General features: G+C 60.8%; 59 protein-coding genes (1 of these 59 running past the window's edge). 47 read left to right on the top strand and 12 right to left on the bottom strand.

The genetic code is table 11. The features are described 5' to 3' along the window. The 3 genes in view from cyoB to cyoD are tightly spaced (each overlapping or abutting the next) and all read left to right on the top strand, a layout consistent with a single transcriptional unit that may run on beyond the window. Positions 1 to 842, top strand: partial view of a cytochrome o ubiquinol oxidase subunit I gene (gene cyoB, locus N5D20_RS02705; protein ID WP_005408582.1) — the 3' portion only. 1,156 nt of this gene lie to the left of the window's left edge; only the last 842 of its 1,998 coding nucleotides appear in the window; its start codon lies off the left edge, out of view; the stop codon is at positions 840 to 842. After that, on the top strand, positions 839 to 1,477 hold the full coding sequence (gene cyoC / locus N5D20_RS02700) for a cytochrome o ubiquinol oxidase subunit III (protein ID WP_005408583.1): 639 nt from the start codon (positions 839 to 841) through the stop codon (positions 1,475 to 1,477). Before cyoB ends, cyoC begins: the two co-directional genes overlap by 4 nt. Further along, complete coding sequence (cyoD, locus tag N5D20_RS02695; RefSeq protein ID WP_005408584.1) at positions 1,477 to 1,818, top strand: cytochrome o ubiquinol oxidase subunit IV; 342 nt, start codon at positions 1,477 to 1,479, stop codon at positions 1,816 to 1,818. The genes cyoC and cyoD overlap by 1 nt, the downstream gene beginning before the upstream one ends. A 139-nt stretch (positions 1,819 to 1,957) precedes the next feature. Here the strand turns inward: cyoD and N5D20_RS02690 are convergent, their stop codons facing one another. After that, positions 1,958 to 4,015 (bottom strand): bifunctional diguanylate cyclase/phosphodiesterase, encoded by a 2,058-nt coding sequence (locus N5D20_RS02690; RefSeq protein WP_191850894.1) that lies wholly within the window; start codon positions 4,013 to 4,015, stop codon positions 1,958 to 1,960. 150 nt (positions 4,016 to 4,165) lie between these two features. Between N5D20_RS02690 and radA the strand changes: the two genes are divergently transcribed. From radA to N5D20_RS02670, 4 genes are all read left to right on the top strand, one after another. Further along, the gene (gene radA, locus N5D20_RS02685; protein WP_279914554.1) at positions 4,166 to 5,542 is read left to right on the top strand and encodes a DNA repair protein RadA; all 1,377 of its coding nucleotides are present in this window, start codon (positions 4,166 to 4,168) and stop codon (positions 5,540 to 5,542) included. 239 nt (positions 5,543 to 5,781) lie between these two features. Beyond that, the gene (locus N5D20_RS02680; protein WP_049411354.1) at positions 5,782 to 7,638 is read left to right on the top strand and encodes an ATP-binding protein; all 1,857 of its coding nucleotides are present in this window, start codon (positions 5,782 to 5,784) and stop codon (positions 7,636 to 7,638) included. Between the two features lie 48 nt (positions 7,639 to 7,686). After that, positions 7,687 to 9,993, top strand: a complete 2,307-nt coding sequence (locus N5D20_RS02675; RefSeq protein ID WP_279914552.1) for a tetratricopeptide repeat protein — start codon at positions 7,687 to 7,689, stop codon at positions 9,991 to 9,993. A 94-nt stretch (positions 9,994 to 10,087) separates the two neighbouring features. Continuing rightward, complete coding sequence (locus N5D20_RS02670; protein ID WP_049411349.1) at positions 10,088 to 10,546, top strand: hypothetical protein; 459 nt, start codon at positions 10,088 to 10,090, stop codon at positions 10,544 to 10,546. Positions 10,547 to 10,587: 41 nt separating this feature from the next. Here the strand turns inward: N5D20_RS02670 and ccsA are convergent, their stop codons facing one another. Continuing rightward, positions 10,588 to 11,382 carry a cytochrome c biogenesis protein CcsA gene (gene ccsA, locus N5D20_RS02665; protein WP_010483269.1) on the bottom strand — a complete coding sequence of 265 codons (795 nt, stop codon included), beginning with the start codon at positions 11,380 to 11,382 and terminating at the stop codon, positions 10,588 to 10,590. A 122-nt stretch (positions 11,383 to 11,504) separates the two neighbouring features. Here ccsA and ffh point away from each other — a divergent pair, with 122 nt between their 5' ends. The 10 genes from ffh to N5D20_RS02615 all read left to right on the top strand — a co-directional run bounded on the left by ffh (position 11,505) and on the right by N5D20_RS02615 (position 18,575). Next, entirely contained in the window at positions 11,505 to 12,881 is a 1,377-nt protein-coding gene (gene ffh / locus N5D20_RS02660; protein WP_010483267.1) for a signal recognition particle protein, read from the top strand. 144 nt (positions 12,882 to 13,025) lie between these two features. Continuing rightward, a complete protein-coding gene (locus tag N5D20_RS02655) occupies positions 13,026 to 14,102 on the top strand; it encodes a nitronate monooxygenase (protein ID WP_049411343.1) in 1,077 nt (358 codons plus the stop codon). Next, complete coding sequence (locus tag N5D20_RS02650; RefSeq protein ID WP_057502588.1) at positions 14,099 to 14,881, top strand: aminotransferase class IV family protein; 783 nt, start codon at positions 14,099 to 14,101, stop codon at positions 14,879 to 14,881. Before N5D20_RS02655 ends, N5D20_RS02650 begins: the two co-directional genes overlap by 4 nt. 130 nt (positions 14,882 to 15,011) lie before the next feature. Continuing rightward, positions 15,012 to 15,272 (top strand): 30S ribosomal protein S16, encoded by a 261-nt coding sequence (gene rpsP / locus N5D20_RS02645; RefSeq protein WP_005415733.1) that lies wholly within the window; start codon positions 15,012 to 15,014, stop codon positions 15,270 to 15,272. Between the two features lie 44 nt (positions 15,273 to 15,316). Next, complete coding sequence (gene rimM, locus N5D20_RS02640) at positions 15,317 to 15,829, top strand: ribosome maturation factor RimM (protein ID WP_010483256.1); 513 nt, start codon at positions 15,317 to 15,319, stop codon at positions 15,827 to 15,829. A gap of 8 nt (positions 15,830 to 15,837) precedes the next feature. After that, positions 15,838 to 16,596 (top strand): tRNA (guanosine(37)-N1)-methyltransferase TrmD, encoded by a 759-nt coding sequence (gene trmD / locus N5D20_RS02635; RefSeq protein ID WP_279914548.1) that lies wholly within the window; start codon positions 15,838 to 15,840, stop codon positions 16,594 to 16,596. A gap of 154 nt (positions 16,597 to 16,750) precedes the next feature. Then, positions 16,751 to 17,152 (top strand): 50S ribosomal protein L19, encoded by a 402-nt coding sequence (gene rplS, locus N5D20_RS02630; protein ID WP_005415736.1) that lies wholly within the window; start codon positions 16,751 to 16,753, stop codon positions 17,150 to 17,152. Positions 17,153 to 17,234: 82 nt separating this feature from the next. Beyond that, a complete protein-coding gene (locus tag N5D20_RS02625) occupies positions 17,235 to 17,615 on the top strand; it encodes a DUF6404 family protein (RefSeq protein WP_010483248.1) in 381 nt (126 codons plus the stop codon). A gap of 79 nt (positions 17,616 to 17,694) precedes the next feature. After that, on the top strand, positions 17,695 to 18,129 hold the full coding sequence (locus tag N5D20_RS02620; RefSeq protein WP_043396661.1) for a DUF1801 domain-containing protein: 435 nt from the start codon (positions 17,695 to 17,697) through the stop codon (positions 18,127 to 18,129). A 38-nt stretch (positions 18,130 to 18,167) separates the two neighbouring features. Then, positions 18,168 to 18,575 (top strand): DUF1801 domain-containing protein, encoded by a 408-nt coding sequence (locus N5D20_RS02615; protein WP_010483245.1) that lies wholly within the window; start codon positions 18,168 to 18,170, stop codon positions 18,573 to 18,575. Positions 18,576 to 18,649: 74 nt separating this feature from the next. On the opposite strand, the gene N5D20_RS02610 is transcribed toward N5D20_RS02615, so the two are convergent. Further along, positions 18,650 to 20,110 carry an MATE family efflux transporter gene (locus N5D20_RS02610; protein WP_279914547.1) on the bottom strand — a complete coding sequence of 487 codons (1,461 nt, stop codon included), beginning with the start codon at positions 20,108 to 20,110 and terminating at the stop codon, positions 18,650 to 18,652. 62 nt (positions 20,111 to 20,172) lie between these two features. On the opposite strand from N5D20_RS02610, the gene N5D20_RS02605 reads away from it, so the two are divergent. The 3 genes from N5D20_RS02605 to N5D20_RS02595 all read left to right on the top strand — a co-directional run bounded on the left by N5D20_RS02605 (position 20,173) and on the right by N5D20_RS02595 (position 22,130). Then, positions 20,173 to 20,412, top strand: coding sequence for a hypothetical protein (locus N5D20_RS02605; RefSeq protein WP_010483240.1), 240 nt, complete (start codon positions 20,173 to 20,175; stop codon positions 20,410 to 20,412). A gap of 9 nt (positions 20,413 to 20,421) precedes the next feature. Continuing rightward, positions 20,422 to 20,829 (top strand): RNA-binding S4 domain-containing protein, encoded by a 408-nt coding sequence (locus N5D20_RS02600; protein ID WP_010483238.1) that lies wholly within the window; start codon positions 20,422 to 20,424, stop codon positions 20,827 to 20,829. Positions 20,830 to 20,942: 113 nt separating this feature from the next. Continuing rightward, a complete protein-coding gene (locus N5D20_RS02595; RefSeq protein WP_019337563.1) occupies positions 20,943 to 22,130 on the top strand; it encodes a cellulase family glycosylhydrolase in 1,188 nt (395 codons plus the stop codon). A 72-nt stretch (positions 22,131 to 22,202) separates the two neighbouring features. Here the strand turns inward: N5D20_RS02595 and N5D20_RS02590 are convergent, their stop codons facing one another. The 3 genes from N5D20_RS02590 to mutS form a co-directional block, all read right to left on the bottom strand. Continuing rightward, entirely contained in the window at positions 22,203 to 22,805 is a 603-nt protein-coding gene (locus N5D20_RS02590; RefSeq protein WP_010483234.1) for a DUF937 domain-containing protein, read from the bottom strand. 108 nt (positions 22,806 to 22,913) lie between these two features. Continuing rightward, positions 22,914 to 24,425, bottom strand: a complete 1,512-nt coding sequence (locus N5D20_RS02585; protein WP_167345303.1) for a catalase — start codon at positions 24,423 to 24,425, stop codon at positions 22,914 to 22,916. A gap of 318 nt (positions 24,426 to 24,743) precedes the next feature. Then, positions 24,744 to 27,299 (bottom strand): DNA mismatch repair protein MutS, encoded by a 2,556-nt coding sequence (gene mutS / locus N5D20_RS02580; protein ID WP_032952456.1) that lies wholly within the window; start codon positions 27,297 to 27,299, stop codon positions 24,744 to 24,746. Positions 27,300 to 27,557: 258 nt separating this feature from the next. Between mutS and N5D20_RS02575 the strand changes: the two genes are divergently transcribed. The 26 genes from N5D20_RS02575 to N5D20_RS02450 all read left to right on the top strand — a co-directional run bounded on the left by N5D20_RS02575 (position 27,558) and on the right by N5D20_RS02450 (position 47,134). Next, entirely contained in the window at positions 27,558 to 29,414 is a 1,857-nt protein-coding gene (locus N5D20_RS02575; protein ID WP_279914544.1) for an integrase, read from the top strand. Next, positions 29,414 to 29,827 (top strand): hypothetical protein, encoded by a 414-nt coding sequence (locus tag N5D20_RS02570; RefSeq protein WP_049446967.1) that lies wholly within the window; start codon positions 29,414 to 29,416, stop codon positions 29,825 to 29,827. The genes N5D20_RS02575 and N5D20_RS02570 overlap by 1 nt, the downstream gene beginning before the upstream one ends. A gap of 3 nt (positions 29,828 to 29,830) precedes the next feature. Continuing rightward, positions 29,831 to 30,571 carry a hypothetical protein gene (locus tag N5D20_RS02565; RefSeq protein ID WP_279914543.1) on the top strand — a complete coding sequence of 247 codons (741 nt, stop codon included), beginning with the start codon at positions 29,831 to 29,833 and terminating at the stop codon, positions 30,569 to 30,571. Next, the gene (locus tag N5D20_RS02560; RefSeq protein ID WP_049451772.1) at positions 30,558 to 31,049 is read left to right on the top strand and encodes a helix-turn-helix domain-containing protein; all 492 of its coding nucleotides are present in this window, start codon (positions 30,558 to 30,560) and stop codon (positions 31,047 to 31,049) included. Before N5D20_RS02565 ends, N5D20_RS02560 begins: the two co-directional genes overlap by 14 nt. Positions 31,050 to 31,188: 139 nt before the next feature. Beyond that, entirely contained in the window at positions 31,189 to 31,869 is a 681-nt protein-coding gene (locus tag N5D20_RS02555; protein WP_279914542.1) for an ankyrin repeat domain-containing protein, read from the top strand. A gap of 593 nt (positions 31,870 to 32,462) precedes the next feature. Continuing rightward, a complete protein-coding gene (locus N5D20_RS02550) occupies positions 32,463 to 32,687 on the top strand; it encodes a hypothetical protein (protein ID WP_049446959.1) in 225 nt (74 codons plus the stop codon). Between the two features lie 60 nt (positions 32,688 to 32,747). Next, on the top strand, positions 32,748 to 34,343 hold the full coding sequence (locus tag N5D20_RS02545; protein WP_279914540.1) for a DUF5906 domain-containing protein: 1,596 nt from the start codon (positions 32,748 to 32,750) through the stop codon (positions 34,341 to 34,343). Position 34,344: 1 nt separating this feature from the next. Continuing rightward, positions 34,345 to 34,665 (top strand): hypothetical protein, encoded by a 321-nt coding sequence (locus N5D20_RS02540; protein ID WP_164082606.1) that lies wholly within the window; start codon positions 34,345 to 34,347, stop codon positions 34,663 to 34,665. Between the two features lie 136 nt (positions 34,666 to 34,801). After that, the gene (locus N5D20_RS02535; RefSeq protein WP_049446955.1) at positions 34,802 to 35,014 is read left to right on the top strand and encodes a hypothetical protein; all 213 of its coding nucleotides are present in this window, start codon (positions 34,802 to 34,804) and stop codon (positions 35,012 to 35,014) included. Continuing rightward, positions 35,011 to 36,105, top strand: a complete 1,095-nt coding sequence (locus N5D20_RS02530) for a zincin-like metallopeptidase domain-containing protein (RefSeq protein WP_279914537.1) — start codon at positions 35,011 to 35,013, stop codon at positions 36,103 to 36,105. The genes N5D20_RS02535 and N5D20_RS02530 overlap by 4 nt, the downstream gene beginning before the upstream one ends. Before the next feature lie 7 nt (positions 36,106 to 36,112). Further along, the gene (locus tag N5D20_RS02525; protein ID WP_279914536.1) at positions 36,113 to 37,114 is read left to right on the top strand and encodes a zincin-like metallopeptidase domain-containing protein; all 1,002 of its coding nucleotides are present in this window, start codon (positions 36,113 to 36,115) and stop codon (positions 37,112 to 37,114) included. Next, a complete protein-coding gene (locus N5D20_RS02520; protein WP_279914535.1) occupies positions 37,114 to 37,725 on the top strand; it encodes a hypothetical protein in 612 nt (203 codons plus the stop codon). The genes N5D20_RS02525 and N5D20_RS02520 overlap by 1 nt, the downstream gene beginning before the upstream one ends. Positions 37,726 to 37,733: 8 nt before the next feature. Then, on the top strand, positions 37,734 to 38,360 hold the full coding sequence (locus N5D20_RS02515; RefSeq protein WP_279914533.1) for a hypothetical protein: 627 nt from the start codon (positions 37,734 to 37,736) through the stop codon (positions 38,358 to 38,360). Between the two features lie 60 nt (positions 38,361 to 38,420). Beyond that, complete coding sequence (locus N5D20_RS02510; RefSeq protein WP_279914532.1) at positions 38,421 to 38,822, top strand: ankyrin repeat domain-containing protein; 402 nt, start codon at positions 38,421 to 38,423, stop codon at positions 38,820 to 38,822. Between the two features lie 39 nt (positions 38,823 to 38,861). Beyond that, a complete protein-coding gene (locus N5D20_RS02505) occupies positions 38,862 to 39,368 on the top strand; it encodes a glycine zipper 2TM domain-containing protein (protein ID WP_279914531.1) in 507 nt (168 codons plus the stop codon). 149 nt (positions 39,369 to 39,517) lie between these two features. After that, on the top strand, positions 39,518 to 39,913 hold the full coding sequence (locus N5D20_RS02500) for a hypothetical protein (RefSeq protein WP_279914529.1): 396 nt from the start codon (positions 39,518 to 39,520) through the stop codon (positions 39,911 to 39,913). Between the two features lie 115 nt (positions 39,914 to 40,028). Further along, positions 40,029 to 40,175, top strand: coding sequence for a hypothetical protein (locus N5D20_RS02495; RefSeq protein ID WP_160314192.1), 147 nt, complete (start codon positions 40,029 to 40,031; stop codon positions 40,173 to 40,175). Positions 40,176 to 40,190: 15 nt separating this feature from the next. Continuing rightward, positions 40,191 to 40,562 (top strand): hypothetical protein, encoded by a 372-nt coding sequence (locus tag N5D20_RS02490; RefSeq protein WP_279914528.1) that lies wholly within the window; start codon positions 40,191 to 40,193, stop codon positions 40,560 to 40,562. Between the two features lie 8 nt (positions 40,563 to 40,570). After that, positions 40,571 to 41,074: a hypothetical protein gene (locus N5D20_RS02485; RefSeq protein WP_279914527.1), complete on the top strand. Its 504-nt coding sequence runs from the start codon at positions 40,571 to 40,573 to the stop codon at positions 41,072 to 41,074. A gap of 328 nt (positions 41,075 to 41,402) precedes the next feature. Next, a complete protein-coding gene (locus tag N5D20_RS02480; RefSeq protein ID WP_279914525.1) occupies positions 41,403 to 41,729 on the top strand; it encodes a hypothetical protein in 327 nt (108 codons plus the stop codon). 207 nt (positions 41,730 to 41,936) lie between these two features. Beyond that, entirely contained in the window at positions 41,937 to 42,170 is a 234-nt protein-coding gene (locus tag N5D20_RS02475; protein ID WP_279914524.1) for a hypothetical protein, read from the top strand. A gap of 8 nt (positions 42,171 to 42,178) precedes the next feature. Next, positions 42,179 to 43,066: a hypothetical protein gene (locus N5D20_RS02470; protein WP_279914523.1), complete on the top strand. Its 888-nt coding sequence runs from the start codon at positions 42,179 to 42,181 to the stop codon at positions 43,064 to 43,066. 441 nt (positions 43,067 to 43,507) lie between these two features. Continuing rightward, entirely contained in the window at positions 43,508 to 44,131 is a 624-nt protein-coding gene (locus N5D20_RS02465) for a hypothetical protein (RefSeq protein ID WP_279914522.1), read from the top strand. Next, on the top strand, positions 44,128 to 46,305 hold the full coding sequence (locus tag N5D20_RS02460; RefSeq protein ID WP_279914521.1) for a fimbria/pilus outer membrane usher protein: 2,178 nt from the start codon (positions 44,128 to 44,130) through the stop codon (positions 46,303 to 46,305). Before N5D20_RS02465 ends, N5D20_RS02460 begins: the two co-directional genes overlap by 4 nt. After that, on the top strand, positions 46,302 to 46,679 hold the full coding sequence (locus N5D20_RS02455; protein ID WP_279914520.1) for a hypothetical protein: 378 nt from the start codon (positions 46,302 to 46,304) through the stop codon (positions 46,677 to 46,679). Before N5D20_RS02460 ends, N5D20_RS02455 begins: the two co-directional genes overlap by 4 nt. A 77-nt stretch (positions 46,680 to 46,756) precedes the next feature. Next, on the top strand, positions 46,757 to 47,134 hold the full coding sequence (locus N5D20_RS02450) for a hypothetical protein (protein ID WP_279914519.1): 378 nt from the start codon (positions 46,757 to 46,759) through the stop codon (positions 47,132 to 47,134). A 4-nt stretch (positions 47,135 to 47,138) separates the two neighbouring features. Here the strand turns inward: N5D20_RS02450 and N5D20_RS02445 are convergent. The 6 genes from N5D20_RS02445 to N5D20_RS02420 form a co-directional block, all read right to left on the bottom strand. Further along, positions 47,139 to 48,289 (bottom strand): IS3 family transposase gene (locus N5D20_RS02445; protein WP_229767007.1). Its coding sequence is split into 2 segments (ribosomal slippage): positions 47,139 to 48,043 and positions 48,043 to 48,289, totalling 1,152 coding nucleotides; the frame shifts between segments, so codons are not numbered across the junction. Positions 48,290 to 48,529: 240 nt separating this feature from the next. Beyond that, positions 48,530 to 49,558 carry an alcohol dehydrogenase AdhP gene (adhP, locus tag N5D20_RS02440; RefSeq protein WP_279914518.1) on the bottom strand — a complete coding sequence of 343 codons (1,029 nt, stop codon included), beginning with the start codon at positions 49,556 to 49,558 and terminating at the stop codon, positions 48,530 to 48,532. A 46-nt stretch (positions 49,559 to 49,604) separates the two neighbouring features. After that, positions 49,605 to 50,993 carry an NAD-dependent succinate-semialdehyde dehydrogenase gene (locus N5D20_RS02435; RefSeq protein ID WP_279914517.1) on the bottom strand — a complete coding sequence of 463 codons (1,389 nt, stop codon included), beginning with the start codon at positions 50,991 to 50,993 and terminating at the stop codon, positions 49,605 to 49,607. A 48-nt stretch (positions 50,994 to 51,041) separates the two neighbouring features. Beyond that, the gene (locus N5D20_RS02430) at positions 51,042 to 52,451 is read right to left on the bottom strand and encodes an NAD(P)(+) transhydrogenase (Re/Si-specific) subunit beta (protein WP_279914516.1); all 1,410 of its coding nucleotides are present in this window, start codon (positions 52,449 to 52,451) and stop codon (positions 51,042 to 51,044) included. Next, positions 52,451 to 52,783, bottom strand: coding sequence for an NAD(P) transhydrogenase subunit alpha (locus N5D20_RS02425; RefSeq protein WP_279914515.1), 333 nt, complete (start codon positions 52,781 to 52,783; stop codon positions 52,451 to 52,453). The genes N5D20_RS02430 and N5D20_RS02425 overlap by 1 nt, the downstream gene beginning before the upstream one ends. Position 52,784: 1 nt before the next feature. Beyond that, positions 52,785 to 53,915, bottom strand: a complete 1,131-nt coding sequence (locus N5D20_RS02420; RefSeq protein WP_279914514.1) for an NAD(P) transhydrogenase subunit alpha — start codon at positions 53,913 to 53,915, stop codon at positions 52,785 to 52,787. 497 nt (positions 53,916 to 54,412) lie between these two features. Between N5D20_RS02420 and N5D20_RS02415 the strand changes: the two genes are divergently transcribed. Further along, on the top strand, positions 54,413 to 54,785 hold a 373-nt coding region (locus tag N5D20_RS02415; RefSeq protein WP_279914513.1), incomplete at its 3' end, for an IS3 family transposase.

The raw sequence follows: 54,785 nt of genomic DNA, 5'->3' as shown, positions 1-54,785 counted from the left end.
TCATGGTCACCTTCGTCATCGGCGGCATGACCGGCGTGATGCTGGCGATCCCGGCCATCGACTTCGTGCTGCACAACAGCCTGTTCCTGATTGCCCACTTCCACAACGTCATCATCGGCGGCGTGGTGTTCGGCATGTTCGCCGGCATCACCTACTGGTGGCCGAAGATGTTCGGCTTCCGCCTGAACGAGTTCTGGGGCAAGTGCGCGTTCTGGTGCTGGTTCATCGGCTTCTACGTGACCTTCATGCCGATGTACGTGCTGGGCTTCATGGGCATGACCCGTCGCCTGCAGAGCACGGTCAACCCGGCCTACGAGCCGCTGCTGCTGATCGCCGCCGCAGGTGCCTTCATCGTTGGCGCCGGCATCCTGTGCCAGATCATCCAGGTGGCCGTGTCGATCCGCGACCGCAAGAAGACCGTCGACCTGACCGGCGACCCGTGGGATGCCCGTACGCTGGAGTGGGAAACCTCTTCGCCGCCGGCCTTCTACAACTTCGGCACGCTGCCGGAAGTCACCGAGCTGGACGATTTCTGGGAGCGCAAGCAGCGTGGTGAAGCCTGGCCGAAGCCGGCCAAGTACACCGACATCCACATGCCGCGCAACACCGGCACGGGCGTTGTCATCGGTGCCTTCAGCCTGGTGTTCGGCTTCGCGATGATCTGGCACATCTGGTGGCTGGCCATCGTCGGCTTCGTCGGCATGATCGCCACGTTCATCTACCGCACCTTCGACCAGGACGTGGACTACTGGGTCCCGGCCGCCGAGGTGGAACGCATCGAGAACGAACACCGCAAGCACCTGGAAGCCCAGGGCCTGGTGAAGTCGGAGCTGAAGGCATGAGCACCAATACCTCGACCCTGAGCCACGGGCACGCCGCGCACGCGGCGGCCCATGGCCATGACGACCACGAGCATCACGACACCGGCGGCAATACCGTCTTCGGTTTCTGGGTGTACCTGATGAGCGACTGCCTCATCTTCGCCTCGCTGTTCGCCACCTACGTGGTGCTGGCGGGCGGCACCGATGGTGGCCCCACCGCGAAGGACCTGTTCGAACTGCCGTTCGTTGCATGGGAAACCGCGCTGCTGCTGACCTCGTCGCTGACCTTCGGCCTGGGCATGATCGCCATGCACCGCAAGCAGATGGGCCAGATGTACCTGTGGCTGGGCATCACCTGGCTGCTGGGCTTCGGCTTCATGTGCATGGAAGTGTGGGAGTTCCAGCACCTGATCCACCAGGGCTACGGTCCGGACCGCAGTGCCTTCCTGTCGGCGTTCTTTGCCCTGGTCGGTACCCACGGCCTGCACGTCAGCGCCGGCCTGCTGTGGCTGCTGGTGATGTTCGTGCAGCTGAAGAAGTACGGCCTGACCCCGACCAACAAGACCCGCATGGCGTGCCTGAGCCTGTTCTGGCACTTCCTGGACCTGATCTGGATCGGCGTGTTCTCCGTCGTCTACCTCAATGGAGCCCTGTAATGGCACATGACAACCATGCACACGACCACGGCACCGGCGGCGAAAGCCATGGCACCGTGAAGTCGTACCTGATCGGCTTCGTGCTGGCGGTGGTGCTGACCGTCATCCCGTTCTGGATGGTGATGTCGGGTGATTTCTCGCGCACCGTCAACGGTGTGGTGATCGCGATCACCGCGGTGCTGCAGATGCTGGTCCACCTGGTGTTCTTCCTGCACCTGGACCGCTCTTCGGAAAGCCGCTGGAACGTCAACGCTGCGGCCTTCACCGTGGTGGTGATCGGCATCATCGTGGTCGGCACCCTGTGGGTCATGCACAACATGAACGTGCACATGATGCACTGACGTCTTCGCGACGTTGCCACGCAGAAAGGCCGCCCTCGGGCGGCCTTTCTGTTTGCCGTGGGGGGGGGCGGCGAGGAACATCCACGCACGGCGTGGATCTCCTGATGAGGTGGGTGCGGAGCTTGCTCCGCACATCGGCTCAGCCCACCCGGCGCAGAAATTCCTCGGCGTCCATCGGTCGGCCCAGGTGGTAGCCCTGCAACTGGTCGCAGCCCAGTTCGCTCAGGTACTCGCGCTGCGCCTGCGTCTCCACGCCTTCGGCCACCACCTGCAGCTGCAGGGTGCGTCCCAGCGCGATGATCGACGAGACGATGGCGGCGTCCTCTTCATTGCATTCCAGGTCATGCACGAACGCGCGGTCGATCTTCAGTTCGGTGGCCGGCATGCGTTTCAGGTACAGCAGGCTGGAATAGCCCGTGCCGAAGTCGTCGATGGCAATGTGCACGCCCATCGCGGTGAGGTCGTTGAGGATCGCCAGGCTGGCGTCGACGTCCTTCATCGCCGTGGTCTCGGTGATCTCCAGGGTCAGCCGCGCCGGCTCGATGTGGTGCCGTTCGAGCACCCCGCGCACGCTGTCCAGAAGGGCCGGGGAGGAGAACTGCAAGGGCGACAGGTTCACTGCCATCGACCATTCGGCATGTCCGGCATCGTGCCACGCACGCAACTGCGCACAGGCGCGGTCCAGCACCCAGTCGCCGATCGGCAGGATCAGGCCACTGCGTTCGGCAATGGGGATGAACACGTCCGGCGCCAGCAGGCCCAGCTCCGGATGCTGCCAGCGCAGCAGCGCCTCGGCGCCGGTGGCTGGCGCGCCCGCGGCCGGGAACTTGGGCTGGTAATGCAGGATCAGTTCATTGCGCATCACGGCCTTGCGCAGGTCCTGCAGCAGGCGCAGCTGACGGTTGGCGCTGAGCTGCATCGAGGGGGTGAAGAACGTATAGCCGTTCCGCCCGGTTTCCTTGGTGTGGTACATCGCAGCGTCGGCGTGTGCCATCAGCTCGCGCTCGTTGCCGGCGTCATCCGGGTACAGGGCGATGCCCAGGCTTGCGCTGACCTGCAGCTCGGCTGCATCCAGCAGGAACGGTTCGCCAGCCGCCGCGATGATCCGCTCGGCCACCACCACCGCATCGTCGGGAACATCGATGGCCAGCACGATCACGAACTCGTCGCCGCCGAGGCGGGCGAAGGTGTCCTGCGGACGCAGCAGGCCGCCGATACGCTGCGCCACCGCCACCAGCAGGCGGTCGCCCAGCTGGTGCCCGTAGGCATCGTTGACCGCCTTGAAGCCGTCCAGGTCGCAGAACATCACCGCCACCGCATGGTTGCGGCGCCGCGCCTTCTCGATGGCCTGCTCGATGCGGTCCTGCAGCAGCATGCGGTTGGGCAGCTGGGTCAACGGGTCGTGCAGGGCGGCCTGGATCAGCTTGTTGTTGGCATGCGCCAGCGAATCGGCCAGCAGGCCGGTGCGCACGCGCATCTGCCGGTCGAACAGCGAGGCGACCAGGGCGATACCCAGCGTGGCCACGGTGGTGACGATCACCAGCACCGCCAGCCAGCGCGTGTCGATGCCACCGCTGCCGACCGCGCCGCAGATGCTGCCCTCCGGGAAGCGCGCCGCGGCCATGCCGGTGTAGTGCATGCCGACGATGGCCAGGCCCATCACCAGCGAGGCCAGTGCGCGCAGGCGCATGGTGTTGCGCTGCTCGGCACGCAGGCGGAATGCGATCCACAGCGCAGCACCGGCGGCGCCGATGGCCACCGCAATGGAGGCGGCGAACCAGCCCGGGTGATAGTCGATGCCCGGCTGCATGCGCATCGCGGCCATGCCGAGGTAGTGCATCGTGGCAATGCCCAGGCCCATCAGCACGGCGCCGGCCAGCAGCCGTCGCCAGGGCAGGCTGGGCCGCGACACCAGCCACAGCGCATAGGCAGAGGCGCCGATCGACACGGCCAGCGAGTAGAGGGTGATGCCGAGGTCGTAGCCGACCGGGATCGGCAGGTCGAAGGCCAGCATGCCGATGAAATGCATCGACCAGATACCCAGGCCCATCGCCGCTGCACCGCCGGCCAGCCACCAGCGGGCCACGCGGCCCTCGGCCGTGGCCAGGCGGCCGGCCATGTCCAGCGCCGTGTACGAAGCAAGAATGGCCACCAGCAGGGAGATGGCGACCAGGCTCTGACTGTAACTGCCAGTCATGTTGAATCCAGAGGGGGAGGGAGGGGGCGCCCGCAAGGCGCACGCCCGCGACAGCTATCGGCGCGGGGGGGCGGGACTTGAGCGGTCGCAGCACCTGCGACCCGGCTCGGCTATCCTGCCACGCCTGTTCCCGTTGCTGGAAATCATCCAATGGCAAAAGCCCGCTCCGCCTACGTCTGCAATGAATGCGGCGCCGAATTCAGCAAGTGGCAGGGCCAGTGCACCGAGTGCAACGCCTGGAACTCGCTGTCGGAAATCGTGCTGGAGAGTGCGGCGGCGGCCAAGGCGCCAACGTCGCGCCGGGCCGGCTGGGCGGGCAAGATCGACCCGCCGAAGATCACCGCGCTGAAGGACGTGGAGCAGACCGAGCACCGCCGGGTCAGCACCGGCATCGGCGAGTTCGACCGCGTGCTCGGCGGCGGTCTGGTCGAAGGCGCGGTGGTGCTGGTCGGTGGCGACCCCGGCATCGGCAAGTCGACCCTGCTGCTGCAGGCGGTGGCGAAGATGGCGGCTGAATTGCCGGTGCTGTACGTCACCGGCGAGGAGTCGCTGGCGCAGGTGGCTGGCCGCGCGCATCGCCTGGAGCTGCCGCTGGATGGCGTCAATGCGCTGGCCGAGACCGGCGTCGAGTCGATCCTGCAGCATGCGTCCAAGGCCGGCCCGCGGCTGATTGTGGCCGACTCCGTGCAGACCCTGTGGACCGAGAGCCTGACCGCCGCGCCGGGCTCGGTCAGCCAGGTACGCGAGAGTGCTGCGCGGCTGGTGCGCTTCGCCAAGGAAACCGGCACCGCCGTGTTCCTGGTCGGTCACGTGACCAAGGAGGGCGGCATCGCCGGCCCGCGCGTGCTCGAACACATGGTCGATGCGGTGCTGTATTTCGAAGGCGAGAGCGGCAGCCGCTTCCGCCTGCTGCGCGCCTTCAAGAACCGCTTCGGTGCAGTCAACGAGCTGGGCGTGTTCGCGATGGGCGACAAGGGCCTGAAGGAGGTCTCCAACCCATCGGCGATCTTCCTGTCCGGTGGCAGCACCCATCAACCGGGCAGTTGCGTGATGGTCACCCGCGAGGGCACCCGGCCGCTGCTGGTGGAGGTGCAGGCGCTGGTTGATGCGTCGCCGCTGTCGAACCCGCGCCGTGTCGCGGTTGGCCTGGAGCAGAACCGGCTGGCCATGCTGCTGGCGGTGCTGCATCGCCACGGCGGTGTGCTGGTCGGCGATCAGGATGTGTTCGTCAATGTGGTCGGTGGCATTCGCGTGCAGGAGACCGCGGCCGACCTGCCGGTGCTGCTGGCGGTGCTGTCCTCGCTGCAGGATCGGCCGCTGGCGGAGAAGACCATTGCCTTCGGCGAAGTCGGTCTGTCCGGCGAGATCCGGCCGGTGCCCAATGGCGAAGACCGCCTGCGTGAGGCGGCCACCCATGGCTTCAAGCGCGCCATCGTGCCCAAGGCCAATGCGCCGAAGGGCGGTTCGGTGAAAGGCATGGAAGTGATCGCGGTGGAGCGCCTGTCCGAGGCCATCGACGCGGCGTGATGCCAGCACTGTAGAGCCGAGCCCACGCCCGGCTGCTTTCTGTAGCGTCGAGCCATGGTCGACGGGTGGTCGAACAGCAGCCGAGCATGGCTCGACGCTACAAAGAGCGAACAGCAGCCGAGCATCGGCTCGGCTCTACACATGTCCAATGCAGCAACGGTCAGCTTCCCTGTGCTAGTTTTTCCCGCTCGACGAAGACGCCCTCTGGCGTCTTTCCGTGCCCAGGAGTAAACGATTACATGCAGGACACCGCGCTCACCGCCCCCAACGCCGAAATCCGTCGCGCCGGGGTCGATCTCAATGGACTGATGACGGTGCTGGGCAAGCACCTGTATTCCACCCCGGTGGTGGCGCTGCGTGAGCTGGTGCAGAACGCGCACGATTCGATCATCCGTCGCCGCATCGAACAGCCCGGCATCGAAGTGCCTTCGCGCATTTCGGTGCAGGTCGATGCCGCCGCTGGCGTACTGCGCATCACCGACACCGGTGCCGGCCTGACCCGCCAGGAAATCCACGATTACCTGGCCACCGTCGGCGTCGGCTACACCCGTGGCCTGCGCCAGGGCGGCGAGGACGATGAAGGCCTGATCGGCATGTTCGGCCTCGGTTTCCTGTCGGCCTTCGTGCTGGCGCGCCGGGTCAGCGTGCGTACCACCTCGTACCAGACGCCGGAACTGGGTCACCTGTACGTGTCCAGCAATGCCGAGCAGTACACCGTCAGTGAGGTGCCGGCACGTGCGATCGGTACCGAGGTGGAACTGGAGCTGCATCCGGATTTCCTGCCGCTGGCCAACGAAGCGCGCCTGCACGAGGTGCTGGGCCGTTACTGTGCGCTGCTGTCCGAGCCGATCTTCATCGGCGCTGCGGGCGAGGCGCTCAATCCCGAGCCGCCGCCGTGGCGTGGGCAGGGGGATGTTGCTCTGCATCCGGTGCAGGCGCGCCGCCAGGCGCTGCAGTTCGCAGCGCGCTTCGAGCATGATTTCGAGCCGATCGTCACCGTGCCGTTGCGTGCCGATGGCAACAGCGATGCCACCGGCCTGCTGTGGGTGCAGGACGGCGCTACCTACGGCACCAGCGACAACCGCAACCTGTCGGTGTTCGTGCGCGGCATGCTGTTGGATGACGATGCGCGCGACCTGCTGCCGCCCTGGGCTGGGTTCATTGGCGGGGTGATCGAATCCTCGCGGCTGACGCCTACCGCCAGCCGCGAAGATCTGCAGCGCGACGACCAGTACCGCGCCGTGCAGCATGCGCTGCTGGAAGCGCTGATTGATGGCCTGGCCGACGTCGCGCGGCAGCAGCCGGAGGCCTGGCGACGCGTTCTCACGCGCCACAATGAGGCCTTGCTGGGCGCAGCGCTGTGCGATGATCGCCTGTTCGACCTGTTGCTGGAGCACGTGCGCGTGCCGACCTCGCAGGGCGACCTGCCGGCCAGTGCGCTGCCCGCACGTGGCGCCGTGCACGTGATCCTCGACAACGGCGGCGGCTTCGAGGAAATGCTGTTCCGCGCGATGGGCGTGCCGGTCGCGCACGGCCATCGCTATGCGGTGGTGCCGTTCCTGCGCCGTTGGGCCCAGGCCAAGGGCCTGCGCTTGGTTGAATTGGGGACCGAACAGGGCAACCGTGCACTGTTCCGCAGCGATGACAGCCTCGACGAGGCGCAGCTGGCATGGCTGCGCGAGCAGCTCGGTGATGGCGAACAGCTGCTGCCGGCACGCTTCAGCCCCGAGTCGCTGCCGGTGGTGGTGGTGCCCGACCGCGAAGCCGAGCTGAAGCAGCGCCTGGAAGACGACGAGAACGACAAGCGCGTTTCGATGGCCGCGCTGCGCCTGGCCCGGCAGTTCACCGCGCGCATCGAATCGCGCGCACCGTCGCGGCTGTACCTCAACCTCGACAACCCGGCCGTTCAGGCGCTGTTGCGCGCCCAGCGCGAGGGGCATCCACAGGCCGAAGCCGCAGCCCGCCTGCTGCGCTCACTGAAGATCATCGTCGCCGCGCAGGGCCGCCCGCTGGCACGCGCGAACACTACGCCCGGCCCGGATCTCAACGGCGCCTTTACCGATATCGCCGGTGCCCTGCAGCAGATGCTGCGCTGAGCACCGTACCTTCTCATCCAGCCTTCGCTAGACAGGAGCACTTACCCCATGGACATCTGGAACTGGGTCGAAAAACTGCAGGGTGACCTGCGCCAGGCGGGCCAGGCGCAGAACGCGCACCTGCTGAACCGTCTCGCCGACGAGGTGAGCGAACTGCGTGTCGACCGCGTCGACGCGCTGCTGCCTGAAGCGCGTGCGCTGGGCAAGGCGCTGGACAACCCGTGGGTCGACGTCTACGTCGGCCACTGGGCGCTGCGCAATCGCGTCGGCAACCGCGTCGAAGGCGAAAGCGCGCTGGGCGAAGCCGTGGCGCTGTTCGAGCGTGCGCATCGTGAGGACACGATGGAGTGCCCGCAGTCGATCTGCGTGACCCAGGATCTGGCTGCCTGCTACGGCAACATCGATGGCCCGGGCTGGGTTCCCGAACGTGTCGAGGTGTGCGATGAAACGCTTGCACGCATCGATCCAAGCTGGGCCTGCTTCCAGTGCCTGAGCTGCGAAAAGGCCGATGCGCTGCTGGATGATGGCCGCGGCCAGGATGCGCTGGATTACCTGCAGGTGCAGTCGGATGCGATCGAGGCCTGCGGCAAGGAAGTGTTCGACAGCTTCCCGGAAATGCAGATCAAGATCCTGCTGGGCATGGGCCGCGCCGAAGAAGCGCTGTTGCTGATCGAGAAGCGAGAGGCCGAAGTGGCCGCGTCCGGCGAGTACGAGCCGGCCAACTGCACGGTGCCGCGCCGCCTGTCCAAGGCATGGGCGCTGGCCCAGCTGGGCCGCGACGAAGAGGCCGTGCAGCAGCTGGTGCCGTGGAGCGAACTGACGCCTACCTACTGGCGACTGTGGGCGAACACGGCCGCAGCGCTGTGCCGGCGCGATCCTGCACGCAATACCTGGGATCTGGGCACGCGCTTCAACACCATCATCGAACACTTTGCCGAGGTTGGCTCGCACCGCCTGCTGATCGAAGTCGCTGCGCTGAGCCTTGAACTGGCGCTGCAGCGAGGTGCACGCTGGGTGGCGCTGCGCCAGCTGGAACTGGCGCGTACCCATCTGGCGCAGCTGCGCCAGGACCGTGGTGCGGCAGCATTGGTGGCCGACCTGGCCGCGCGTATCGATGCATTGCCTGACGTTGCGCCGCTGCCGGTGCCGGCCAGCGAACTGCTGGCCTGGCTGAACGAGCAGGGGGAGCAGAACCAGTCGCGCGATCCGGAGCGCGAGGCCCAGTGGCTGCTGCAGGCACAGGCGCAGCTGCCCGATGACGAGGCGCTGGCTGAGATGGCTGCCTCGGCATTGAGCGCCTGTGGTGCGCAGGCGGAAGCGCGCGCATTGCTGTGGCGATTCGTGCGCGCACACGATCAGGATGATGGCCCGGCCGCCTACACGCTGATGCGCTGGCTGACCGAGCAGGGCGACGACGAGGGCCTGCGTCAGCTGGCCGGGATCTACCGTGGCAGCGTGCCGGTGTTCGCGCACTGGTGCGAGGTGCAGCGTGCACGTCGCGTGTCCGATTGGCCGGCGCTGGAGCAGGCCGCGCAGGCGCTGCTGGCCGCCTCGCCGGGTTCGCACGGCGCGCGGGGCACGCTGGCGCGCATGTACATGGAAACCGGCCGTTTCAGCGAAGCACAGGCCTGCTATGCGCAGCTGGTGGAGCTGCTGGAGGAACCCAACGCCGCGCACTGGGACCACATGAGTGCGGCCAGCGCGGCACGCGACTGGGATGCGGTGCGCCGCTCGGCGGCGGCGATCGGCATGGAGTTGTCCAGCCAGGATGGCGTGGTCGAGGAGCCGTGGGGCTGGGTGATCATCCGCAGTGAAGAGAATGGCGAGCCGATGGAGTACTACGCCCGTCGCAGTGGCCCGGTGACCGCACGCATCGTCGAGAACGCACCGGCCAACCGTGCCCAGCAGGTCGGCGACTGGGTGGTGTTTGATGCCGCGCTGGTGCACCCGGCACCGGAGGAAGAAGAGGCCCGCGAGCACTTCATTCCGACCTATGCGCAGGTCCATGTGCTGGAACGCGGTGGTTTTGCCCGCAGCTGGCTGGTCGATGGCGCGCACCCGGGCGAAGAAGCCTGGAACGCCTTCGTCGAGGCGGCCGAAGCACAGGGTTGGAAGGTGTGGTCGCACAGCCGCGCGGACTACACCGTGACCGACCCCGACATGGAGGGAGGCACCCTGCCGGGCGTGCTGTTCACCGTTGCGCAGCCGCAGGACCACGCACCGCTGGCGCTGCACCGCTTCCTGCAGCAGGAGACCGCGAAGTGGCCGCACCCACACTGCTGGCTGCGGCTGGCCGAAGCCTGCGACCAGGACCGCCAGCCGCATCTGGATGTGATCGAGCGTTACGGGTTGTAAGTAGAGCCGAGCCTGCGCTCGGCTTATGCTGGAACGCAGCCGAGCATGGGCTCGGCTCTACAACAGATCGCCATCACGACCAAAGGGATTGGACATGCGAAAGACAGGGATGTTGATGATTGCCGGCCTGCTGCTGGCGCCAGCAGCACAGGCCGCGCCCGCCTGCCAGGAACCGGCAGCTGTGGCCCGCGCGTTCTACGAAGCGACGACGGGCGATGGCGACCTGCTGGAACCGCCGCCCGCGCTGGTCAGCCCCGGCTTCGGCAAGGCCCTGCGCGGCGAGCGCGCCTGCCAGCAGCGCGAAGAGGGCATCTGCACGATCGATTCCGATCCGTGGCTGGATGCGCAGGACGGCGACATCGAAACCCCTGTGCGTTACAGCTGGAAAGAGGCGTCGGCCACCGCCGGCGAGGTTGAGATGCGCTATTCGGTTTGGAAGAAGGCCTACGTGACCCGTCTATCGATGGTGCGCCAGGGGCAGGGCTGCTGGCAGGTCGATGACATCCTCACCAACAGCGGCCGTTCGGTGCGGAAGATCCTGGCCCAGCCTTGACGTTAGCGCCGGTGGCTGCCGACCGTTGGTCGGCACACCGCCTATCGCGAATGCCCGAACACCAGCTCGATCACGAACTGGCTGCCGAAGAACGCCAGCAGCAGCAACAGCATCGCCGCCAGCGTCCAGTGCACCGCCTTCATGCCGCGCCAGCCGTAGCGGCGGCGGCCGATCAGCAGCACGCCGAACACGATCCACGACAGCACGCTCAGCACGGTCTTGTGTACCAGCTTCTGTGCCAGCAGGTCGTCGACGAACAGCACGCCGGTGACCAGGGTCAGGGTCAGCAGCGCGAAGCCGACGGTGATCACCCGGAACAACAGCGATTCCAGGTCGGCCAGCGGCGGCAGCGCCCGCAGCCACGGGCGGAACTCGCGGCGGCGCAGTGCGCGCTCCTGCAGCCACAGCATGATCGCCAGCAGCGCGGCGATGCTCAGCGTGGCGTAGGCCAGCAGCGCCAGCCAGGCGTGGCTGGCCAGGCGCCAGCCCAGCACCTTGCTCGGTTCGTGGCCGTAGCCGTGGTAGGCCAGCAGCAGCACCGCGGCCAACGGGAACACCACCACGCCCAGTGCCGACATCCGCCCACGCGCGCCGACCAGCGAGGTCAGCCACGCCATGCCCAGGCCGACCAGCGACAGCGCGGCGAAGAAGTGCATGTCCGGCCCGCCGTTGGTGCGCATCGCCACCATCACGTGGTAGCCGCCATGCAGCAGCATCGCCGGCAGGGCGGGCCACAGCCAGGTGGGGGAACCGGTGCTTTCATCGCGGCCGAGCGCGCGCACCAGCAGGGCACTGGCAGCCAGGTAGAGCAGGACGGCGATGAGAACGATTGTCATCGTTGCAGTTTCGCATACCCCTGCGATAGTGGCGACGGCCCCGTGGTCGCAGTCCGGGGAGGGGAGCGGACCCGTTATACTGTCTGCCTTATTGTCCCCCGCTTTCAGACAGGTTGCGTCGCATGTTCGAGTCCCTGACCCAGCGCCTTTCCGGCACCATCGAGCGCCTGCGTGGCCGCGGCCGCCTGACCGAGGAGAACATCCGCGAGGCGACCCGCGAAGTGCGCATCGCGCTGCTTGAAGCCGACGTTGCGCTGCCGGTGGTGCAGGCGCTGATCGAGCGCATCAAGGTGCGCGCGGTCGGCCAGGAAGTGCTGAAGTCGCTGACCCCGGGCCAGGCGCTGATCAAGGTCGTGCGCGACGAGCTGACCGCAGTGATGGGTGCTGAAGCCAGCGACCTGAACCTGAATGTCCCGGCCCCGGCCATCATTCTGATGGCAGGCCTGCAGGGTGCCGGCAAGACCACCACGGTGGGCAAGCTGGCCAAGCACCTGAAGGAAAAGCGCAAGAAGAAGGTGATGGTGGTGTCGGCCGACGTTTATCGTCCGGCCGCGATCGAGCAGCTGAAGACCCTGGCCGAGCAGGTCGGCGTGCTGTTCTTCCCGTCCAGCGCCGACCAGAAGCCGGAAGCCATCGTGCGCGCCGCCATCGACGATGCACGCAAGTCGTTCGTCGACGTACTGCTGGTCGATACCGCCGGCCGCCTGGCCATCGACGAAGCGATGATGGCCGAGATCAAGGCCCTGCACGCGGCGGTGAACCCGGCCGAAACCCTGTTCGTGGTCGACGCGATGACCGGCCAGGACGCAGCCAACACCGCGAAGGCCTTCGGCGATGCGCTGCCGCTGACCGGCGTGGTGCTGACCAAGACCGACGGCGACGCCCGCGGCGGTGCCGCGCTGAGCGTGCGCTACATCACCGGCAAGCCGATCAAGTTCGTCGGTGTCAGCGAAAAGCCGGAAGGCCTGGACGTGTTCCACCCGGACCGCATCGCCAGCCGCATCCTCGACATGGGCGATGTGCTGTCGCTGGTCGAGCAGGTCGAACAGCAGGTCGACAAGGACAAGGCCGCCAAGCTGGCCGAGAAGGTCGCCAAGGGCAAGAAGTTCGACCTGAACGACATGCGTGACCAGCTCGAGCAGATGCAGAACATGGGCGGCATCGGCGGCCTGATGGACAAGCTGCCGGGCCTGGGCAACATCCCCGACCATCTGAAGCAGCAGGTCAGCCAGGGCAAGGAAGTGCCGCGCATGATCGCCATCATCAACTCGATGACCAAGAAGGAACGGCGCAATCCGAACCTGCTCAACGGCTCGCGCCGCGCGCGCATCGCCAAGGGCTCGGGCGTGACCCCGGCCGACGTCAACAAGCTGATGAAGCAGTACATGCAGATGGAAAAGATGATGAGCAAGATGGCTGGCGGCGGCATGAAGGGCATGTTGCGCAGCATGAAGGGCATGATGGGCGCCATGGGCGGCCGCGGCATGCCGTTCCGTTGATGACGGCCCGGTCGCAGTCTGATGTAGCGCCCGAGCCTGTGCTCGGGCGGCGGCGCGCAGGCGACGCAACAAGCCGCCGGGCAGGCTCGACTCTACCCCCGCCCTGCGCGCACCATGGGGGCCTGTCCGAAACGATGGGCCGTCATGCAGAGTTCCGCTGTATCTTCCCGCGTCGAGGCGTTCTGCCGGCGCTTTGACGTTTCCGTTCCGATCCTGCTGGCACCGATGGCCGGCGCCTGTCCGGTGCCGTTGTCGGCCGCGTTGGCCAATGCCGGCAGCATGGGTGCGATGGGCGCGGTGCTGTCGTCATCTGCCGATATCGGTCGCTGGATGGAGGACTTCCGCGCGACCTCCACCGGCCCGGCACAGGTGAACCTGTGGGTGCCTGACCCCGTGCCGACCCGTGACGTTGCCGCCGAGGCCGCCAGCCGCGCCTTCCTCGCCCAATGGGGCCCGGACGTGCCAGCCAGCGCCGCCGATGCCACGCCCGCCGACTTCGAAGAACAGTTCGCCGCGCTGCTGGCGGCGCGTCCTGCGGTGGCCTCGACCATCATGGGCGTGCTGTTGCCGCGCCACGTGCAGCAGCTGAAGGACGCCGGCATCGCCTGGATCGCGTGCGCGACCACGTTGTCTGAAGCACGCGCCGCCCAGGATGCCGGTGCCGATGCCGTGGTGGCGCAGGGCGTGGAAGCGGGTGGGCATCGTGGTTCATTCGATCCGGCGATGGCCGAGCGCCAGCTGGTCGGCCTGTTCGCGCTGCTGCCACGGCTGGCCGATCACCTGCACATCCCGGTGATTGCCGCCGGCGGCATCGCCGATGGCCGTGGTATCGCCGCCGCACTCACCTTGGGCGCCAGCGCCGTGCAGATCGGCACCGCGTTCCTGCGCACGCCGGAAGCGGCGATCGCCTCGGCGTGGGCCGATGGACTGGCCGCCAGCGAACCGGAAGACACCTGGCCGACCCGTGCCTTCAGCGGTCGTCTGGGCCGTGGTCTGGCGACACCCTACGTGCGCGCCGCCGCCGCAGAAGGCGCCCCGGCGCCGCGTCCGTACCCGGTGCAGCGCGGCCTGACCGCGCCGATGCGCAAGCAGGCCGTGCAGGAAAACCGCCTGGCCGCGATGCAGGCCTGGGCCGGGCAGTCGGCATGGATGGCGCCGGCACAGCCGGCCGCAGACGTGCTGCGCGGCATGTGGAGCCAGGCGCAGGCACTGCTGCGATGACGCTGACCTGCAACGGCCAGCCGGCGCAGGTGGAGGATCTGCTGCCGGCGCTCGTCAACTACGGCCACTTCACCTCGCTGCAGGTGCGCGACCACGCGGTGCAGGGACTGGACCTGCATCTGGCGCGGCTGTCGCATGCCACGCGCGAGCTGTTCGGTAGCGAGCTGGATATGGCGCAGGTGCGGGCTTGGATGGTGCAGGCGCTGCGGCAAGCGGGGCAGGGCGATGCCTCGTTGCGGGTGACGGTGTATTCGCGCCACTTCGATTTCCGCAATCCGCTGGCGGCGGTGCCCGTGGACGTGCTGGTGGCGGCGTCCGCGCCGGTGACGCTGACCGCCTCCAAGCGTGTGCGCAGCGTGGCCTGGCAGCGTGAACTGCCGCAGATCAAACATGTGGGCACCTTCGGCCTGTTCGCCGAGCGCCGCGCGGCGATGGCGGAAGGATTCGACGATGTGCTGTTCGTGACCGTCGATGGCGAAATGAGTGAAGGCAGCACCTGGAACCTGGCCGTGCACGATGGTGAACGGCTGCTCTGGCCGCAGGCGCCGGCCCTGCGCGGGACCGCCGAGGCGCTGCTGAAGCAGCATTGGCCGGGGGCGCAGGCCACGCAGCCATTGCGGCTGGCGGATATGGCCGGCGTGAAAGCCGCTTTTGCCTGCAACGCCAGCGGTCTGTGGGCGCTGGAGGCCATCGACGGGCATGTCCTGCCCGGCTCGCAGGCACTGGCTGAACAGGGCAGAGCGGTGCTTGCGGCGGTGGCTTGGGACGGTTTGGGGTGAAAAGCCCGCCGGGCATGGCCCAGCACTACCGTGAAGGCTGGTCACCCATGGGGTTGGCTCGGCCGGGCTCTGCCGCTATAATCGCCCGCTTACCTCGCCATCCTGGCGACTGGGCAATAGGAAAAACACCATGGTCAAGATTCGACTGACCCGCGGCGGCGCCAAGAAGCGTCCGTTCTACCACATCATCGTCACCGACGTGCGCAGCGCGCGCGACGGCCGCAACATCGAGCGCGTTGGCTTCTACAACCCGGTCGCCCAGGGCGCCGAGAAGCGCATCGAGCTGGACCTGGCCCGCGTTGACCATTGGGTCAAGAACGGCGCCCAGCCGACCGACAAGGTCCGCAACCTGATCAAGGAAGCGACCAAGTCCCAGGCCGCTGCGGCCTGATCCTGACGGGCCACGCTTCGGCGTGGCCCTCTTGGTTGAAGCAGATGAAAGATATCGAGCGCCGCATCCTGCTGGGCAGGGTTGTCGGCGCTTTTGGTGTGCGCGGCGAGATCAAGCTCGAGTCCTGGACCGAGCCACGTTCCGCCATTTTCCGTTACCAGCCGTGGATCGTGCGCAGCCCGTCCGGCGTGGAAACCACGATTGAAGGTGTACGCGGCCGCGACAGCGGCAAGCACCTGGTCGCCCGTTTCCCCGGCGTCGAGGACCGCGATACCGTCGAAGCGATGCACGGCACCGAGATCTACGTGGCCCGCAGTGCATTGCCGCCGCCGAAGCCGGACGAGTACTACTGGGTGGACCTGGAAGGCCTGGATGTGAAGACCACCGAGGGCGTTGCCCTGGGCCAGGTCTCGCATCTGTTCAGCACCGGCGCCAACGACGTGGTGGTGGTCCGGGGTGACCGCGAGCGGATGATTCCGTTCGTGCAGCCGGACTTCGTCAAATCGGTCGACTTCGAGGCCAACCTGGTCGTGGTCGACTGGGATCCCGAGTTCTGAGTGTGAGCATGCGTTTCGACGTCATCACCCTGTTCCCCGAGTTCCTCGCCCAGTCCGCTGGACTGGGCGTGGTCGGGCGCGCGCAGGAGAAGGGGTTGTTCAGCCTGCATGGCTGGAACCCCCGTGATTACGCCGAAGGCAACTACCGCCGGGTGGACGACCGTCCGTTCGGCGGCGGCCCGGGCATGGTGATGCTGATCGAGCCGTTGCAGGCCTGCCTGCAGGCGATCCGCGATGCTGATCCGACCCCGGCGCGGGTGATCTACCTCAGCCCGCAGGGGGCGCCGTTGACCCAGGCCAAGGTGCGGGAACTGGCGGCGCTGCCGCGCATGGTCCTGCTCTGCGGCCGCTATGAGGGCATTGATGAGCGTTTCCTGGAGGCCAATGTCGACGAGGAGATTTCCCTCGGCGACTACGTGCTGTCCGGTGGCGAGCTGGGCGCGGCGGTGATCATCGACGCCGTGGCCCGGCTGCAGGACGGGGCCCTGAACGACGCTGAATCGGCGGCCCAGGACAGCTTCGAAGGTGACCTGGGCCTGCTCGACTGCCCGCACTACAGCCAGCCGGCACAGCACCCGCTGGGTGACGTGCCGGACGTGCTGCGCTCGGGCAACCATGCGGCCATCGCGGCCTGGCGCCGCCAGCAGTCGCTGGTCCGTACCGCCCAGCGACGCCCGGACCTGCTGGATGAACAGGCGCTGGGCAAGGCCGACCGCAAGCTGCTGGACCAGGCCCGCCAGGTCCGGAAACACAAGGCCAGCCCCTAGCGCAGGGCTGGCTTTATCGGCTATCATGACCAATTCCCGTCGACCCTGGTCGGCGCGCGCAGTACCCAAAACAAACGTGCAGCACAGTCCGGTGACTGCATGAGCCTACGTTGTCGATACGACACGCCCACCCGAACAAGAATCGGTGTAACCCATGAGCAAGCTGAACAAGTCCATCGTCGCGGAATTCGAATCCGCCCAGATCACCCGTGAACTGCCGAAGTTCAGCCAGGGCGACACCGTTGTCGTCAACGTGAAGGTGAAGGAAGGCAGCCGCGAGCGCGTGCAGGCCTACGAAGGCGTTGTCATCGCCACCAAGAATGCTGGCCTGAACTCCTCGTTCACCGTCCGCAAGATCTCGCACGGCTACGGCGTCGAGCGCGTGTTCCAGACCCACAGCGCCATCATCGACTCGGTCGAAGTGAAGCGTCGTGGTAAGGTCCGCGCCGGCAAGCTGTACTACCTGCGTGGCCTGGAAGGCAAGGCTGCCCGCATCAAGGAAGACCTGGCTGCCGCTGCTGCCGCCAAGGCTGCCCGTCTGGCCGACAAGGCCTGATAAACAACTTCGGTTGTTGCCGCAACGGCCACCTTCGGGTGGCCGTTTGCGTTTCCGGCATCGCATCGGCCACGATCGGGTGATGAATGACATCAACCGGCACTATCCGCCCGTGATCCAGTCGGCGTTGCGCTTCCTCGACGGCAAGGGGCTGGCACGCGTGCAATCGGCGCCGTTGCTGCATCGCCTGCTGTGGCGCGTGGGCATCGCACTGCCACCGCCGATTCTGGCCGGCTTCGGCACCAACGCGCTGGTGCAGGGCCTGTTGTTTGGGCTGTTCTGGACCGCGCTGATGTGGCTGATGCTGTGGCAGGGCAGCGAGCGCCCGCTGGCGCTGTTGCTGGTGGCCGGGCTGTTGGCCGGTGCGCTGTTCGGCGTGGTGATGGCGGCCCTGATGCGCTCGCTGCGCCGCCACCGCAAGCTGCCGGACTGGCGGCAGTTCCGCGCGCGGCAGGCGGACTGAGCCGATGGCGCACTGCGCCGTGACCGCCAGGTAAGGGTCGCGCTAGGCTGCGGTTCCATCCCGATGGACGTGCCGTGCGATGCCTGCCAAGCGAACCGCACCTTCCGCCGCGCCCACGCTGTTGTCCGGCGGCAATCCGCAGATCGCCAAGGGCGAGGGCAATGCCCCGGTGCAGGCGTATATCGCGGCGATGCCGGACTGGAAACGTCTGATCGGCGAACAGCTGGATGCGCTGATTGAACAAGCCGTACCCGGGGTGCACAAGGCGGTGAAGTGGAACTCGCCGATGTATGCGGTGGCCGCGGGCGAAGGCTGGTTTCTCAGCTTCCATTGCTTCACCCGCTACATCAAGGTGGCGTTCTTCCGCGGCGCTGCACTGACGCCCGTGCCGCCGGAGCCGTCCAAGAGTGCCGATACGCGGTACCTGCACATCCCGCAGGATGGCGCGCTGGATGAAGCGCAGTTCCTCGACTGGGTGCGCCAGGCCGCCGCGCTGCCCGGTGAGCGCATGTAACCCCGACGTTCTGGTTTCCTTTCCGACGAGAGCTGCTGATGGCCACGCATGCACCGAACCCTGCCGATGCCGGAACCCCGGCAACTGAACTGATCGATGCGCGCATCGCCGAGCTGGGCGACTGGCGTGGCGAAGTGCTGGCACGCGTGCGTGCGTTGATCCATGAAGCGCTGCCGGACGTGCAGGAAACCTGGAAGTGGCGCGGTACACCGGTGTGGGAGCACAACGGCATCCTGTGCACCGGCGAGACCTACAAGCAGGCGGTGAAGCTGACCTTCGCCAACGGGGCGGCGCTGGCCGATCCGAAAGGCCTGTTCAACGCCAGCCTGGAGGGCAACACGCGGCGCGCGATCGACATCCATGAAGGTGCGATGCCGAATGCCGCTGCGTTGAAGGCGTTGCTGCGCGCGGCGGCGGCGTTCAACGCGGCGAAGAAGAAACGCTGACCGCCTCCTGTAGCGCCGAGCCCATGCCCGGCTTGGAGGGCCGCGCCTGTGCGGACCAACGGTCCGCACCCACCTCAGCGCGGCGGAGTGGCATCCGGGTCGGCCACCGGTGACGGTGGGCAGGCCGGAATTTCCGACGGCGTGGCCAGTTCTTCGGCGTGCGAAGGCTTGCCCATCATCTTCGCCTTGCGCCAGCCACCCCAGCGGTAATACGCCAGCGACAGCAGCATCGACACCAGCGAACTGACCGGGAAGCTCCACCAGATCGCATCGGCGCCCCAGTACGGCTGCAGCAGCTCGGCGAACGGCACGCGCACGCCCCACAGCGAACCGGCCAGGATCAGCAGCGGCGGAATCACCGCGCCGGTGGAGCGCACCACGCCGGAGATCACGAAGCTGACGCCGAAGAACAGGAACGAGCCGATCACCACGTGGTTGAGGTGGCGGGCGATGTCCAGCGCCTGGCTGGCCGGCGGCAGGAACAGGGCCAGCAGCTGGCGATCGAACACCACCAGCGGCAGGATCAGCGCGCCGGTCAGCAGGAAATTGAACAGCACGCCCTGGCGCGCGGTGCCGCGCACGCGGTCCCAGCGCTGCGCACCGACGTTCTGCGCGGCCATCGACGAGCACGCGGCGCCGATCGCCATCGCCGGCATCTGCAGGTAGTTCCACAGCTGCAGCGCGGCGCCGTAGCCCGCGCCGGTGTCGGTACCGTACTGGTTGACCATGGTCATCAGCAGGATCACCGACAGCGAGATCAGCACCATCTGCAGGCCCATCGGTACGCCCTTGACCACCAGCGCCTTGAGGATGGCCAGGTCGAGCTTGAACAGGCGCATGTCGGCACGGCCCAGCCACAGCGTGTGGCGCTTGTGCCGCATGTACAGCAGCAGGCCGGCCAGCGACAGCGTCTGCGCGACCAGCGTGGCCCAGGCCGAGCCGGCAATGCCCAGCGCCGGGAACGGGCCCATGCCGAAGATCAGTACCGGGTTCAGCACGATGTCCAGTGCCACCGAGACCATCAGGAAACGGAACGGCGTGCGCGAGTCACCGGCACCGCGCAGCGCGGCGGTGAGGAAGGCGAACGCATACAGCGTCGGCATCGCCAGGAAGATGATCTGCAGGTAGGCCTCGGCCAGCGGCAGCGAGGCGGCCGGCGTGCCCATCGCCGCCAGCAGCGGATGGGCCATGAACCAGCCGGCGATGGCGATGATTACCGACAGGCCGATGAAGAAGGTGGCGCTGGTGCCGACCACGCGCCGCCCCTGCGCGATGTCGCGCGCGCCGATGGCCTGGCCGATCAGGATGGTCGAGGCCATGCCGAAGCCGAACACCGAGCCGATGAGGAAGAACATGATGTTGTTGGCGTTCGCGGTGGCGGTCAGTGCCGCCTCGCCGAGGAAGCGCCCGACCCAGACCGCATTCACCGAACCGTTCAGCGACTGCGCGATGTTGCCTGCCAGGATCGGCAGGGAAAACAGCAGGAGATTGCGGCCGATCGGGCCGGAGGTCAGGTCAATCGGCGCTTTGGCCATGGAGTGGTGATCGAATCCCGGGAGGCGCACACTAGCACCAAGCCGGTTTGCAGGATGTGGCAATGCATCAACGACTGCAGATGAAGCGGAGCGTGGCGCTGGCCTTGATCGGCGCCGCACTGGCCGCATGTTCGACAGGTGACCGGCTGGGCGATACCCAGGTGCGGCCAACCGACCGCCCCGAGTGCCTGGTCGGCAGCCAGCGCCAGGATCTTTCCGCCGGCGTACCCACCCTGATCGGGGGCAGCGGCTGCCGCACCGATCCCGACAACCCGCGTCCCCTGAACAAGCGAACGGAGTAGTCCCTGCCGATGACCGAGCTTTCCCCGCTGTCGCCCAGTGTCCGCCTGGACATCTGGTTGTGGGCGGCCCGCTTCTTCAAGACCCGCAGCCTGGCCAAGCAGGCCATCGAAACCGGCAAGGTCAGCGTCGCGGGCCAGCGTCCGAAATCCTCGCGCGCGGTGCGTGTGGGTGAGCAGCTGCAGGTGGATCGCGGCGAGGAGCATTTCGAGATCCGGGTGCTCGGCCTGAGCGACCAGCGCGGGCCCGCACCGGCGGCGCAGCAGCTGTATGCCGAGAGCGAGGCCTCCAAGGCCCGTCGTGCCGAACAGCGTGCGCTGCGCATCGCCGCACGCGATGGGTTCCAACCGCCAGAGCACAAACCGGACAAGCGCGCGCGGCGGTTGATCCGCGCGCTGGGCGATATCGACGCGCTCTGACCGAAGGGCGATTCCGGTGCATGGTTCCTATCGCGGCGCGAAAGGAGGCGTGAGTCACGGTGCATTCGGAAAGGGCGGGGCAGGCTGGAAGTCCACCTTCTGGAAGCCTGCCCATGCATCGCATGCTGTTGTGCCTGTCCCTGCTTGCCGCCGCGCCATTGCACGCGGCCGACATCACGTTCTGGGACACTCCGCAGCGCGGGGGCAACAGCATGAACATGTCGCCTCCGGACCGGAGCTACTTCGAGGCCCTGCGCGCGACCGGTGCGACCTGGGTACGGCTGGTACCGGACAAGTGGAAGGGGCAGGGCGGGCGTGACTTCCTGATTGGCAACGCCGACGACTACCGTAGCCTGGTTCCGGCCGACCTGGCCACGCTGCGGCGGGTGCTGGATGATGCCGACGCGGCTGGGCTGAAAGTGGTGCTGACTCCTTTGTCGTTGCCGTTGCTGCGCTGGAAGCAGCACAACGGCGACAAGGTCGATCCGCGCCTGTGGCAGTCCTTCGACAATCACGCGCCGGCCCGGCGCTTCTGGAGCGACCTCGCCACGGCATTGAAGGGCCATCCCGCACTGGCCGCCTACAACCTGATCAACGAGCCGGTTCCCGAGTATGGTGCTGGCCTGGCCGAGCATGCCTCGGCCGCGGCCATGCAGCAGTGGTACGCCGGTGTGGAAGACGGTCCACGCGATCTGCGCCGCTTCTATTCGGAACTGATCGCCAGCATCCGTGCGGTCGATGCGGACATGCCGTTGATGCTGGATGCCGGCTGGTACGCCGCTGCCGACGGTTTCAACTACTGGCCGGCGCCGCTGGCAGATTCGAAACTGCTGTACAGCGTGCACATGTATGAGCCGTATGCCGCAACCAGCGCGCCTAACCAGAGGCGCACCACGCCGTATCGCTACCCAGGCGTGGTGCCGTTTGGCGAACACAGCGAACGCTGGGATGCCGCGCGGGTCCGCAGTTACCTGCAGCAGCCGATGGACTGGGCGAAGACGCACGGCGTGAGGGCCAACCGCATGGTGGTCGGCGAATTCGGCTGCATGCGGCGCTGGCCCGACTGCGGCCGCTACCTGCAGGACGTGCTGCAGGTGCTGGAGCAGGACAAGGTGCACTGGGCCTTTTACGCGTTCCGCGAGGATGGCTGGGATGGCATGGACTACGAGCTGGGCGACAGTCCGCTGCCGTGGTCGTACTGGCAGGCGCAGGAGAAGGGGAAGACCGTGGCGCCGCCGCGTTCGATGAAGGCACCGGTGTTTGCGCCGATCCTGGAGCGGTTGAAGGCGGGCAACCGGTAAGACGCCGGGCATTGCCCGGCGCGTCCCATGGAGATGCCGATCACGCCGGGCCACGCCCGGCGGCGGCATCGTTCAGCGCTTGCCACCCAGCAAGCTGCCGCCGATCTTGAGCAGATCGCCCACGCCGAGCTGGCCGTCACCGTCCTGGTCCAGCAGGCTGCCGAGCAGGCCACCGGCAAGACCGCCCTGTTGCTGCACCTGCTGCTTTTCCTGGCCCAGGGCCTGGCTGAGCGAGCCGGCATCGGCCTGGCCGCCACCGAGGCGCTGGGCAAGGAAGGCCATCACGATCGGCGCGAGGATCTGCAGCAGCTGGCTGGTGCGGCCGCTGTCGAGCTGGGTGGCCTGGGCCAGGCCGGTTTCCACCTTCTGCTGGCTGCCGCCGAAGATGTGGCCGAGGATGCCGGCGCCATCGCTGGCGGCACCGCCGCCGCCGCCACCCAGCACCGAGCCGAGCACGCTGCCCAGGTCCAGGCCACTGTGGTTGTTCTGCAAGGCGCCGAGCAGTGCCTGCGCGCCCTGCGGCTGCGAGGCGTTGTTGCCCAGCGCGCCCATCAGCACCGGCAGCGCGGCACTGATCGCGCCGGAAGCCTGGGTATCGCTGATGCCGAGCTGCTGCGACACCTGCTGCAGCGGGGCGCCCTGCAACTTGGCGAGAAGTTCATCGGTCAGGCTCATCTGCGGGATCCTTGATTGGGGTTGGGCGTGCAGAAGGTACGACGCGGACCGTTAAAACGGCGACGCCGCCTCGCAGGGAGGCGGCGTGCCGTTCACGGGGGAGGGCGATCAGAGCTCGATGTCTTCGGCGCCCGGGGTGGCGGTGGGGAACTCCGCTTCCGGCTGGGCCGGCTTGAACGGATCCGACGGCTGGCTGGCCAGCGCCTTCAGCGCCGCGGCCACACCGGCACCGTAGGCCGGGTCGGCCTTGCTGCAGTTGTCGATGTGGCGCTGCTTGATGAAGTCCGGCGCATCGCCCAGGGCACGGGCGGTGTTGGCGAACAGGCGGTCCTTCTGTGCCTGGTTGTAGCTACGGAACAGCGCACCGGGCTGGCTGAAGTAGTCGGCGTCGTCCTCACGGAAGTTCCAGAAGTCGGCGTCGCCGCGGATCTTCATCGGCGGCTCGCGGTACTCCGGCTGCTCCTGCCACTGGCCGTAGCTGTTCGGCTCGTAGTGCGGCAGGCCGCCGTAGTTGCCGTCCACGCGCATCGCACCGTCGCGGTGGTTGCTGTGCACCGGGCAGCGCGCTGCGTTCACCGGAATCTGGTGGTGGTTCACGCCCAGGCGGTAGCGCTGCGCATCGGAGTAGGCGAACAGGCGCGCCTGCAGCATCTTGTCCGGCGACGGGCCGATGCCCGGCACCAGGTTGCTCGGTGCGAACGCTGACTGCTCCACGTCCTGGTACCAGTTGACCGGGTTGCGGTTCAGTTCGAACTGGCCCACTTCGATCAGCGGGTAGTCGCTCTTCGGCCACACCTTGGTCAGGTCGAACGGGTGCACGCGGTAGGTTTCCGCATCCAGTTCCGGCATGACCTGGATGAACAGCTTCCACTTCGGGAAGTCACCCTTCTCGATCGCGGCGAACAGGTCGCGGCCGTGGCTTTCGCGGTCATGGCCGACCAGGATCTGCGCCTGCGCGTCGGTCAGCGATTCGATGCCCTGCTGGCTGACGAAGTGGAACTTGACCCAGAAGCGCTCACTGTCGGCGTTGGTGAAGCTGTAGGTGTGCGAGCCGAAGCCGTGCATGTGGCGGAAGCTGCGCGGGATGCCGCGATCGCTCATCACCACGGTCACCTGCAGCAGGGCTTCGGGCAGCAGCGTCCAGAAATCCCAGTTGTTGCGCGCGCTGCGCAGGTTGGTGTGCGGGTCGCGCTTCACGGCCTTGTTGAGGTCGGCGAACTTGCGCGGGTCGCGCAGGAAGAACACCGGCGTGTTGTTGCCGACCAGGTCCCAGTTGCCTTCTTCGGTGTAGAACTTCAGCGCGAAGCCGCGGATGTCACGCTCGGCATCGGCGGCGCCACGCTCGCCGGCCACCGTGGTGAAGCGGGCGAACATCTCGGTCTGCTTGCCGACCTTCTCGAACAGCTTGGCACGGGTGTACTTGCTGATGTCGTGGGTGACGGTGAAGGTACCGAACGCGCCCGAGCCCTTGGCGTGCATGCGACGCTCGGGAATGATCTCGCGGTTGAGGTTGGCCAGCTTTTCCAGCAACCAGACGTCTTCCATCAGCAGCGGGCCGCGTGGGCCGGCGGTCTTGCTGTTCTGGTTGTCCACCACCGGCGCGCCGAAGGCCGTGGTCATCGGGGTCACCGGATCATCGCCCTGCTTCTGTTTCGGCGTGGTACTCAGCTCGCGCTGCTGCTGGGCGCCTTCCGCAGGCGACGGCGCGGTGTGATACGGGCATTTGGGGCTGTTGTTATCGGACTGGCTCATGGCTGGCTCCTGCGGGTGAAGACGGGGTGGAACATCTTCACTCGACTTTAGCTAGCGCCAGATGAAATGAATAATCGAATGATTCGTTCAGGTTGATAGATTCTGTCAATTGAAACTCAGAATCAGATTTGCGAAATCTTTCGATGGGCCTCCTGCGAGGCAGGAGGCCAAGCGCTTGCGCTGCGGCTACAGCAGCGCTTTCAAGCGATACAACGCTTCCAGCGCCTGCTTCGGCGTCAGTTCGTCCGGATCGATGGCGGCCAGTGCTTCCTGTGCCTTGTTCGATGGCGCCGCGAACAGGCCGAACTGCTGCGGTGCATCCAATGCCTGTGGTGCCAGCTCGGCGGCATGGCTTTCACCACCGCGCTGTTCCAGCTCGGCCAGGCGACGGCGCGCCTGCGCTACGGTGGCGCGCGGCAGGCCTGCCAGGGCCGCCACCTGCAGGCCGAAGCTGCGGTTGGCCGGGCCGTCCTTCACCGCGTGCATGAACACCAGCGCCTCACCATGCTCGACCGCGTCCAGGTGCACATTGGCAATACCGCTGCGGCCGCCTTCGTGCTGCTCATCGGCCAGCGCGGTCAGCTCGAAGTAGTGGGTGGCGAACAGCGTGTAGCAGCGGTTCTGGTAGGCCAGGTGGCGGGCCACCGCGTCGGCCAGCGCCAGGCCATCGTAGGTGGACGTGCCGCGGCCGATCTCATCCATCAGCACCAGCGAATGCGCGGTGGCGTGGTGCAGGATGTAGCTGGTCTCGGCCATTTCGACCATGAAGGTGGACTGCCCGCGGGCCAGGTCATCGCCGGCGCCGATGCGGGTCAGGATGCGGTCGATCGGGCCGATCAATGCGCGGCTGGCCGGCACGAAGCTGCCGATGTGGGCCAGCAGCACGATCAGCGCGTTCTGCCGCATGTAGGTCGATTTACCGCCCATGTTCGGGCCGGTGATGACCAGCATCCGGCGGTCCGGATGCAGGTCCAGGTCGTTCGGTTCGAACGGCTGCTCGCGTACCGCCTCGACCACCGGGTGGCGGCCGCGTTCGATCTTCAGGCACGGCTCGGCCTGCAGTTCCGGCCGGGCCCAGTCCAGCGCCTGCGCGCGTTCGGCGAAGGCGGCCAGCACGTCCAGTTCGCTGAGTGCGGCGGCGCACTGTTTCAGCGGCTCCAGCTGCCCGCCGAGGGTATCCAGCAGCTGCTCGTACAGGTACTTCTCGCGCGACAGCGAGCGGTCGCGCGCGGACAGCACCTTGTCCTCGAACGCCTTCAGTTCTTCGGTGATGTAGCGCTCGGCATTGGTCAGCGTCTGGCGGCGGGTGTAGTGCACCGGCGCGCGGTCGGACTGGCCCTTGCTGATTTCGATGTAGTAGCCATGCACACGGTTGTAGCCCACCTTCAGGGTGGCAATGCCGCTGCTTTCGCGCTCGCGCTGTTCCAGGTCGACCAGGAACTGGTCGGCGTGGGTGGACAGGCGGCGCAGTTCGTCCAGCTCTTCATCGAAGCCATCGGCCAGCACGCCGCCGTCGCTCAACTTCAGCGGCGGCATCTCGGCGATGGCGCTGGCCAGCAGCTGCGCGCACTCGTCGTGTTCGCCCAGCGCCGCATGCAGGGCCTGCAGGCGTGGTGAGTCCAGCGGGGCCAGCACGTCGCGCACCGCCGGCAGCAGGCCCAGGCCGTCGCGCAGGGTGGAGAAATCGCGCGGGCGCGCCGAGCGCAGCGCCACGCGGGTGAGGATGCGTTCCAGGTCGCCAAGGCGGCGGAACTGCTCGCGGATGTCGGCGTCGCTGCCGCGATCGATCAGGGTTTCCACCGCATGGTGGCGCTGTACCAGCACCTCGCGCAGGCGCAGCGGACGATGCAGCCAGCGCCGCAGCAGGCGACCGCCCATCGGCGTCACCGTGCTGTCGAGCACACCCAGCAGCGTATTGCGGGTGTCGCCATCAACACGCGTATCCAGTTCCAGATGGCGGCGGGTGGCGGCGTTCATCGCGATCGCCTCGCCGGCAGTCTCCATCGCGATGGAGGTCAGGTGCGGCAGGCGCTGCTTCTGGGTTTCCTCGACATAGCCGAGCAGGGCGCCGGCGGCAGCGGTCGCGCGCGGCTTGTCATCGATGCCGAAGCCGCTCAGGTCATGCAGTTTGAAGAAATTCAGCAGCTGGCGGCGGCCACTGTCGGCATCGAACAGCCACGGCGCGCGGCGACGCACGCCGGTGCGCTGGCGCAGGAACTCCGGCCAGTTTTCTTCGTCGGGCACCAGCAGCTCGGCCGGCTCCAGCCGTGCCAACTCGGCTTCCAGGGCGTCGTCGGTTTCCACTTCGTTGACCAGGAAGCGACCGCCAGCCAGGTCGGCCCACGCCAGGCCGTAGCCCTGCTTGCTGCGCGACAGGGCCATCAGCAGGGTATCGCGGCGTTCATCCAGCAGCGCCTCGTCGGTGACCGTGCCGGGGGTGACGATGCGCACTACCTTGCGCTCGACCAGGCCCTTGGCCAGCGCCGGGTCGCCGATCTGTTCGCAGATCGCCACCGACTCGCCCAGTGCCACCAACCGCGCCAGGTAGCCTTCATAGGCATGTACCGGCACGCCGGCCATCGGGATCGGTGCGCCCCCGGAGCTGCCGCGCTGGGTCAGGGTGATGTCGAGCAGGCGCGCCGCCTTGCGGGCGTCGTCATAGAACAGTTCGTAGAAGTCACCCATGCGGAAGAACAGCAGCAGGTCCGGGTAATCGGACTTGGCCGCGAAGAACTGCTTCATGGCGGGTGTATGACCCGATAAGTCGTTGTTTATCATGAATTATTGAAGCTAATCAGCACGTTAGACGAGGCGGCGCGGCGACAACTTGAGACACCAGAGGGCGTCGTAGGACGCTTGTGGGCACAAAAAGTGTCCATCTGGTGTCCATGGGAGACGGCGGGGCTAAAACAGTGTGTCCACGGGCGTTTTGCATAGTACAGTCGGCGTATGCCGCAGCGCCATGGACACAGCAATGTATCCACGACAAGGGTGACAGAGATGAGCAAGCAGCGATACAAATTGAGTGATCGGCAGTTGCGGGCGTTGACCATCAATGAGCGTCCGGCATTGGACGCCAACGGCAAGACCGTGATTGAAGCCAACCCCGATCCTAAGCCCTACCGCTTTGTGGACGACACCCAAGGAGCGCCCACCGGGTTTGGTGTGTACGTTGGCACCAGCGGCAATTCATTTGAGGTGCGCAAGCGGGTGGGGGAGCGTGTTGTACGCGTGTCACTGGGGTCCGTGGACGACATGTCGATTCTCCAGGCGCATGAAAAGGCCCGATTGGAAATTGCGTACATCGTGCAGTCGGGTGGAGAAAGCCCCCGGCGCAGGGACGCACAAGAGCGCAGAACGACGAGCGCCAAGCACATTACGGTGCGCGCGTGCATGGAGCGCTATATCGAACGACTGGACGCCCAAGTTGAGGCGGGCAAGCGCAAAGCCAACAGCACCAAGGCCGTGCAAAACAGCTTGGCGCGACTGGCGCGCAATGAGGTGGGGCTTGCGGACATCCAAGTCCGGGATCTGAGCCACGATCAAATTGTGAAGGCGTGGAACGCCTTGCGCACGTCGGCAATGCTCAAATCCAACCGGATCCCCGCAGAGGTCAAGCCGCTGCTGGCCGCAAAGGACAAATGGTGGTCGTTGCCAATGGACGAGTACGCGGCCATGGGCTTGTCGGGCAAGTACATTCAACGAGCGAAATCAGCTGGCATTGAGGCCGTTGAACACACTTTTGCCGATTTGAACCGGGCCATTGAAATTGTGTTGCGCCAAGAACGACTGGACGCGCACAGGGAAGGGCGGGAGGTCGCCATTCAGTTCAACCCCGTCGAGTCTCTTTTTGATTTGGAACTGTGGCGAGGGGCTAAAGAGAAGCGCGAACACTACCGCAAAGCCCAGGTGCGAAATCCGCTGGGCAAAGAGGACGGTACACTGTCCACGGTGCTAAAGACGTTGGTGTTCCGCCGAAATTTGCAGAACAAACACAACGCCGTTGCTGTGGACTATCTGTTGTTGACGTTGCTTTGGGGCGCACGTCGAAACGAGGCCACTCAATTGCAGTGGTACGACAAGGTGTCCAAAGACGACCTTGCCAATGAGCGTGTGTCGTGGGTCTGGCTTGCGCCCAACGCTGGTGATATCAATCCCAGCACCAAGCGTCCTGGCTCACAAGTGTTCTTTCACGACACAAAAAATGGCGAGGTTCGTTTTTTGCCGGTTGCCTACTTTGCAGAAAAAATCCTCATCCAACGCTTGAATGATGCAAAGGATGTCGAAGCTCAATTGCCCAGTGAAATGGGCCGGGCCAAGCGGACGGTGGAAGAAGTTAAAAAGACCACATCCGATTTCATGACAATTGCCAAAGCGCAACGTGAGGTGTATCGGGTTGAGCAAAAGGCCGATCGAATGAAGTGGGTGTTCCCGGCCCGCTCCACGCGCTCAAAGGAAGGCCATTACAGTGACAGCAAATCCATTATTAAAAATGTGCGTGTGGACGCAGGCATGTTGGATTTGCGACAGGAGATTGACATTGGCTTGACGCCGCACGATTTGCGCCGAACCTTGGGGCGATTTGCCGAAGCTCTTATGTCCGGCCGTATTGTCTCCGACATGCTCAATCACAAAGTCAACAATGGGTCAGCCAATGTCACGGACCTGTACAATGAGCAGGAATGGGGGGCGTTGCGGGAGGCATTCTCAAAAGTGGAAGAGGTCATGATTTCGACCAGTCCCCGCGTATGGAATGTTTTGAAGGGGCCGGATAAGCCATTTTTGGACGAATTGAACGACAAGATGCCCGTCATTCATTCGGGCTTGCGGCCCGTTAAAGGCGGCGAGGAAGAATGATGAGTAAAGGATTGCTTTTCGTTGACGAATACACGGAAAAAAGAAAGGTGCGTGAGCATTCCGTGGAGGAATTGAGAGTGCTGTACCGTGATGTGCGCGACTTCAAAAGAATGATTGAAGTCGCAGCGCGCATGGATCAACGCACCGCTGAAACCACGTACACCCAATTTGGGCACAGGCGCTTTCAAGAGTTGAGGCGCTTGTTTCATCCCATCAACGAACGGTTGGCAGCGCTGGACAGCGATGAGATACGTCGAAGCCGAAATTGGATCCTAGAAAATTTTTCAAACGCTCTAACTGTTCAGCGCAAAGATCGGTTGCAAGGGAAGATGGGTTCAACGATTGCAAGTCTGAGTTGTATCTTGGATGAAATTCAGGCTATTGGCGTGGACATACAGATCAAAGAGGTTTGACCAATGAGTGCTGTGACACTTAAGCGTGACGCTGATGGCTACCAAGCATTGCGTGTGAGCGAATTGGAGGCCGAGATTGAACGCGCCAAATCCGGGGCAATTCAGTCCGTGGGGCGCGAAGCAGCGTCCTATTATTTGGGGATCCACACACGCACGTTGTCGCGATACAACGCACAAGGCATGGGGCCGAAGTCAACCAGTCTGAGCAGCAGCGGTGGCCTGGGCCAAACGGCGAAGGTGTTCTATAAGCTCTCCGATCTGGACGAATGGCGCGAGCAGTTGTCGGCATCCAGCTACAAAGAACGCAAGATCAAATCGTCCGTGGCCGCAAAGAAGACGGAATTGGCATTGCTGGAACTGGAACTTGAGAACAAGGGGCTGCAATCGGAAATTGCACGTCTAAAGCGTCTACTGGATAAAAAGGGCATGGGTTTTGCTGGGATCCACGACGCTACGTCTACTTTGCCTTGGATCTTTGACGACCAGTCTCGCGTGCTGGGCACGGCCTACGATTTGAACGACGCGGACGTAATTTCGGCACTGATGCAAGCCCGCATTGAACACCTGTCCGCACTGGACGCATTGGAGCTTCAGTGGGCCGACATCAATGTGTTCGTGCAGTGGGCAGACGCCGTTCGTACAGCCCTTACCTCTGGAATTCAGGATCTGGACGAGTTGCGCGCGGCAAGGGTCCAACGGCACGAACTGATGAGTCACGTTGGAGGCGGCGATGGCGAAGGTTGACGAACAGCAGCGCCAAGCGTTGGCCCAAGCGCCTGGGGATCTGCATCTCACCGCTGCACAAGCCGCTGTGTTGATGCAGGTCAGCACCAAGACGTTGCAGCGCCTGCGCAACCAAGGGATGCCGCCACCGCCCATTGGAGAGCGTCCAGCACGCACCGACGAGCGATGGTCAACCACCCCTGTGCGCTACCGCAAAAGTGATGTGGACGCATGGCTCCAACATCCCGTAATGCCCAGCGTGCAATTGCATGCGTTCCAGATGGCAAACGGCGTCATCGCTGACCACGCCAGGATTTTGGACGACAACACGGTTGTCGGCTGCATTTTTGACTTGCTCACGGAGTGTGAGTGGGGCAGCACTGAAATGATGATTGAAGCCCAACAGTCGTTGTTGGATGAGCAGCGGCAGCAACGCGAAGTGGTGCAAGAGCGAATTGCTGTGCACGAAAGAAACGTCCTCACACAAGCACTGAGATAGACGGCGTTAAGCTCCAGTCCCTAGTTGCCCCTTGCAGTCCTTTTCGGCCCCCAATTTGGGGGCTTTTTTTGTGTGGAGAAATCCATTGGCCATTGTCAACATTTCTATATCGCCCAGCGGGCAAAAGTGGAGATAGGAAATGGAGAACTATAACAAGCGCGGCAAGTCGGTCCTGGGACTGGCTGTTTTTAGGGGTAATTTGGATCTGCTTGAAAAGAGATTGAAGCTCGGCGTTGACCCAGATTCAACCTACTACAAAGAAGGTGACCTTCGCAGTCTTGTGGAGCTAGCTTTCAAGTGCAGGAAAATGGAGTCGCTGGAGATTTTGGTTCGATACGGGGCGAACACAAACATTGTATTTTCTTGTGGCTACACAATGGTTCACTACTGCACCCGCAATGATCAGTGGGGGCTTGAGGATGTTCTCAAGATGGGGGTGGATCCAAATACGTGCGCGTCATTGAGTGACATGGATTACCCAGGTCACGCCGCTTTGCACATGGCAGTGAGGCAGCGGGATATCAAGACAATGAAGTTGCTAATGTCGTACGGCGCTGATGTCAACTTGCATTGCGAATATCTCGGTTATACCCCGTTGCATGCTGCGTTCTTGTTTCCTGACAGCGAGACAATCAACTTTCTTCTGGACAACGGCGCGGATTTGCATGCGCTGGATGACTACGAGCGCATGCCGGAGCAGATTGCTGACTCGTACTACACGAATGACGCGCAGAAAATCTTGAGCGAGCGAATGGAGCGGAAAATCATGGAGCAGGTTGAAATGAAAGATGCAGAAAGCGCAAAGCAGCGGCGGATGTGAAGGTGTATTGGCCGTCTGATGTTTGATTGAAAGCAAGGGGCGTCTAAAAAACGCAATACAAATTATTCATTGAGTAGGGCCAATGGAATGTGACCCTACTCACCGAAATCATTGGGGCAGTAGGGCTGTCGGTGCTGAGTAAGTGAGTAGGGTGGTTGTTGAGAAATATTTAAGGAAAAAATGACACATAAGCTAAAATTGTGTTCTCATATTAAACTTTTATTTGTTTTACCCTACTCACCCTACTCAAAAAGATTAAGACCCTTATATATCAATGGTTTTGGCTGAGTAGGGTGGTTCCAAAAGACCCTACTCAACACCCTACTCAACACCCTACTCACGCAATAATTTGTATTGCAAAATTTGGCAGAAAATCCCGTCTAACCCTTGTGCTATAAGGCTTTGAAAGGGAAATTCAAATTGGCGATTAGAAGTCAGTTCAAATGATGAATATTTTGGCAAAAAAATGATTGGCGGAACATGGCAAATTCATTGTGGTGTAAGGGTTTTGAATTTTGCATTGCAAAATATGCTTGACAAGACAAAAAAATAAATTAGAACTAAATTGTATTTACTTAAAAATGGAGGTTCAAATGGGCGAGGTTTTGCAATTCAAGATCACAAAGAAGAGAAAACCCTACCGTCGCCGCGCACGGCCGCAGAAAGTCAACCGGACATTTCGGTTTGACCAGGAGAAGTTGGCGCTATTGGAAGACGTGGCGCAACGCAGTGGATTGACGGTTTCAGAGTACATCCGTGAACTCACTGATCTTGCGGTCCGAGACTGCTGGTTGTTTGAGTCGGCAAAGAACGCATAAAAAAACCGAACGGCTGCAACCGATCGGTTTTCAAAGAGGTATTCATATAGGAGTAAAAATATGTCTAAAATCAACGTATCAAATAATGCAGGTGTGTCAACCCCTGTGCCCACGGTTGCGAAACAAGTCAAACCCAAAGCTGGCCAACCGAAAATCAAGAAAATCAACAGCGCGAACATCATCCCATCTAATACCCCCGCCTGGAATTGGGTGAGCTACATCAATAGTGGTGCGTGTGGAGATTGGGCGAAAGCCAATGGGATGGCGTACAAATGGAATGGCGTGTTCTGGGACACCGTTTCGCAAGCTGACGGAACGGCTCTGGCAACCGATTTCTTGTTCAAGCATATGCCCGACAAGGCCACCAATTCGGCTGCAACTGATTGCTTCAAGTTTGCCACGAACATGCTGGATCCACTGCCTAAGTTGGATGCAGACAAGATTGTCATTGCCGCAAAAAACGGGTACCTGCACGTTGAGAAGAACGGTGCGGTTACCGTCCTGCCAGCGGACAAGAAGTTCGGGCTTACGTTTGGCGTAAACGCCACCGTCAGCACCTCATACAACAAGCGCCATACACCTCAAGCCGTTCCTGCAAACTCAATGTTTGGGCGCTTTCTTGCAAGCGCTTTGCCAGACCTGGACATTCGTGACCTGGTGCAAGAGCAGTGCGCCTTGACGCTTATTCCTGGTCCCCATCAGCTGGTCTGGTGGTGGGTGGGAACGGGGGGCAATGGTAAAGGGGTGATGTCCTCCATTATTCGTGGCTTCCACCACCGCACGGCGCAAATCTGGCTGGATAAATGTGGCGACCCCCAAGCGCTCGCCAGTTGCGTGAACGCTAGCTTGATCTTCACGCCAGAAGTGACGAATGGGGCGCGCGGTATCAATCAAGAAGCTTTCAAAGCGCTCAGCGGCGGAGATTTGCTGACCGCCAAATTCTTGTATCGCGACATGATTGAGTTCGTGAACACGTCCTGCCACATCGTTAGTTCCAACTATGAGCCAATGATTACCGATGCAACCGACGGTGTGTACCGCCGCTTGTGCGTGGTCAAGTGGAACCAGCGGCATGGAACATACATCAAAGTCCCAAATCTTGCGGAACGCATCCTGAAAGATGAAGCGCACATTGTTCTCGATTGGCTTCTGGAAGGGGTCAGTCGCATTGTTCAACGCGGCGGTTTTCTGCCCGAAGATGAATGGCCCGAAGCAACGAAGATCTTTAAACAGTCAATTCGCAGCAAGAACGACTGTGTGGGCGCGTGGCGTGATTACTGTGGAATTGTTCCTGACGCAAGCACATTGACACCTAAGAGCGATATCTACAACTCATACGCCAAATTCTCTGAGGGCGATGGCCGTCATGTCTTGAGTCCGGCACAATTCTGGACGCGATTTTGGCAAATGCCAGGGTTTGAACGGCCACAGTCCGTGCGTGGAGACACAAAGCGTATTGCGGGGGTCCAGGTCAACTGTGTGCGCGCACGCATTCCTGCGGATCTGTCCTGGGAGCTTCCATCCGGCGAAATCATTGTGCGTGCGCCCACAAAAAGCGCTCCATCCGTGATTGATACACCCAAGGTTGCCGACGGCGAACCCATTCTTATTACAGTGTCGGATAAGGACTTCACCGACGAACAGTGGAGCTTTTAATATGGACACCAACAAAGACATTGAAGAAGCGTTTTGCGCGGCGTTCAGCCACATCATTGTTGATGGTGATGAACTGTTGGAAAAAGCACAGTGGGTAGCGCGTGGGTTCTGTCACCTGTCCAATCACGCGCCGGACGGCAACGTCACCTGGGATGCTCTTATCTTGCAGCGTTATGACTGCAAGATTGGACACGGGAAGACCACCCCCGAATTGGACGTGCAATTGCTTGAATGTGTTTTCAGGACAGCCCGTCAAGGCTATGCCCTCAACCTTTTGCGCACGTTGAATCACCACGCCGTGCCCAGGGGGCTCAATCAATGAAACCCATGGCGATGATAAGCGAAGGGCCGCACGAATGCGGCCCTTTTTTTATTTCTGAATTTTGATTTTTTCAGAAAAGCTTGACTTTCAATTTTCCGCACGTTTAATGATTTTACTTTGCGAATGCGGAAGAGATATGAATCAAGATGAAGAGGACTGGTGGGACGATCTTATCGCAGCGGAGCGTTTCGCTGTGTACAAAGTCGGTGGTGACTTAAGAATTCTCTTGCACCACGACTTTGACGACGCAAGCGTGCAACTTCTCACAGTTGATGAAGTTCTTTACCGCATACGGCAAGCACTTGAAAAAGGGGTAAGCATTTCTATCAACTTGGAGACACGGTTATGAGCGCAGCAAACGAATTGAAGCAGGACATTGCGGAGCGGTTTTACGACCAACTTAGAGAGCGCCGGTCCATCTTGGACTACGGCTTTAATGAAAACGAGAAGCCACTGCCCGTCATAGGCGGTTGGCCGATTGGGGCAAGTGGTTACCCATTCAAAGACTTCAATGCACTGCAACTGATGACCGTTGCGCTCGATCGTGGATTCACCAGTCCTATCTACATGAAGTCTGAGCAGATCAAAAAAAATGGCTACTACATCGCCAAAGGCGAAAGCAAAGCCACAAAGATTGAAAGCACCTATAAGCAAGAAGACGGTGAAATCAAGTCCGTGATGTCTGTGTGCTTCAACGGCGATCAGATCAAAAATTTGCCGCTGACCCAGCAAACGTTCGCCTGGCAGGGCAAGGCCGAAAGCCGCGACACATTCTTGGATGAACTGATTGCTAAGACCGGCGCAAAAATCTCGTTCGATCCGATGAACGCACCCTATTACGAGCGCAAGACAGACACTTTGTACATGCGCCCTCAGTCGGAATACACCTCCAAGCATCCTGACGGAAAGAGCGCGTACTACCACGATCTGATGTTCGTTCTGACCGATTGGGCCACGCACCCCAGCCGCTACCAAGGCGTGCAACCGGGTGAGCAGGGCAGCGAGCAAGACAGCCAGTACCGCTTGGGGCGCCAACTGGCGCTGTTGCAGATCGCAAGTCGTTTGGGCATGACCTACGAACCCGACGACAGCGGTTGGACACAAAACTACATTGACAGCCGGCCCAACTGGCAAGAGTTGCTTCGCGCAGGCAAAGCTGCAGAAGCCATTTTGAAGACCATTGGCGTTCCCGAAATCCAACACGAGCCTGTGCGCTCCAAAGTGTGGAAGCAAGAGACATCACAGGCGTTCCAGCCCACTGTAAAGCCCGCCGAGCAAGAGCAGGCACAACCCGATCCTGTGCAGTCGTTTGTGGACGACAAGATTCAGGTGATCCACGTGGCCGACAAGCCCAGCAAAGAAGTGGGTAAGGCCGTCAAAAATGCAGCGGCTAGAAAACTCAATGGAGCGGCGAAGACAGAGCAAACAATGACAATGTGAGGTGGCAATGAGTAAGCAAGACGAAGCACGAAGCATTGCCGCTGAATACATCATCGAGCAAATGCAACAGGGTGTGATCCCCTGGCGACGCGATTGGAAACAGCACAGTTCGACAGGAGCATTTGGAAGCCTGCCCTACAACTACGCCCGAGGAAACACCTACCACGGCAGCAACGTGATGATGCTGATGATGGCCCAGGCGGCGCGCGGCTTCCAAAGCAACGGGTGGTTGACCTTCAACCAGGCCAAAGCCCTGGGCGGCACGGTACGCAAAGGAGAGAAGTCGTCAAAGGTCGTACGAGTCATCAATGTATCTGACAAGCAAGGAAACCCCGTTCTTGACGAGAACGGGCGGCAGAAAATTGCACTGATTACATCGGCGGTGTTCAACAGCGAACAGTGCGATGGCTTGCCCATACGCGAGGCGAAAATACCCAAGCCGGTGGAGTGGAGCCACGAGCAAGCCGAGCGTCTGATGAAAGACAGCGGGGTTACCTACCGCTACGGCGGCAACGCGGCGTACTACACCGTCGCGCAGGACTACGTGCAACTGCCGACCAAAGAACAGTTCCGCACGATGGAAGGGTTCTACGCTACCGCGTTGCATGAGACGGGACACGCCAGCGCCCACCCCACACGATTGGGGCGCGATCTAAGCGGCAAGTTTGGTTCGGAGAAGTACGCAAAAGAAGAGTTGATCGCAGAATGCTTTTCTCTGATCGTGGCCGACCGTTTGGGCTTGTCTGTCGATCAAGACTATGACCCAGGCAACCACATTGCTTACTTGCAGTCGTGGATCAAGGTTCTGAAAAACGACCACTCTTTGATCTTCACGGCGTTTGCCGAGGCCGAAAAGATCGCGACGTACTACAACGTCAAAGAGTACACGCGCAAGGCGTTTGAAATGGAGCGCGACGAAGACGAAGTGCGGCCGTCCAGTGAAGAGTCACCTAAGCCCACCATTCAAGTCGTGCGCCGCCCACAGAAGACTGAAATGGAGGTGGCGTGATGTGGTATGCAAGCGCGAAAGAAACGCAGCGACTTCTTGAAAGCGAGATTGTCCGCCTGTCCGCCGTCTACGACAAGGACGGCAATGCCCCGTCGTTGGAAGGAATGGTTGACCAAATCAAAGAGTTGGCCGGATTGAACTTGCGGTTGAAATTGTTTGAGTCAAAAGTTGAGCGTCATCGCGAGGCATTCGACAACATATCGGGGGACTATAGTGATTTAGAGATCGGCCGGCAGATCATGTCCAACACCGGCATCGCTGGTCCACAGTCCCGCGCAGCATTGCCTCAAAGTATGCGCGACATGATTGACACAAGCATTCCTTTGTTGAACGCGCAGTTATGTGATCTCTTTCTTGAGCGGGTCCGTGACCGTTTCAATCTTCCCAGCGACGCCCAAGTCTTTGTTCGGGGCAGTTGGGAAAACCACGCTGTGCGAATGCAATCCATGAAAGACGATGTGGTGACCTTTGTGCACAACGACACAGGCGCCATTCACACTGTGGCCGCAAGCAAAGTCTATCTGGACGGTGGAGAACGTAACGTATCACTTTCCAGTGTCCTGCGTCAGATGTGCCCTGGGCGGCACGCCAATCATCATCCACAGATGTGAGGGGGCGCATGGACAAGCCAACACTTGCCGATGAAATGACGCTAATTCACAGCGTCAAGGCTAAGGCTGCTGACTACGCGCAAAAGCGCGATGAGGAAGCGTTGAAGATCATGGTGGATGAAGTGTGTAAGCTCACGGGGCTTCGCTTTAGAGCCCGTTTGCTTGGGCAGGCCACTTCAAAAAGCGCTTTGGAGGTGCAGGAGCTGTGCGAACGGCTAACCGATGAAGAGATAGGCCACCAAGTCATCTCACGCAACGGTATTGGATCGAGTGACACCCGCAGATCGTTCCCAAAAGAGTTCGGTGATTTGCTGGACATGAGTATTCCGCCCATCATGCCTGTGTTGTGCACCGTTTTTATGGGGCGTCTGTCGGAGCGCTTCGGATTGGGGGATGACGTGGTTGCATCAGTTCAGCGCGCACGGGTCGATCGCCAACCCATAGAAGTTGCGGCCATTCGGGATGAATACGTGGAGTTCAACGTCAAAGGCGACGATGAGAACCGATGGTACGTTCCAATCAAGGATGTTCTGCTGGAAGGCAACGGTAATGCCATCACCATGGACAGCGCGCTCGCGCAGATGTCTGTGGGGTTCCAGGCACGGCAAGTGGTGCAGCAGCAATTGATTTTTTAGAGTTTCTTGCTTGACAAAATCTCCCCTTTTGCAATTGTAAGAAAAACACAAGGGTAAATAATGGACAACTTATCACTTCAAGATGTGCGTGTGCTTGCCAAACATTCACACCACCACCTCATCACGCATACAGACGAGAACGGTCGAACGGCGTTGCATTGGGCCGTCATCAACAAACGCTTCGATGTCGCCGACGCTTTGCTTGCCCTGGGGGCTAACCCACTGGTCAAAGACAAGTTCGGCAAGACCCCGATGGGGTACACGAACCCTATGGTGTTGTCCGAACGAGACTGGCGGATTAGAACAAGCGTCGTTGTTCAGTTCTGGAAAAAGAATGCCCCGCGTGCGCAGGAGCTGCAGCAGTCGTTCGCTTTAAGCATAAGCCACAACCAGACCATTCATGCGTTGGTTCGCGCTCAGGCAATTCAAATGCGCATGCAAGAGCTTGACAGAAGTCAATAGTGTGGTTGATTGAGGGCATCATCACACACAGGAGATTGTATGCGCACAACTTTAATTTCAATTGCGGTGGCTTTAAGTTTAATGTCGGGAGTTGCATTGGCTGGATCCAAGACTTCATCGCAGAACTTTGATCGCGATCAAGCATTGTCCCAACGAAACATCCAAGAGGGTGTGGTTCTCATGGTCCGTGAGGTGCGGATTGAAGACCGATCCAAGGTGAACACCGGAACGTTTGTTGGTGGTGCGGTGGGAGCCGCTATCGGTGACCGTACAAGCCGCAAGAACCGCGACACACGCAATGTTGCACGGGTGGTTGGTGCAGCCGGCGGGGCGTTGATCGGTGGCGCCGCACAGCGCGCTGTAAGCGGGCACAGAGGCTATGAAATCGTGGTCCGCACGCAGGACCGCCGTGGACGTTCCGAAGTCATCTCAATTGTCCAGGACGCGGATGTCAGCGTGCGCCAGGGCCAAAGTGTTCTCATCAGCGGCAGTGGTCGGGACGTACGTGTTGTTCCCATACCAGACGCTCCAATTAGCTCGCTTTGACAAATCAATCAAGCCCCCAATGGGGGCTTTTTTGTTGCAATGAATCCAGAAGCTTAACGGCCGGACAAAAGATCATTTGACAGCTAGCTAAATTGGTATTGATTGAATAGATTCAATTCACTGCATTGGGCAGGGAGAGAGGATCACCAATGAGCACTGTTGTCTCGGAGATTGAAAAGCAGCTTGCCGACGCCATCAAGCATCAAGAGGCGCTTCAGGAAAAGTTGCTCAAAGAACGCACGAAGGAAGCTGGCAAATTCTTTGAAAGCCTCACCGCTGGGCTGACAAAATATATCGATGTGCTGACCAGTGAGCAGCGTTCGCAAGTGGCGCGTATGGTTGGGTTCGTTCACACCAAGCACAAGGCTCATGGCAGTCGCGCTGTCCGTGGGGGCGCTCCCACGCATAAGCTGGCCAACGCCCAGGGGAGCCAGTTCCACTACCGTGGACGCGGGCGAAAGCCTCAAGTGCTTGTGGATTTTGAAGCAAGCCCCGAGGGGCAGGAGTTGTTGAAGGCTGGGAAGCCCACACACATCGCGCTTTAATAACTCAGTCCAACAGACCCCCACACTGTGGGGGTTTTTTTGTCTCAATAAAAGGTATTGACAATGTTGGTTTGTGTGTTTTAGTCAAAATACAAATCAACAAAAGGAGTCTCATATGAACTACATGAAAAAACAACTGGCGAAGTACATCTTGTATGTTGGATTGCCTCTGTTCGTTCTTCACTTCGCCGGAGCGGCGTTTGAAAAAATCGACACAATTGAAACAGCTGTGGGCAATCTTCAACACGCAGCAGGGCGGTAAACAATGTTTGGGTGGATGGATCTGGTTGTGGTCAACGCTTTGTCGCTTGCGGCCTTTGCGTTCTACTTCATTGCAGCCATTCGTTACGGTGTGAAGCGCAATTGGAAATCGTCTGTATTGATGGTGGCGTTTTCAACGGTTCCGTGGCTGGTGCTGATCTGTGTAACCCGAATTTGTTTGTACTACTGCATTGATATGTGGGGGGTGTGGATCACCCTGGGCGCGATGAAAATAGCGTTTTGCTGGACGTGCGGAGCGTGCATTGCTTGCGTTCAATTCCTGCCAATTCGCGGCGCCACGCTGCCATCACTGTTTGTCGGGCTCGGTGTTGCGGCCGTTGGCACGGCGTTCTCACTCATTGAATTATTTGGTCGGATTGATCTGTAGGAGGGTCAGTGAACTACTCACATTTGGAGAAAAACGAAATTCTGTTGTCGAAAGCCATTTCAACACACTCGGACAATCTTGACGCTTTGCGCTGGTATGTGCGCGTTGCCTGCGAGGATTTTCCAGGGCGTGCGCCCCGCATATGCGAACACGCCATTGGGTCGATGATCCACTTTGGACCCGACAACTTGCACGTTTTGGTTGGAGCGCTCATCAACGCTGGCGAGGAAATGCCGCCGAACGTGTTGTGGTTGATGTGCAAAGAGGGGTTTTTAACTGGCGAGGTTGCGCCCCAGGTGGTGGAGCTTATGGCGCGCATTTTAAACAGCGACAAGCCGGTTTCTCTGTATGAAGTTGAAGCCACGTTTCATGTTGCACAAATTGTTGGATGCAATGAAGTTGTTTCGCTGTTGAGCGAGTACATGGACGCTCAGTGCGAAAAGCAACGCGAAACTATCTTCAATGCGCTGTCGAGCAAACAATTAAAGTCCAATCTTAGGCGCAAGATGTGATTTCAATAAAACATCTTGACTTTGTTTGCAATTGTGTTTGTATGAATGGATAAATGGGGGTTATTTATGGCGCGAAAGACATATTATCAATGGGAGCATGCATCGGGAGAATTGTTTTGGCAGTCAAAGGGAGTTCATGATTATTTGCTTAAGGGGGAATTGAACCGGCGCTACATGAAGATGGTTGGGTGGACGGGAAGGCGGAAGCTCTTCACCAAGTCAGAATTGTTAGAAACTAAAGTCGGGAGGGTTAATGGGTAAATCAAAGGGAAGAAGTCATCGTGTAAAGCCGTCGGGTAAGTGGTCGCCGAAGACGTGCGGGTACGCAATGTTTTATGAGACGGCTGAGTATTATGCGCGCTTGGATGCGCGTGCGACAAAGCTTGATAAGACAATGGCGGGTACGCTGCGCGAACTCATTTGGGATTTTGTTGAGAACCCTGATTTTGATCGGGATGAGTTTTTGAACCTGGGCTGTGAGCCACAAAAGCCTAAGCCTTCAAATCCAGATCATTTGGATGATGTGCGCGGTGCGGGTATTGGGTTTATTTCTGACGCCAAGCCGGTTGTCAGTCAGGTTGAACAATTGGCGAGGGATTTTGGTATCAGCAAAGCTTCTCTTGTGCGCTACATCCTGCGAAAGAACTTGCAATAGATTTTCTGGTCAGCTGTTCGTGAATAAGCCCCGTCCCGGGGCTTTTTTATTGGGTCATCCGCTGCGCGGACCGCGCTTGGGGTCTACGACGCGCGCCACTGTCGCGCCCCTTCGGGCTTCAATCGCTTGCCCGATTTGGCAACATCTCAATAAAAGGTATTGACAATGTTCGGATATGTGTTTGATTGATTAAAACGGGGGTAAATTATGAAAACACTCATTGCAATAATCATCTTATTGACTCCGCTGTTGGCGGTCGCCGAAGAGGCGCGTGGTCGGTTTGTGGTGTCAATGACCATCGCTGAGTCGTGTGTGTTAACCGATCAAGGCATTCACAAATGCACGTCAGGAATGCGCAAGCCGATGGTTGTCCAGGAGAAAGTTGCAATCAACACCCCGGAAGGATCTTCTGAGCGGATCGTCACTGTAGTCACTTACTAAGGAGTCGTATGTATAAAAAATTCAACAAGCACGAAACGCAAAAATTCATCAATGCAATCTTGGCCGTGGATCCAAATGGTGTGCGCAGCGCTTTAGAAAATAATGCAGACCCTACACCCGTGTTGAAGACGGATTTGCAAGTTTGGCACGCTCAATTGCTTGTGCCGGCCAACGAGGTGGAGCCGCACGATCAGTGCACTGGGCTGGACAAAAGCGCCGCACTGCTTACGGACGTTCTGCCACTGGACAACATGCAATCAGTGAAGTGGCTGGGTCTGGCCGGACACGTACCGATCGCATCGGCGGACGCCAATGAAGTTCGTATGGGACCAAGCTCGTTTTCCAATGCCGTACTGGCGGCGGTGTTTGACATGTTCACTTCCATCGTTGGGGATCGCCCCGAGGTGGACTCAGAAGAGCAAATCGCTGCACTGGCACGTGCCAAAGAAATCATTGATCTGTGTTTGATTCACAAGTGCAACCTGGCTGGGTCCGACGCCAGAGGCATGACCGTGTTGCATTGGTGCTGTGCTTTGTACGACGACAAAGAGCTTGTCGAACGGCTTGTGGCCGTGGGTGGGACGCCAACGATCAAAGACAAGGAGGGCTACACGTCTATTGATGTTGCCGCGCACTACGGCCACCTCAACTCCTTTGCCGGTTTGAATGTTCGCGAGCAAGAAAAAAAAGAAGGGAACCTTGCATTAGCTCCAACCAAAGACGATCTGGCAAAGATTGATTGGAGCGAGCTGGAGCCCTGCAACGACTTCATATCCACGCCCCCCAGCCCTTCTGCTGTCCCGGCCACTGCGCCAGCCAGCAAACCACTTGGCCGCTTGGCGATGTTCTTCAACGTTCTCCTGGGGCGGGCCAGCCCTTTGGATACCAAACACTAATCAACTATGAAAGGAGACGCATATGAAAAATATATTCTTTGGATTGACCGCAGTCCCATTGTTGGCCCTTGGCGCCCAATCTCAAAACGCCGACCTGGGCGCGGTCCTGTCTGTTAAACAGACCTGTCCATTCGTGTCAGGCTCAGCCGCCGAGTTTTTGGGCTGTGACACATACGTGCAACCTGATTGCGACAGCGCTTTCTGTGAGGGTGTGGGTGGTCTACCCATATCAGTTTCCGTCGAGCGCAACACCGAACAGTTCGACCCAAATGAGATGCCGTTGTGGTGTGACAGCCAGCAGTGTTACGCCAACACTGGGCCATTCAAGGTCGCTTTGGACTATGGAAGGCTGCGCACAACCAATGGATCTAAATAAAACGTATTGACAATGTTTGGTCTTATGTTTAGCTGAAAATATTATTGATTTGTATGGGGGATTTAATGATCAAAAACATTGCTTTGGCCGTATCTTTAGCGCTTGTTCCATTGGTGTCATCGGCTGCATCCGTTGGTCCGGTTTTCAAGGTCAACACCGCAGGTGAGAAAAGCGGCGTGTTGACGATTTCCAATGATGGTCCTGATCGTTCGTATCAGATCACTGTGGATGAACTGACTGTTCTAAACGGTGTGTCCCGCAGAGCGCCGTCAGAAAAAGTGCGCTTTGCTCCGTCGATTGTGACGGTGAAAAAAGGGGCTACCCAATCCATTCGGTACATCAAGTCCGAACAGGTTGGAAGCGAAGAGTTCTTCCGCGTGAGCGTGGCCGAATTGCCCACGCCTGGGGAGGTTGGGTTGATCAAATTGGTCAAACAAGACTTGGCGTGGATTTGGCGTTCGCCATCGGCCAAGGCCAATGTGACTGGCCGTTGGAACGGTGATCGCTTTGAGGTGACCAACACAGGGGACGCGTCAGCGCGGTTGGTGTCCCCCTCATCGGGATCCGCAACACGTAGTGGCTTGCTGGGTTACGTTCTGCCCGGAGAAACCCGATCGTTTGCTCTCCCCGATTTCCCGCACGGTGTGGTGTCGGTTGAAGTCAACGGAATACGCCAGGACATCAAATGAACAAGTCAGTCATCGCCTTGGCGATGGCTGTCTGCTTTGCACAATCCACATGGGCCTCAGACACAACCATCGCCGCAATATCAATCAATGGGTCGCTCAAAAGCGACGTTGAAGAACTGCACGTTCGCGACGATGGGCAGTTGCTGATTGCCAAAGAACGTTGGGCGCAGTGGGGAATTCAGTTGCCCGTATCGTTGTCCGACCGCGACGCTGTGTCACCGTCCGACTTGAACGCGGATGTTCAGTTCGATCCAGCCAGTCAAAGCTACAACATCCTTGTGCCCGCAAAGTATCTGCCGGCGCGCGACTACAACCCCGCCTCGCGCATGCGTACGGACGTTGGCCCTTCGCCCAAAGGGGTAATGCTGGGTTACGACTACCGCGCGCAGGACAGCGATACGTACGGCTTCACACAGTCGTTGTCTTACGACATTAGATCCAACGTCCTCGGCGGGACATTGTATGGAGCCGGTCAACTCAATGACGAAAGCAGTGGGCTCAAGCACGAGCGCTCTTTAACGACGTGGAGCAAGGATCTGTACGCCTCACAGACTCGCGTGCAGATCGGTGATGTCATCAACGCCACGCCCAACGGTGCGTTGCTGGGGTCGCGCAACTTGCTGGGTGTTCGCGTGGGCACCGATCGATCATTGAGCAGCGACGCTTTTTATCCTGTACCCACCTTCAACGGGGTGGCCGACACACGCTCCACAGCAGAGGTGTTCGTCAACAGCGTTCGCGCGTCCCAACAACAGTTCCAGCCGGGGCCATATCAGTTTGCAAACCTCAATGCACCGATTGGCTTAAGCACTGTCTCCATGGTTGTTCGCGACGAATTGGGGCGCGAATACTGGACAACTCGCCAGTTCTACAGCACGCCCAAAGCGCTTGTCAAAGGGCGCAGCGAATGGGAAGTCTCGGCCGGTTTGATGCGCAACGGTGGGTTGGGAAGCGACTACGCAGACCTGGCTGCAAACGCTGTGTACGCACGCGGGGTATCCGACCGCTGGACCACCACCGCTGCGTTCCAAGCCACGTCCACAGGGCGGACAGCCATGTGGGGAAATCTGTGGACCTTTGGGCGTTGGGGCGCTGCAACCTTCGACATCGCAACAAGCGGGGACGGCATGGCCGCCACCATCGGTTACGAGCGGCGCACCAACGGCTTGTCGTGGTCCGCTTCACACACCCATGTCACCGACGACTATTGGAACTTCAATCGCGAGCGGTCGCGCTTTGCGCTTGAATCACAAACCACAATCGGTGTGGCCTACCGCCAAAATAATTTTAGTGCAGCGCTCAACTACAGCGATGTGCGCTATTCCAATCGATCGACTCAGATGCTAACCGCTCAGGCACGTTGGCAGTTGAACTCCCGCGCCGAACTGTCGGCCTTTGCTCAACACGATCTGTCTTTGCGCGACACAACAGTGAACGTTGGGTTCCGCTACCAATTTGGATCCGGCTCGGCCAGTGTCAACCTCAACGACGGCGAGTGGTTTGGACAAGCCAACGGTTCAACCACTTTGAAAAACCGCCGATTGACCTGGACCGCAAGCGCAAGCGCAAGCAATCACTATGTAGCGGGGCGTTGGGATCTGCCGATGTCCACGTTGCTGCTGCATAACAGCACAACCAACACTGTGTTTGGGGCCAACGGTGGGGTGTGGATCGGGGAGGGCGGTGTAATGCCCACGTCCAGGCCGTTTGGATCGTACGCGCTCATCCGTGTTCCCAACATGCCCAACACACGCGTTCAACTCACGGGCAAGAGTGTCACCACCAACGCCCTGGGCGTGGCTGTGGTCCCCAACGTCTCAGCACTGTTCGATCAAACAGTGACGGTGGACGCCCTGAGTCTTCCGTTCGGTGTGCAACTGGACAGCCTCAGCAAGAAAGCCGTGGCTCCGCGTGGCGGCGGGGCGAAGCTGCAGTTCGACGTTGTGAGCAACACCACACGTGAGTACGTGGTTGTGCGCAACGGGGTTCCGATCGAGATGGCCAATGTACTGGGCAAGGAGACCGTCGTTGGGATGCGTGGGGCATTGGTTCTTGAATCCCCATTGGTTGGGGATGTTCTCACCATTGAGAAGGACGGCAGTCGTTGCGCCATCACCATCTCGCAGTCGAGCGAACTGGACAAACCAATTTTGGAATGCAAGGAGGTTTTATGAAAGCGATTCTCATTGCGTTGCTTTTGTTCTCAGGTTCAGCCTGGGCGGACTGTTCGATCACCCCCAATCAAGACTTTGCCGTCTTGGATCAAGATGGAGGCGTGAACGTTCAATACGTTATCGAGTGCGACGAACCCACCACCGGAACATTGCAAATTGATTCAAGCCAATTGGTTTTGCGATCGGGGGGAAACCACGAAATCCCATTGTCGGCGGCGCTTTCCGGAGAGCCGTTGGTTGATGAAGTGACCATCGATGTTGGCGACGCGCCATTGGTGGTCACGATTGAATTCCGAAGCGTGTTGTCCACGTCGGTTCGCTACAAAGTTGCTGGCGTTTACAGCAGTTCTGTACGTTTGGTTCTGAACTATTAGTTTTGGTATTGACAATATGATGCTTTATGTTTTTCTGGTTGTGATGCAACACTTCAATCACTAAAAAAGGAGAGTAAATGAAAACAGCACTATTAACCGCAGCAGCAGCAACTTTACTGGCGTCGGGATCTGCATTCGCTGCGACCAAATCAACCACAATGAATTTCTCATTTGTCGTCGCGTCCACGTGCGACATCTACTTGGACACTGACAACATCGAAGTGGCTACCCACGACGTTGTGGGCGGGAATTACCCTGAGAACTTGGGTGTGACGTGCAGCGAAGACCTGCCGTACATCGTGGAAGCTTCGACCAACGCCAATGGACAGGTGATCGCCAAATCAACCACGTCTTCCCGTGAATACCCCGTGACATTTGTTCGTGGCAACAACACCCTCTCTGGTCCGCGCTTCGGCACTGAAGCGAATGGGTTTGGACCGGCCAGAGTTCTGTAGACACTCAGTCGCCGCTCTGCGCGTAGCGCCTTTCAAACTCTACCGGTGACAGTCCGCCAGCGGAACCATGCCGGCGGATCGGGTTGTAGAACATCTCGATGTAGTCAAACACGTCCGATGCCGCCATGGCGCGTGTCGGGTAGATCCGCCGCTTGATCCGCTCCTTCTTCAAGACGCTGAAGAAACTCTCGGCCACGGCGTTGTCGTGGCAGTTCCCGCGTCGGCTCATGCTCGGCACCATCCGGTGCGCTTTCAGGAACGACTGCCAATCGCTGCTGGTGAACTGACAGCCCTGGTCGGAGTGCACCATCACGCCAGGACCGGGCTTGCGCCGCCACGCCGCCGCCACCAGTGCCTGCAGCACCAGATCGCTGGTCATCGTCGAAGCGGTTGCCCAACCCACGATCTGGCGCGAATACAGGTCCATCACCGCCGCCAGGAACAGCCAGCCCTCGTAGGTCCGGATGTAGGTGATGTCCGTGACCCAGACCTTGTTCGGTGCCTGTGGCCCGAAGTCCCGGTTGAGCACGTTGGCCACCACGCCCGCCGGGCCGCCGCGATGACGCGGCTTGCGGCCATAGCCGACTTGGGCACGCAGACCTTCTGCCCTCATCAACCGCAAGACGCGGTGCCGACTGCATTGCTCGCCGGCCTCGCGCAGGTCCAGGGTGATCTTGCGATAGCCATACACCGTGCCGCTGGCCAGCCAGTGGTGCTTGATCAGCCCCAGCAGACGCTGATCTTCGCGCTCACGAGCGCTGGCGCCATGGCGCAGCCAGGCGTAGTAGCCGCTGCGCTGCACGCCAAGCACCCGGCACATCGCCACCAAGCGGAACTCCCGGGCGTGCGCGCGCATGAACGCGTACTTCGCCCTTACCCCTTGGCAAAGTACGCGGCGGCTTTTTTTAGGATGTCGCGCTCCTCGGTCACCCGCCGCAGCTCGGCCTTGAGCCGTCGGATCTCGGCCGAGTCGCTCGGCGCAACCGTGGCTCCAGGGGCCGGTACCGTCTTCTTGGCCGCCTGCACCCAGCCATACAACGTGTGCTTGGGAATCCCGATCCGGGAGGCGACATCCACGACCGTGAAGCCACGCTCGATCACCTGCTTCACCGCTTCGGCACGGAACTCATCCGTGTACTGCTTGCTGTTGCCCATAAACACCTCGGTCATTGCCATCAATTATGGCAACCGGATGTCTACGAAAGGCTGGGCAGTCCAAAATCCCTATAATTGTCACAACCAATACTGGTGCAGTGCACATTTATGTCGAGGTCGGTGTTTGCTTGTTCGTGACTGTCGTCGCCAGATTACCGGGGCCGAGGCCAGATCCGCAGCTCCGCTTGTCGCCGCAGAGCCTTCCTGCAGAGGTGCGATACCGTCAAGTCGAGCTACCTGCTAGCTTGCGAAGTCTAGAACAACCCTTCCCTCGATCTGTCCCTTGTGCATTCGCGAGAAGACGTCGTTGATATTCTCCAAGCGATCCGTTTGCACGGTAGCGGCAACCTTGCCCTGCTCTGCGAAATCAAGAGACTCTTGCAGATCCAGACGACTGCCGACGATGGATCCTCGCACGGTCACCCCGTTGAGTACCATGCCGAAGATATCGAGCGGGAACGTGCCTGGCGGCAGCCCATTGAGCGACACAGTGCCCCCGCGCCGCACCATGCCAACGGCCTGTTCAAATGCCTTAGGCGAGACTGCCGTGACCAGTGCGCCGTGCGCACCGCCGATCTCCTTTTTCAAAAATGCAACCGGGTCGAGTTTCGTCGCATTTACTGTTACGGTCGCGCCCAATCTGCGAGCGAGATCAAGTTTTGCATCATCTACGTCTACGGCAGCCACATTGAGGCCCATCGCCTTGGCGTACTGCACAGCCATATGCCCCAGCCCGCCGATCCCAGAGATGACCACCCAGTCTCCAGGCTTGGTGTCGGTCATTTTAAGGCCCTTATAGACCGTAACCCCAGCGCAAAGAATGGGAGCAATCTCGACGAAACCGATGTTCTTCGGCAAATGTCCTACGTATTCTGCGTTTGCCAGCGCGTACTCGGCGAACCCGCCGTTTACCGAATACCCACTGTTTTGCTGAGCCTCGCAAAGAGTTTCCCAACCGCCCAGACAGTGCTCACAATGCCCACAAGCAGAATAGAGCCAGGGGATACCAACGCGATCGCCTTCCTTGATATGGGTCACGCCCTGACCAACGGCCACGACGTGCCCCACGCCCTCGTGCCCAGGGATAAAAGGGGGTTCAGGCTTAACCGGCCAATCTCCTTCCACAGCGTGGAGATCGGTGTGGCAAACACCACAGGCCTCAATCTTAACCAGGATGTCGCCTGGGGCTGGGCGCGGCACTACAACTTCTTCAATCACCAGTGGCTTGCCGAACTCGCGAACAACAGCCGCTTTCATGGTTCTGTTCATCGGTCTTCCTTCCTGCGCTAAGTGAGATGAGACGAGAGATCGGCGGTCAGAATGCTCCGTCAATATCAGTCACAGCTATCAGCTTATGGTTGACAAATTCCTTGATGCCAAGGCCTACCAACTCGCGCCCATAACCTGAGCGGCGTACGCCACCGAAAGGAAGATCGGCCGCCACCCCAGTCGGATGGTTGATGTACACCATGCCCGTGGAAATCTGCTTAGCAACCTCGACGCCGTGGGCAATGTTTTGAGTAAACACCGAGCCGCCAAGACCGAAGGGGCTGTCGTTGGCGATGCGGACCGCATCGTCCTCATCTCGGGCACGGATCACCTGCGATACCGGCCCGAAGAACTCCCAGCGGTATGCCGGGTTGCTTTCGGCCATTGTCAACAGAACCGGCTGGAAGAACGCGCCGGTCTTCGGGACCTCGGCCCCAATCACCTCGACTGTCGCGCCGTGTCCCACCGCTTGCGCCAACTGCGACTCCAGATCATGCACCGCGCTTTTTGACGACAGCGGTGCGAGCGTGGTCGCAGAATCCTGCGGGTCGCCAGCCTTCAGCTCAGCTACACCGCGCTTGTATTTGTCCAAAAAGGCATCGTAGACCTCATCCACAACAATGATTCGCTTGGACGAGCAACACACCTGGCCCGCATTCCAATGCCGGCCGATTACCGCCCAGCGGGCTGCCTTGTCAAGATCTGCGTCGGCCAGTACGACAAAGGCGTCAGCACCACCAAGCTCCATGGTCGATTTTTTCAGAGCATTGCCGGCCTGCGATGCGACCACTGCACCGGCTCCTTCCGAACCGGTCAAGGCTACGCCCTGCACTCGAGGGTCTTCGATAATCGTCTTGATCTGCGCGCGATTGACATAGAGGTTAGTGAAGCCGCCTTCCGGCAATCCCGCCTCGCGAAAAAGCCTGTCAAACGCCGCTGCACACTGCGGAACGTTGGAGGCGTGCTTAAGAATCACCACGTTTCCAGCGGCCAGCTGTGGGGCAGCAATGCGTACAATTTGGTAATAAGGGAAGTTCCACGGCTCAATGGCCAGTATGATTCCCTGAGGTTCGTGCTCCACCCAAGCTTCTGTGTAAGACGGATGCTGGCTCGGCAGCTTCTGGGGAGCAAGCAGCTTCGCTGCGTTCTCGACGTAGTACTCAAGGATCTGCGCCGAAAGCTCAACCTCGGCCTCTGCCTCAGCAGCAACCTTGCCCATCTCCAACGTGAGTAATGCGGCGTACTCTGCATGCCGCGAACGAAGCAGATCTGCCGCCTTGCGCAGCACCAATGCACGCTCGCTGATGCTTGTGTTCTTCCAGCCTTGGAACGCGGCGTCGGCCTTCTCCAGGGTCTGTGCTACTTCGGCGTCAGTGGCGTCAGGGAAAGTCTTGACGACCTGCCCGGTGAACGGGTTGGTAGTTGCGTATGCCATGGTTGCTGCTCCGTGATGTTCGGGGGGAGGATTTGCGCACAACGGGGGTCAGGCGGCCAGATCTTTGATCGCTTGCACCATTTTTGTTAGCACGATCTGGGCATCGCCGTAGACCATGTCGCAATTGTCTTGATAGAAAAGCAAGTTCTCAACGCCAGCATACCCCTTGCCCTGGCCCCGCTTGATGACATAGGCCTGATGCGCCTTGTCCACGTCAAGGATAGGCATGCCATAGATGGGCGAGCCCTTGTCGCTGCGGGCGGCAGGATTTACCACGTCGTTGGCGCCGATGACCAGCGCCACGTCTGTCGCTGGGAAACTGTCGTTGATGTCTTCCATGTCGAAGATGAGATCGTATGGAACCCCCGCTTCAGCAAGCAGCACGTTCATGTGGCCTGGCATTCGCCCAGCGACCGGGTGAATCGCGAACTTTACGTCCACGTCGGCGGCTTGAAGCAGCTTGACGAGCTCGTACAAGAGGGCCTGCGCCTGAGCCACGGCTAACCCGTACCCCGGCACAATGATCACGCTGGACGCGTAGCGCATGCTTACTGCTGCATCACTAGGGTCAACCGACGTCATGCGACCGGCCACTTCCACATCGCCAGTTGCTGCGCTCTCACCGAAGTTAGAGAACAGGACGTTGGCCAGCGAACGATTCATTGCGCGCGCCATCATGAAGGTCAATAGCGTGCCTGCCGAACCTACCACCATGCCGGCAATCATCAGTGCAGGATTCTGCAACGCGAAGCCCTCTAGTCCAACGGCCAGCCCGGTGAACGCGTTGTAGAGTGAAATCACTACAGGCATGTCTGCACCGCCGATTGGCAGGGTCATCAAGACGCCGAACGTCAATGCTGCGACAAAGAAGAGGGTCGGCCAAACGATCGAGACCGACGGACACATGACTAAGAACACGCCGATTGCCAAGGCGCAAGCAAACACCAATCCGTTGAGCGCGCGTTGACCGGCGAAACGCCAGGGTTTGTTAATACGCCCATCTAGTTTTGCCCACGCAATCACTGAACCGGACAACGAGATAGAGCCGATCAGGGCCCCCAATGCGGTCACGGAAAGATGCAGGCTACCGCCTGTGTGGCCGCCGCGCAGCAGCTCTACTGCGGCAAGTGCCGCCGCCGAACCACCACCCATGCCGTTGTAGAGAGCAACCATCTGCGGCATTCCGGTTACCGCCACCTTGCGACCACTGCGCCAAGCCAGAATCCCGCCCAGCGCGAGCGCCAAGAAAGAGAGCCCCAAGTTCGTGGCGAGGTGCGGACGCGCGGCCTCATCAACATCGGCCAGATAGCCAAAGCTGGCAATCACCGCCAGCAGCATGCCTATGCCTGCCAGCACAATCCCATGGGACGCTGTTACCGGCGAGGACATGCGCTTAAGCCCAATCACAAAAAGCATCGCAGCCACGAAACCACTGAGTGCAACGAGCAGTGCGGCCATTAGGCACCACCCTCGCCGGCAGCGGCAGCTTTCTTCTCACTGGGCTTGAACATTGCCAGCATCCGCTCGGTGACCACATAGCCCCCGGCTGCATTGCCCGCACCAAGAGCGACACCGATAAAGCCTACGACCTGACCGGTCACGCTCGTCGCGTTGAATAGCGCGTGCAGCGCTCCAACAACGACAATGCCATGTATGAAGTTCGATCCTGACATCAACGGGGTATGTAGAATTGAAGGCACCTTGCCGATCACCTCATAACCAGTGAACGCTGCCAGCATGAAGATGTAAAGTGCGACTAGCCAGCTCATCGACAGCAGTAGGGAATCCATGTCAAACCTCTTTCTCTAGGAGCGCGGCTGCTGCCGCCGGAAGTATCTTTCCCTCATGGGACAGCAACGTTCCGGCGACCACCTCGTCATCCATGTCCGGTGCAATCGCGCCATCCTTGACCATGAGTACGAGCAGCGCCAATAGGTTTCTGCAGTAGAGTTCGCTGGAGTGCTGGGGAAGTTGCGACGGCACATTGAATGGCGCGAGTACAGTAACGGGGCCGATCTCGACCTCCCCACCGGGCATTGCCCCTTCACAGTTGCATCCGCTGTCGGCTGCAAGATCGACGATGACCGACCCCGATTTCATGCCCTCGATCTGAGCCTTGGTGACAAGTACCGGCGCGCGCCTGCCTGGCACATTTGCGGTGGTGATGATCATATCGGCCTGCTGGATGTGCTTGGTCAGCACCGCACTTGCCTGCGCCTGCTCAGCAGCTGTCAGCTGGCGGGCGTATCCGCCTTCGCCGCGCGCGTCGATGCCAGTCTCGACGAACTTCGCCCCCACCGATTGCGCTTGTTCCCTCGTTTCTGGACGCACGTCATAGCCTTCCGTGATGGCTCCAAGTCGGTGAGCGGTCGCCAACGCCTGCAGCCCCGCCACACCCAGCCCCATTACCAGGACACGGCCCGCGCGCAGCGAACCAACCGCGGTGGTCATCATTGGCAGGATACGCGGAAGATGGGTGGCACCAATCATCGGGGCCAAGTAGCCTGCGAGCGCGGCTTGGCTGGACAATACATCCATGGCCTGCGCCCGGCTTATGCGGGGCACAGACTCCAGCGCCATACAAGATATGCGGCCGTCCCTCAGAACTTGCAGCAGTTCAGGAACCTTCTGCGGATACACCATGCACATCAGCCAAGCACCAGGCCGCATCGTCGCCACCAACTCGGGCGGCGGCGGTTGAACTGCCAACACGATGTCCGCTTTTGAGACCAAGCCCCTTGGCTCGTCTGCGAACTCAACGTCCGCATAGTCGCTGTCACGGAACTTTGCGGCGTCACCCGCTCCTCGCTCCATCGAGACAGTGAAGCCCAACTTTGAGAACTTAGAAACCTGCGATGGGACCATCGCCACGCGTCGCTCGCCGACCAGCGTTTCTCGAAGAACAGCCAAGATCATGGACATCGTCTATCCGTAGGATGGGGAAGGAGCTAACCAGCACTCTAGCTTCGCAGGCATTACACCTGCATTGCGTTCGATCAATTCAGCAGACTTTGGCAGGCAGACAAGCTGTAGCCGGGTGCTGGCCTGTCCAGTCCACCATAGGCGCTTCCCGGGGCGATGTAAACCAAAGGGTTAGGTATATACCTAGAACGACGACTCCTCTCGTAGCTGTCGCCGGCCTGACGGTACGGGCCTTTACGCTCCGGCCTTCTCAGTTCGATACCTTCGCGGCCATGAACACCGGCGCTCTGGAACGAGTCGGAGACACCTTCCTCTCAACTCAACTCAGCGCAGCACTGGCATACCGTGCATTGGAGTTCCCAGGATTTCCTAGACAGAGCTAGCCTCTGTTGGGGTAGCATTGGGAGACAGTCATGTCTGCAGGCAAGATCACCAGCAAGACCCGGCAAGCCTACAAATTCATCGATGCGCATCGGGACTAGTTCAGTGTCCAGATGATGTGTCGTCTGCTTGGGGTTGCTCGAGCCGGCTACTACGCATGGCGTGAACATCCGATTTCCGATCGAGAGCAAGAAGATGCGCGGTTGCTTCGCTTGATACGTGCGTCGTTTACCGCCAGCCACGGAATTTATGGCGCCCCCAGGGTGTTTCTCGACCTGAGGGAGCAAGGGGAGGCATGCAGCAAACATCGGGTTGCCCGCTTGATGCGGGTGAACGGATTGCACGTGCTGCATAGCTATCGCATACGGCACATCCCCGCTCCAGAACCTCATGTCTTGATCCCTAATTTGCTCCAGTGTCAGTTCAGCGTATCGCGCCCGAACGAGGCATGGGTGACGGATATCACCTACATCCGCACGTGGCAGGGTT

It is taken from the genome of Stenotrophomonas sp. GD03877 (genome assembly GCF_029840555.1).
Taxonomy (GTDB): Bacteria; Pseudomonadota; Gammaproteobacteria; order Xanthomonadales; family Xanthomonadaceae; genus Stenotrophomonas; species Stenotrophomonas geniculata.
Note: the sequence above shows the minus strand (reverse complement) of the source record. Positions and strands in the feature narration are given on the sequence as shown.

What these genes read in the sequence shown, in the direction of transcription:
- cyoC (WP_005408583.1), top strand. Translation starts at nt 839, where the DNA reads ATGAGCACCAATACCTCGACCCTGAGCCACGGGCACGCCGCGCACGCG.
- cyoD (WP_005408584.1), top strand. Translation starts at nt 1,477, where the DNA reads ATGGCACATGACAACCATGCACACGACCACGGCACCGGCGGCGAAAGC.
- N5D20_RS02690 (WP_191850894.1), bottom strand. Translation starts at nt 4,015, where the DNA reads ATGACTGGCAGTTACAGTCAGAGCCTGGTCGCCATCTCCCTGCTGGTG.
- radA (WP_279914554.1), top strand. Translation starts at nt 4,166, where the DNA reads ATGGCAAAAGCCCGCTCCGCCTACGTCTGCAATGAATGCGGCGCCGAA.
- N5D20_RS02680 (WP_049411354.1), top strand. Translation starts at nt 5,782, where the DNA reads ATGCAGGACACCGCGCTCACCGCCCCCAACGCCGAAATCCGTCGCGCC.
- N5D20_RS02675 (WP_279914552.1), top strand. Translation starts at nt 7,687, where the DNA reads ATGGACATCTGGAACTGGGTCGAAAAACTGCAGGGTGACCTGCGCCAG.
- N5D20_RS02670 (WP_049411349.1), top strand. Translation starts at nt 10,088, where the DNA reads ATGCGAAAGACAGGGATGTTGATGATTGCCGGCCTGCTGCTGGCGCCA.
- ccsA (WP_010483269.1), bottom strand. Translation starts at nt 11,382, where the DNA reads ATGACAATCGTTCTCATCGCCGTCCTGCTCTACCTGGCTGCCAGTGCC.
- ffh (WP_010483267.1), top strand. Translation starts at nt 11,505, where the DNA reads ATGTTCGAGTCCCTGACCCAGCGCCTTTCCGGCACCATCGAGCGCCTG.
- N5D20_RS02655 (WP_049411343.1), top strand. Translation starts at nt 13,026, where the DNA reads ATGCAGAGTTCCGCTGTATCTTCCCGCGTCGAGGCGTTCTGCCGGCGC.
- N5D20_RS02650 (WP_057502588.1), top strand. Translation starts at nt 14,099, where the DNA reads ATGACGCTGACCTGCAACGGCCAGCCGGCGCAGGTGGAGGATCTGCTG.
- rpsP (WP_005415733.1), top strand. Translation starts at nt 15,012, where the DNA reads ATGGTCAAGATTCGACTGACCCGCGGCGGCGCCAAGAAGCGTCCGTTC.
- rimM (WP_010483256.1), top strand. Translation starts at nt 15,317, where the DNA reads ATGAAAGATATCGAGCGCCGCATCCTGCTGGGCAGGGTTGTCGGCGCT.
- trmD (WP_279914548.1), top strand. Translation starts at nt 15,838, where the DNA reads ATGCGTTTCGACGTCATCACCCTGTTCCCCGAGTTCCTCGCCCAGTCC.
- rplS (WP_005415736.1), top strand. Translation starts at nt 16,751, where the DNA reads ATGAGCAAGCTGAACAAGTCCATCGTCGCGGAATTCGAATCCGCCCAG.
- N5D20_RS02625 (WP_010483248.1), top strand. Translation starts at nt 17,235, where the DNA reads ATGAATGACATCAACCGGCACTATCCGCCCGTGATCCAGTCGGCGTTG.
- N5D20_RS02620 (WP_043396661.1), top strand. Translation starts at nt 17,695, where the DNA reads ATGCCTGCCAAGCGAACCGCACCTTCCGCCGCGCCCACGCTGTTGTCC.
- N5D20_RS02615 (WP_010483245.1), top strand. Translation starts at nt 18,168, where the DNA reads ATGGCCACGCATGCACCGAACCCTGCCGATGCCGGAACCCCGGCAACT.
- N5D20_RS02610 (WP_279914547.1), bottom strand. Translation starts at nt 20,110, where the DNA reads ATGGCCAAAGCGCCGATTGACCTGACCTCCGGCCCGATCGGCCGCAAT.
- N5D20_RS02605 (WP_010483240.1), top strand. Translation starts at nt 20,173, where the DNA reads ATGCATCAACGACTGCAGATGAAGCGGAGCGTGGCGCTGGCCTTGATC.
- N5D20_RS02600 (WP_010483238.1), top strand. Translation starts at nt 20,422, where the DNA reads ATGACCGAGCTTTCCCCGCTGTCGCCCAGTGTCCGCCTGGACATCTGG.
- N5D20_RS02595 (WP_019337563.1), top strand. Translation starts at nt 20,943, where the DNA reads ATGCATCGCATGCTGTTGTGCCTGTCCCTGCTTGCCGCCGCGCCATTG.
- N5D20_RS02590 (WP_010483234.1), bottom strand. Translation starts at nt 22,805, where the DNA reads ATGAGCCTGACCGATGAACTTCTCGCCAAGTTGCAGGGCGCCCCGCTG.
- N5D20_RS02585 (WP_167345303.1), bottom strand. Translation starts at nt 24,425, where the DNA reads ATGACCACGGCCTTCGGCGCGCCGGTGGTGGACAACCAGAACAGCAAG.
- mutS (WP_032952456.1), bottom strand. Translation starts at nt 27,299, where the DNA reads ATGAAGCAGTTCTTCGCGGCCAAGTCCGATTACCCGGACCTGCTGCTG.
- N5D20_RS02575 (WP_279914544.1), top strand. Translation starts at nt 27,558, where the DNA reads ATGAGCAAGCAGCGATACAAATTGAGTGATCGGCAGTTGCGGGCGTTG.
- N5D20_RS02570 (WP_049446967.1), top strand. Translation starts at nt 29,414, where the DNA reads ATGAGTAAAGGATTGCTTTTCGTTGACGAATACACGGAAAAAAGAAAG.
- N5D20_RS02565 (WP_279914543.1), top strand. Translation starts at nt 29,831, where the DNA reads ATGAGTGCTGTGACACTTAAGCGTGACGCTGATGGCTACCAAGCATTG.
- N5D20_RS02560 (WP_049451772.1), top strand. Translation starts at nt 30,558, where the DNA reads ATGGCGAAGGTTGACGAACAGCAGCGCCAAGCGTTGGCCCAAGCGCCT.
- N5D20_RS02555 (WP_279914542.1), top strand. Translation starts at nt 31,189, where the DNA reads ATGGAGAACTATAACAAGCGCGGCAAGTCGGTCCTGGGACTGGCTGTT.
- N5D20_RS02550 (WP_049446959.1), top strand. Translation starts at nt 32,463, where the DNA reads ATGGGCGAGGTTTTGCAATTCAAGATCACAAAGAAGAGAAAACCCTAC.
- N5D20_RS02545 (WP_279914540.1), top strand. Translation starts at nt 32,748, where the DNA reads ATGTCTAAAATCAACGTATCAAATAATGCAGGTGTGTCAACCCCTGTG.
- N5D20_RS02540 (WP_164082606.1), top strand. Translation starts at nt 34,345, where the DNA reads ATGGACACCAACAAAGACATTGAAGAAGCGTTTTGCGCGGCGTTCAGC.
- N5D20_RS02535 (WP_049446955.1), top strand. Translation starts at nt 34,802, where the DNA reads ATGAATCAAGATGAAGAGGACTGGTGGGACGATCTTATCGCAGCGGAG.
- N5D20_RS02530 (WP_279914537.1), top strand. Translation starts at nt 35,011, where the DNA reads ATGAGCGCAGCAAACGAATTGAAGCAGGACATTGCGGAGCGGTTTTAC.
- N5D20_RS02525 (WP_279914536.1), top strand. Translation starts at nt 36,113, where the DNA reads ATGAGTAAGCAAGACGAAGCACGAAGCATTGCCGCTGAATACATCATC.
- N5D20_RS02520 (WP_279914535.1), top strand. Translation starts at nt 37,114, where the DNA reads ATGTGGTATGCAAGCGCGAAAGAAACGCAGCGACTTCTTGAAAGCGAG.
- N5D20_RS02515 (WP_279914533.1), top strand. Translation starts at nt 37,734, where the DNA reads ATGGACAAGCCAACACTTGCCGATGAAATGACGCTAATTCACAGCGTC.
- N5D20_RS02510 (WP_279914532.1), top strand. Translation starts at nt 38,421, where the DNA reads ATGGACAACTTATCACTTCAAGATGTGCGTGTGCTTGCCAAACATTCA.
- N5D20_RS02505 (WP_279914531.1), top strand. Translation starts at nt 38,862, where the DNA reads ATGCGCACAACTTTAATTTCAATTGCGGTGGCTTTAAGTTTAATGTCG.
- N5D20_RS02500 (WP_279914529.1), top strand. Translation starts at nt 39,518, where the DNA reads ATGAGCACTGTTGTCTCGGAGATTGAAAAGCAGCTTGCCGACGCCATC.
- N5D20_RS02495 (WP_160314192.1), top strand. Translation starts at nt 40,029, where the DNA reads ATGAACTACATGAAAAAACAACTGGCGAAGTACATCTTGTATGTTGGA.
- N5D20_RS02490 (WP_279914528.1), top strand. Translation starts at nt 40,191, where the DNA reads ATGGATCTGGTTGTGGTCAACGCTTTGTCGCTTGCGGCCTTTGCGTTC.
- N5D20_RS02480 (WP_279914525.1), top strand. Translation starts at nt 41,403, where the DNA reads ATGTTTTATGAGACGGCTGAGTATTATGCGCGCTTGGATGCGCGTGCG.
- N5D20_RS02475 (WP_279914524.1), top strand. Translation starts at nt 41,937, where the DNA reads ATGAAAACACTCATTGCAATAATCATCTTATTGACTCCGCTGTTGGCG.
- N5D20_RS02470 (WP_279914523.1), top strand. Translation starts at nt 42,179, where the DNA reads ATGTATAAAAAATTCAACAAGCACGAAACGCAAAAATTCATCAATGCA.
- N5D20_RS02465 (WP_279914522.1), top strand. Translation starts at nt 43,508, where the DNA reads ATGATCAAAAACATTGCTTTGGCCGTATCTTTAGCGCTTGTTCCATTG.
- N5D20_RS02460 (WP_279914521.1), top strand. Translation starts at nt 44,128, where the DNA reads ATGAACAAGTCAGTCATCGCCTTGGCGATGGCTGTCTGCTTTGCACAA.
- N5D20_RS02455 (WP_279914520.1), top strand. Translation starts at nt 46,302, where the DNA reads ATGAAAGCGATTCTCATTGCGTTGCTTTTGTTCTCAGGTTCAGCCTGG.
- N5D20_RS02450 (WP_279914519.1), top strand. Translation starts at nt 46,757, where the DNA reads ATGAAAACAGCACTATTAACCGCAGCAGCAGCAACTTTACTGGCGTCG.
- adhP (WP_279914518.1), bottom strand. Translation starts at nt 49,558, where the DNA reads ATGAACAGAACCATGAAAGCGGCTGTTGTTCGCGAGTTCGGCAAGCCA.
- N5D20_RS02435 (WP_279914517.1), bottom strand. Translation starts at nt 50,993, where the DNA reads ATGGCATACGCAACTACCAACCCGTTCACCGGGCAGGTCGTCAAGACT.
- N5D20_RS02430 (WP_279914516.1), bottom strand. Translation starts at nt 52,451, where the DNA reads ATGGCCGCACTGCTCGTTGCACTCAGTGGTTTCGTGGCTGCGATGCTT.
- N5D20_RS02425 (WP_279914515.1), bottom strand. Translation starts at nt 52,783, where the DNA reads ATGGATTCCCTACTGCTGTCGATGAGCTGGCTAGTCGCACTTTACATC.
- N5D20_RS02420 (WP_279914514.1), bottom strand. Translation starts at nt 53,915, where the DNA reads ATGTCCATGATCTTGGCTGTTCTTCGAGAAACGCTGGTCGGCGAGCGA.